The following is a 57,671-nucleotide window of genomic DNA, read 5'->3' on the forward strand; positions in this document are numbered from 1 at the left end:
AGAAGCTCCGTTCGAATGTATTCGTTGTGGAGCGCCGTTCGCGACCCAGTCTATGGTGCACCGGATGCTGGATATGGTCGGAAGCCACAGCGCCTTCAGCGCCAACATTGAGCGTTTGAAGATGTGTGGTGATTGCCGGGTTAAGGATATGTTTGAAGACATACTCCAGGATCCGGAAAAGCAACTGAGATAAGAGATCCGCTATGACCGAAACAGTAAGAGAAGTATCAGAAAACGATCAGCTTAGAGCAGATATCTATCAGCTGCTGGCGGCGCTGCTGAGGCGTCACCCCAGCCCGGAATTGCTGAGTTTTCTTGGCGACCTCGAAGTCGACGCCAATGACGACAGTGATATGACCAAGGCCTGGTTGGCGCTCAAGTTGGCGGCCGTCCAGTTCGACAGTAATCAGTTGGAAGATGAGTATTTCAACATCTTCCTCGGCGTGGGCTCGGGGGAAATCCTGCCCTATGGCAGCTGGTTTATGACAGGTTCGCTGATGGACAAGCCCTTGGCTTTGCTGCGTCAGGATCTGATGCAGCTGGGCTTCGAGCGCGAAGAAAACGTCAAGGAGCCGGAAGATCATGTTGCCGCCCTGTGCGAGGTGATGAGCGTATTGCTGCTGGAAGCTCCGGCCCATCAGCAACTGGCCTTCTACCGCCGCCATATCGGCAGCTGGATCATACGTTTCTTCGATACCTTGTCCCGTTGTCCCTCCGCCGCGTTTTACGCCGTGGTGGCACAACTCGGCCGGGCCTTCTTTGAAACCGAAATCAATGAGTTTGAACAGCTGGTGCTGAGCACGCCCGTGGTGGAAACCCCGGCGGTACAGATCCAGCCCAAGGCCAGCGAGTTGGCCTGAGAATTTGCCCGTGGCAACACGGGCTAAAGCATGCGGGGGAGTTTCCCCCGTCTACCTTCAACACGAGGAGACACTATGAAGAAGCAAGCTTCCGACATGGGTCGTCGTCAACTGCTCAAGGCATTGGCGATCGGCAGTGCGGCAGGCGCGGTTGCGACTGTCAGTGGTCAAGCCTTGGCGGCCAAGCCTGAAGCACCAGAAGTGCCAAAGGGTGAGGGCTACCGTGAGACTGACCATGTGCGCAATTATTACGCCTCACTGCGTAACAAATAACGATAAGGAGAGTGTGTGATGCGATTAACCCGCAAAACAGACCAGGTCGCAGTGGCTGAAAAGCCCGCTCTGGGTCTGAATCGTCGTCAGTTCCTTAAGTCTGCCGGTTTGGCTACCGGTGGGATTGCTGCAGCATCTATGCTGGGCGCAGGAATGATGCGTAAAGCCGAAGCCAAAGATGTTCCTCACGATGCACCCACTGAAGTGAAGCGTACTATCTGCTCTCACTGCTCAGTAGGTTGTGGTATCTACGCCGAAGTGCAAAACGGTGTTTGGACCGGGCAGGAGCCTGCCGTGGACCATCCATTCAACCGTGGTGGTCACTGTGCCAAGGGCGCGTCACTGCGTGAGCACGGCCATGGTGAGAAACGTCTCAAGTATCCAATGAAACTCGAAGGCGGTAAGTGGAAGCGTCTCAGCTGGGAGCAGGCTATCAATGAAGTCGGCGACAAGATGCTGAAGATCCGCGAAGAATCCGGCCCTGACTCTGTGTACTTCATGGGTAGTGCCAAGTTCTCCAACGAACAGTCTTACCTGTACCGCAAACTCGCAGCCATGTGGGGCACCAACAACGTCGACCACTCGGCGCGTATTTGTCACTCTACCACTGTAGCCGGTGTGGCCAACACCTGGGGCTATGGTGCGCAAACCAACTCCTTCAACGATATGCACAATGCCAAGTGCATGCTGTTTATCGGCTCCAACCCCAGTGAAGCTCACCCTGTGGCGATGCAACACATTCTGGTAGGTAAAGAGCGCGGTGCCAAAGTCATAGTGGTTGATCCACGTTTCACCCGTACTGCAGCCAAGTCTGACGAGTACGTGCATATCCGTCCCGGTACCGACATTCCTTTCATCTACGGTCTGCTGTGGCATATCTTCGAAAATGGCTGGGAAGATCAGAGCTTTATCGATCAGCGTGTGTACGGCATGGAACGTATCCGCGAAGAGGTGAAGAAGTACAATCCTGCCGAGGTTGAGCATGTTGCCGGTGTCGGTGAGGCTCAAATGCGTCGCGTCGCCAAGATGATGGCCGAGCACAAGCCCGGCACTATCGTTTGGTGTATGGGTGGTACTCAGCACCACGTAGGTAACGCCAATACCCGTGCTTACTGTATCCTGCAGTTGGCCCTGGGCAACATGGGTGTTTCCGGTGGTGGTACCAACATCTTCCGTGGTCACGACAACGTACAGGGCGCCACTGACTTTGGTCTGCTGTTCGATAACCTGCCTGGTTACTATGGTCTGACTTCCGGCGCCTGGGCGCACTGGAGCAATGTGTGGGATCTGGATCCCGCCTGGGTCAGCAGCCGTTTCGACCAAGGCGAGTATCTGGGCCAGAAGCCACAGACTTCAGCCGGTATCCCTTGTTCCCGCTGGCACGACGGTGTGCTGGAAGACAAGAACAAGATTGCCCAGAAAGACAATATTCGTCTGGCCTTCTTCTGGGGTCAGTCTGTCAACACCGAAACCCGTGGCCGTGAGGTGCGTGAAGCACTGAACAAGATGGACACTGTGGTCGTCGTTGACCCATTCCCAACCATGGCCGGTGTTATGCACCAGCGCAAAGATGGCGTTTACCTGCTGCCGGCAGCGACTCAGTTCGAAACCTATGGTTCTGTGTCAGCTTCCAACCGTTCACTGCAGTGGCGTTCTCAGGTCATCGACCCTCTGTTCGAGTCGCTGCCTGACCATGTGATCATGTACAAGCTGGCCAAGAAGTGGGGCGTTGAGAAAGAGTTCTGTAAGCACATCAAGGTCAACGGTGAAGAGCCGCTGGTTGAAGATGTCACCCGCGAGTTCAACCGCGGTATGTGGACCATAGGTTACACAGGTCAGAGCCCTGAGCGTCTGAAGATGCACCAGGAAAACTGGGGTACCTTCGACTTTGATACCCTCGAAGCACCCGGCGGCCCAGCCAAGGGTGAAACTTATGGTCTGCCATGGCCATGTTGGGGCACGCCTGAGATGAAACATCCAGGTACCCAAATCCTCTATCGTACCGACCGTGAAGTCCGCTACGGCGGTGGTAACTTCCGTGCCCGTTACGGTGTTGAGCACAATGGCAACAACATACTTGCCGAAGGTTCCTTCTCCAAAGGCAGTGAGATTCAGGATGGTTACCCTGAGTTTACCGACAAGATGCTCAAGCAGCTGGGTTGGTGGGATGACCTGACCGAAGAAGAGAAGAAACACGCCGAAGGCAAAAACTGGAAAACCGATATTTCCGGTGGTATTCAGCGTGTGGCCATAGCTCACGGCTGTATCCCTTATGGTAACGCCAAGGCTCGTTGTATCGTATGGAACTTCCCGGACGACATTCCGTTGCACCGTGAACCTCTGTACACGCCTCGTCGTGACCTGGTCGCCAAGTACCCCACCTACGAAGACCGTATGGTGGCGCGTCTGCCGACCCTGTACAAGTCAATTCAGGACAAAGACTTCGCCAAAGACTTCCCGCTGGCACTGACCTCTGGTCGTCTGGTGGAATATGAAGGCGGCGGTGAAGAAACCCGTTCCAACCCCTGGCTGGCCGAGTTGCAGCAGGAGATGTTTATTGAGATCAGCCCAGGCGATGCAGCCGACCGCGGTCTACGCGATGGCGACGATGTTTGGGTACACAGCCCAGAAGGCGCCAAGATCAAGGTCAAGGCCATGGTAACGCCAAGGGTGATCAACGGTGAATGTTTCATGCCGTACCACTTCGCCGGTATCTTCGAAGGCGAGAGCCTGGTGAAGAACTATCCGGAAGGTACTGTACCTTACGTTCAGGGTGAATCGGCCAACACGGTTCTGACTTACGGCTATGATGTGGTGACACAGATGCAGGAAACCAAATCCAGCCTGTGCCAGATCACCAAAGCCTAACCGTACTTGATGAGGAGATAAGCCATTATGGCAGTCATGAAATTCTTATGTGACACCAAGCGCTGCATCGAGTGTAACGGTTGCGTCACAGCCTGTAAAAACGAAAACGACTCCGCGCTCGAGTGGGGTATCCAGCGTCGCCGCGTGGTGACCATCAATGATGGTCAGCCCGGTGAAGCGTCCATTTCAGTTGCCTGTATGCACTGTACCGACGCGCCTTGTATGGCCGTTTGTCCTGCAGACTGTTTCTACCGCACTGACGATGGCATAGTGCTGCACAACAAAGATACCTGTATCGGTTGTGGCTACTGCTTCTATGCCTGTCCTTTCGGGGCGCCTCAGTTCCCGAAAAAGACCGCCTTCGGCAGTCGCGGCAAGATGGATAAGTGTACTTTCTGTGCCGGTGGTCCAGAGGAAAACTTCTCTGAAGCCGAGCGTAAGAAGTACGGTGCCAACCGTATCGCCGAAGGTAAGTTGCCTATGTGTGCCGAGCTTTGCTCCACCAAGGCACTGCTGGCCGGTGACGCGGAAGTGGTATCCAACATCTATCGTGAGCGGATGGCCGCCCGGGGTAACCCCAATGTGATTTGGGGCTACAATCCCAAGACCGGTGAGATCAACTGAGACAGAGCGGGGGTGGCTAAGGCCCACCCTGACGAGGAGTGACTATGTTAATCAAATCACTGCGCAGTCTGTTCGCTCTGCTGGTATTGGTTGCCGGGCTGGGGTTTGCTTCCACAGCCATGGCCGCCGATGAACAGTCGAGCCAGCAACAGGCGCAGGCGCAAACCAGTGAGGCCGATCTTTGGCGCGCGGTAAAATCCGGTGAATCCGGCTATACCACAGCCAAGGGGGTTGAAACCGGCGTGCTGATCAACGTGGCCGGTAATCAGGGCAAGGAGCTGCGCAATCAGTACCTGACACCCATTATGGCGATTGCCGTAGTCGGCGTGTTTGGGGCGTTCGTGCTCTTTTACCTGGTGAATGGACCATCCAAGCTGCACCACGGTTTTTCCGGCAAGTTGGTGTTCCGTTGGAGTAAGGCGGACCTGATCATCCACTGGGTAGTGGCAATCAGTTGTCTTATCTTGATCTTCACCGGGCTCAACATCATGTTGGGTAAGCATGTGCTGCAACCCTATGTCAGTGGCGATATTTGGGCGGCACTGATCTATGGCTCCAAGACGATCCACGATTGGGTCGGGCCACTGTTTATCGCCTCCTGGGCGGTACTTGTGGTGAAATGGATGCCGGATCAGCTGTTCAAGAGCTATGACCTCAAGTGGTTCATGCTGGTGGGTGGCTACATCAACTTCGGCCCCTTCAAGGGTAAGCACCCGGATTCGGGTTTTGCCAACGCCGGTGAGAAGATGTGGTTCTGGACCCTGGCCATTTTCGGTCTGTTTATCAGCATTTCCGGCATCATGATGGTGCTGCCCAACCTGGATTTGCCCCGTGAAGCCTCAATGGCGGCGTTGTTGGTGCATGGTGTCAGTGCCACGCTCATTATCGCCTTCACCATAGTGCATATCTGGATGGCAACCGTACTGTCTGAGGGCGGTATGGAGTGTATGAAGTCCGGTTACTGTGATGAGAACTGGGCGATGCAGCATCACAATGTCTGGTATGACGAAATCAAGGCCAACGGTACGCTCAAATATCGAGATAATTGAGCCCCGACCTGATTAAAGACTGCAAACACCCCGGCCTGCCGGGGTGTTTTTTTATGATCTGTTTTTTAACATTGTTTACTTCAAAATCCGCGCGTCACTGATACTTTCGCTATTTTCCTTTTATTGAAAGTTTGAAGCAGTTAACGCTTTGAACAGCCGTTCCCATGGGGCTTACATTCAAACTGTCCCAGATCAAAATCCATCCAGTTGCAAAGCCTTATATTGCCCACGCTTATAGAAGGACTCTATTCATATGTAACGGAATTTTTACCTTTTTTGTACATGAGTGCAGCTTGAGTTGTTAAAGGGCTGGAGTGCACAAAAGAGAGTCGTGTCACCCGCAACGCGGGTGAAAATTATCAGGAGCGAAGATGAAAGACCAGAAGCCAGATCTGAACCGCAGATCCCTGCTGAAGGCTATCACCATAGGCAGTGCCGCGGGTGCCGCGATTGCTGCTACAGGGGTGAGCGCCGCTCAGGCCAATGAGCCTGTTGAAGCGAAGTCCGCGAAAAAGGGCTATCACGAAACAGCGCATATCCGCAGCTATTACAACAGCCTGCGTAGCTAATCCAGGAGATCTCAAGCGATGAAGTTAACTCGCACATCCAATGTCGCCCCTAAGGCTGACAAACCAAAACTGGGGATCAGCCGTCGTCAGTTTATGAAGAATGCCGGTATTACTGCCGGTGGTATCGCTGCCGCCTCCATGCTGGGTGCCGGCATGATGCGTCGTGCCGAAGCCAAAGATGTACCTCATGATGCGCCTATCGAAGTCAAGCGTACTATTTGTAGTGCCTGTGCCGTAGGTTGTGGTCTGTATGCCGAAGTACAAAACGGTGTTTGGACTGGTCAGGAGCCTGCCTTCGATCACCCATTCAACGCCGGTGGTCACTGTGCCAAAGGTGCTGCACTGCGCGAGCACGGCCATGGTGAGAAGCGTCTCAAGTATCCAATGAAGCTTGAAGGCGGTAAGTGGAAGCGTATCAGCTGGGATCAGGCCATCAACGAAGTTGGTGACAAGATGCTGAAGATCCGCCAGGAATCGGGTCCGGATTCTGTTTACTTTATGGGTAGTGCCAAGTTCTCCAACGAAGGCTGCTACATGTATCGTAAGCTGGCCGCCATGTGGGGTACCAACAACGTCGACCACTCTGCCCGTATTTGTCACTCTACCACTGTAGCCGGTGTGGCCAACACCTGGGGCTATGGTGCGCAAACCAACTCTTTCAACGACATTCAGAATGCCCGCGCCATCTTCTTCATTGGTGCCAACCCTGCAGAAGCACACCCTGTTTCCATGCAGCACATTCTGATCGCCAAAGAGAAGAACAATGCCAAGCTGATCGTGGTTGATCCACGTTTCTCCCGCACCGCGGCTCATGCCGATCTGCATTGCTCTATCCGTCCGGGTACCGACATTCCGTTTATCTACGGTATGTTGTGGCATATCTTCGAAAACGGCTGGGAAGACAAGACTTTCATCAAAGAACGTGTGTTCGAGATGGAAACCATCCGTGCAGAAGCCAAGAAGTTCCCACCTAAAGAAGTGGCCAACATCACTGGCTGTAGCGAAGAGTACCTGTACCAGGCCGCCAAGATGATGGCCGATAACCGTCCAGGCACTGTGGTTTGGTGTATGGGTGGTACCCAGCACCACGTAGGTAATGCCAACACCCGTGCTTACTGTATCCTGCAGTTGGCTCTGGGTAACATGGGTGTTTCCGGTGGTGGTACCAACATCTTCCGTGGTCACGATAACGTACAGGGCGCTACCGACCTGGGTCTGCTGTTCGATAACCTGCCAGGTTACTACGGCCTGACCTCTGCGGCATGGCAACACTGGACCCACGTATGGGATCTGGATATGGAGTGGATGAAGAGCCGCTTCGACCAGGGTACCTACCTGGGCCGCGAACCTATGACGACTCCGGGTATTCCTTGTTCCCGTTGGCACGACGGTGTGTTGGAAGACAAGCAGAAGCTGGCACAGAAAGACAACGTGCGCCTGGCCTTCTTCTGGGGTCAGTCTGTCAACACTGAAACCCGTCAGCGTGACGTGCGTGATGCACTGGACAAGATGGATACAGTCGTTGTTGTTGACCCATTCCCAACTATGGCCGGTGTTATGCACCGTCGTAAGGATGGCGTCTACCTGCTGCCTGCCGCGACTCAGTTTGAGACCCGTGGTTCCATCTCCAACTCAGGCCGTTCTATCCAATGGCGTGAGCAGGTTATCGAGCCGCTGTTTGAGTCCAAGACAGATATCGAAATCATGTATCGTCTGGCACAGAAACTGGGCTTCGCCGAGCAGTACACCAAGCGTATCAAGAAAGAGAATGGTCTGCCTCTGATTGAAGACATCACTCGCGAAATCAACCGCGGTATGTGGACTATCGGTATGTCCGGCCAAAGCCCTGAGCGTTTGAAGCAACACACAATGAACTGGGGCACTTTCTCCAACAAGACTCTGGAAGCCGAAGGTGGCCCATGCAAGGGCGAAACCTATGGTCTGCCTTGGCCATGTTGGGGTACACCTGAGATGAAGCATCCAGGTACCCAGATCCTCTATAACACAAGCAAGCACGTCAAAGACGGTGGCGGTAACTTCCGTGCCCGTTACGGTGTGGAATATCAAGGCAAGAACCTGCTGGCCGAAGGTTCCTTCTCCAAAGGTGCTGAAATCCAGGACGGTTATCCTGAGTTCTCCGACAAGCTGCTCAAGCAATTGGGCTGGTGGGACGAGCTGACTGCTGAAGAGAAAGCCGAAGCCGAAGGCAAGAACTGGAAGACCGACCTTTCAGGCGGTATTGTCCGGGTTGCCATTAAGCACGGTTGTATCCCATTCGGTAACGCCAAGGCCCGTTGTATCGTGTGGACCTTCCCTGATCAGGTGCCAGTACACCGCGAGCCGCTGTACACAGCCCGTCGCGATCTGGTAGCCAAGTACCCAACTTATGACGACATGCAGGTACATCGTCTGCCGACTCTGTACAAGTCTATCCAGGAGAAAGATGTCAGTGGCAAGTACCCACTGGTACTGACTTCCGGTCGTCTGGTGGAATACGAGGGTGGTGGTGAAGAATCACGCTCCAACCCATGGCTGGCCGAGCTGCAGCAGGAGATGTTCGTTGAGATCAACCCTGGTGATGCTGCCGACCGCGGTATCCGTGACGGTGAGAAGGTATGGCTGGAAGGCGCCGAAGGCGGCCGAATTCTGGTTCAAGCCATGGTGACCCCAAGGGTTAAACCTGGTGTGACCTGGATGCCTTACCACTTTGCCGGGATCATGCACGGCGAGAGCCTGGAACCCAACTATCCGGAAGGCACAGTGCCTTACGTATTGGGCGAATCCTGTAACACTGCGCTGACCTATGGTTATGACCCAGTGACTCAGATGCAGGAAACCAAGGCGTCGCTTTGTCAGATCGTCAAAGCATAAGTGCAGCTTAAGCGAGGAGAATTGCCACTATGGCTACAATGAAATTTCTGTGTGATACCAAGCGCTGCATTGAATGTAATGGCTGTGTCACCGCTTGTAAAAACGAAAACGACTCCGCTCTCGAGTGGGGTATCCAACGTCGCCGTGTAGTGACCATCAAAGATGGTCAGCCCGGCGAGGCCTCTATCTCTGTGGCTTGTATGCATTGCAGCGACGCGCCTTGTATGGCCGTTTGTCCTGCCAACTGCTTCTACCGCACCGAAGACGGCATAGTACTGCACAACAAAGATACCTGTATCGGTTGTGGATACTGCCTCTATGCCTGCCCATTCGGCGCACCTCAGTTCCCGAAATCAGGTGCCTTCGGCTCCCGCGGCAAGATGGACAAATGTACCTTCTGTGCCGGTGGTCCTGAAGAAAACCATTCGGATGCCGAGCGTCAGAAATACGGTGCCAACCGTATTGCAGAAGGCAAGCTGCCTATGTGTGCCGAACTCTGTGCAACCAAGGCCCTGCTGGCCGGTGATGCGGAAGTGGTTTCCGGAATCTACCGCGAGCGTGTGGCTTATCGCGGTGCCGAAAACGGCGCCTGGAAGTAACAGACGGCACGAATATCCGACCCGGTACTACCGGGTCGGTGAGAGAGGTTAATATGAACAAATGGTTCAAACACATAGGCTTGGCTATTGCGCTCTTGTTCAGTGCGGTTTGCTTTGCCAATGGTGCCGATGCACCTGTGGAACCACAAGCGAGCGACGCCCAGATCTGGGCACAACTCAAGGATGGGGCAACGGGTTACACCACGTCCCAGAGCCAGTTCCACAACCAGCCGATCAACACCTATGATCTGCGGGTACTGGAGCTGCGCAGCGACTGGCTGGCCCCCGGGTTGATGCTGGCCCTGTTCGGCATGATCATCATTTTTGCCCTGTTTATCATGGTTAACGGTATTTCCAAACTGCACCATGGTTTCTCCGGCAAGATGGTACATCGTTGGTCCAAGTTTGATGTGAGCATTCACTGGCTGGGGGCGATTCCCTGCTTGCTGCTGATCCTCACCGGCTTGGTGCTGTTGGCCGGGCGTTTCTTCTTCCAGCCTTATCTGGGTGAAGGCTTCTGGGCATCCATGGTCAATGGTGCCAAGCAAGTGCACGACGTGATGGCGATTCCCTTCATGTTCGGCTGGGCGCTGATGACTCTGTTGTGGGCCAAGAACCAGTTACCCAAGATGTATGACGTCAAGTGGTTCATGGTCGTGGGCGGGTACATCAACTTCGGTCCTTTCAAGGGCAAACACCCTGATGCCGGCTTTGCCAACGCCGGTGAGAAGATGTGGTTCTGGGCCTTTGCCTTCTTTGGGCTGATCATCTCTGCCTCAGGCATGCTGCTGCTGTTCCCCAACCTGTTTGAACCCAGCCGTACCCTGAGCCTGATAGCTCTGGTGTTGCACTCAATCAGTGCCATCATCATCTGCGCCTTCTCCATAGTGCATATCTTTATGGCAACTGTTATGTCTGAAGGTGGTATGGAGTGTATGGTTTCCGGTTACTGTGATGAAAACTGGGCAACTCAACACCACAACCTGTGGTATGACGAGATCAAGGCCAACGGTACTCTGAAATACAGAGACTGAGGCCAGCCCTTTGCAGAAAAGCCGTGTCAGTCGACACGGCTTTTTTTATCAATAATGAAAAATAAAGCGGTGATTATTTTATTTATGGCACTTATACCTCTAAATAGGTGGTCAAAGTGCCATTTTCTTGAGTGATTGGCATTAATTAACTGTTTTTAATCATTAAATTATTTTAATCCTTAGCTTAATTCTTCTGCTGTTTAACTGTTTTTGTAACAAAATTTCTGATTTGATCCGTAAAATAGTTAACGATTTGACTGCCAAAGTGTAAAAAAGACAATTCAAATAAAACAACGTCATGTTTATTAATAGTTATTTCAATTTTTAATGACATTGTGATGGATTGCTTATTTAATCACCAATATGTAAAATGGTTCTACAAACGTAACAAAGTTACGAGTCTTTTTCTTCATTCAATCAGATACCATCATGATCAACAATACCAGAACCAGTGTGTTATCCATGCTGCCGTCTTTGCTGTCCAGTGTGCTACTGATAGTGATCGGCATCTTTGCTTATCGTGCTTTTTTCCAACTCAATGACGTCAGCGAACGTCTGGTGAACAACAACAATCTGACCGAGACTTTCGCCGGGATCCGTGAAGAGTTCTATCAACTGCGACTGGCTTCCCTGGTGCACAACACTCAAGGGGTACGCCAGCATCAAGACAGAGTGCATGACCTGATAGCCCGCCTGAGTAAATTCGACACTGCCTTTATGAAGAATGGTGGTGCGCGAATCGCCGTTCTCAAACCTGGAATCGACAGATACACCCGTCTCTATTTCGATGAGCTGGCGCTGGCCGAGCGAACCGGCACAGAGCCGGTTCTCACTCCGGTAAGACGAGATCTGGGCCCTGAGGTGAGTGCCGAGATCAATCTGCTGGTGGCGCAGATAACCGAGCGTAACCAGGAATTGGGGCAGATGACGGTTTCCGAGGTGGATAATGCCGAAGCTATTCTGCTCGGTCTGATCCTGTTTGCCATAGTGGCTTCCTTGCTGATGGCACTCCTTATGAGCCGCCATCTGGTGGCCATTGTCAGCCGGATCCAACAATCTGTCGCCAAGCTGGCGGTCGGCGACCTGACCCACAAGATAGGGATCCAGGGCAAGAATGAACTCTGCACTCTGGCGGCCGATCTGGATCAGCTCAGCGACAGATTACAAGTCATGATCCGTGAAATCGCCCAAGCCTCGGAACATATGGCGCAGCAGGTCGGTGAGCTCAATGTTCAGTCTGAGTCCAACTCGGCGGCATTGCAGGCCCACGCCTTGGAAACCGACCAGGTTGTCACCGCGGTTGAAGAGATGAGCGCTACCGCTCAAGGGGTTGCCAACGATGCTGCCTCCGCCGCACAGTTGACCGATAAGGCCAGAGCTCAAGGGGATGAGTCCCGTCAGGCGGTCGAACAGGCTTCCAACAATGTGATGGCGCTGGTCAGCGAAGTCGACAGTGCCTCCCAGACCATTGCCGAGATGGATGAAAGCACCCGTAGAATTGCCGGTGTGCTGGATGTGATAGGTGAGATTGCCGAGCAAACCAACCTGCTGGCGCTGAATGCGGCCATCGAAGCGGCCCGAGCCGGTGAGCAGGGACGTGGCTTTGCCGTGGTGGCAGACGAAGTCAGGGCGTTGGCGGCACGCACCCAGGCCAGCACTTCAGAGATCAACAATATGTTGGAACAGCTGCGTCAGGGAGCCGATTCGGCGGTGAACGCCATGAATCGTACCCGCCAGAGCTGTCAGGCAACGGCCGATACCACGACTCTGGTGGCCGAAAGTTTGCAGGGGCTGACCGAGCATGTATTTGATATCAATGGCCTCAGTAGCCAGATAGCCACGGCTGCCGAAGAGCAGAGCTCGGTTTCTGAAGAGATTACCCGCAACCTCAGTGTCATTCGCGAAATGGTGGAAGAGCTGAATCAGAGTGGCAAGGCGACACTCGGCAGCACCGCGGCACTGGCCGCTGCCAAAGATCAGCTCTCCAGTGTGGTCAGACAGTTTAAGCTCAGCTGAAAATAAGGGGTCTGCGGACCCCTTTTTGCTGCCTGGTGTAAAGGCACCCCTCGAAAGGTTGATTTTTCATCCGTTAATGCTAAAACATGATCTGCTTAACAAAACGCCACTCTCGATACTGATAGGTATTGTTAACTTCTAGCCAGTTCACGTTTTGACTCCTGTGCAGGAGGTAGTCTACAAACAGCTGGCAGTACCTTGGAAATCACCTAACTGTTTGTGGTATCTAAGGATTAGCAAAACTAACAGGAAGCCTTATGTCATCAATTATCCAAACTCTCGATCGCCAACTGGTCACTCCATACCAAGCCAATATCACAGTACCCAACTGGATGCTGGGGGCCATGGAGCGGGTGATGCAGTACTATGTTGACAAGAACCTGAGGCTGGACACTATTTCTGCTGATGTGATGCCGGCTCCGGTAGAGGGCAAGAAATACATGCTCTATGCCCATGTGCCTTTCTGCCACACGCTTTGCTCTTACTGTACCTTCCACCGCTTCCTGTTCAAGGAAGACAAGGCTCGTGCCTATTTTGTGGCGCTGCGTAAAGAGATGGATATGGTCAAGCAGTTGGGCTATGACTTCGAGTCCATGTACATAGGCGGCGGCACTACGACTGTGCTGGAAGATGAACTGGCGCGCACTATCGAGTATGCCAAGACCCTGTTCCCTTCCATCAAGGAAGTCTCCTGTGAATCGGATCCCCAACACTTGGACAGCCCGGGCTTTAAACAGCTCAAGGGATTGGTTGACCGCATGTCCATCGGGGTGCAGAGCTTTAATGATGACATCCTCAAGATGACAGACAGGTTGGAAAAGTTTGGCACCGGCCAGCAAACATTCGACAAGATCATGGCTGCCAAAGAGCTGTTTCCTATTATCAATGTCGATTTGATCTTCGGTTTCCGCGGTCAGACAGACGAAGTGATCCAGCATGACTTGGATATGGCTTCCAGACTGGATCCGCGTCAGATCACCACTTATCCCCTGATGATCACCCACCAGACCCGCAAGAGCGTCAAAGGGAAACTGGCTGCGCCTCAGGCCGATATGGCCAACCAGTACCGGATGATCCTCAATACCCTCAATGGCCAGTACAACCAGTTGTCGGCCTGGGCCTTTGGTAAGGCCAACGATGAGGGCTTTGACGAGTACGTTATCGATTACGACGAATACTTGGGTGTGGGTTCAGGCTCATTCAGTTTCCTCAACGATACCCTGCATGTGAATACTTTCTCGCTGCGCAAGTATCAGGAGCGGATCGCCAGCGGCAAGATGGGTGTTGAGCAGCAAAAGCAGTACAGCAAGAAAGATGTGATGCAGTATCGTTTCCTGCTGGGGATGTTCTCCGGTCGTCTGTCGCGCAAATATTTCCGCGACACCTTCGGCGTTAATCTGGACACGGCCCTGTTCAAAGAGATGAGCTCGATGAAGCTGATTGGCGCCATCAAGAATGATCCCAGCAACCCGGATGAGCTGATCATTACAGACAACGGCAAGATGATGGGCCTGCTGATGATGAAAGAGTTTTATGCCGGTATGGATAATGTCCGGGCGCAGCTGCGTAAGCCGCTGAAGCCTTGTGATATGTAATCTTTGGTTCAATGAATGACAAAAAATCCGCCACAGGGCGGATTTTTTATTGCGCAATAACGCTTCTGCCGTCGGCTAGTCGCCTTGACTGCGATTACCGGGATAACGGGGGTAGTCGTCGCTAATCTCCAGCCAGGCGGGTTTGTCGGCGCAGTAGATATGATATCTGGGTGCCACCCTGTCTGGGTCATCCAAAGAAGCAATACTCAAGCTGATAAATTCGGGATGGTCGAGACTGCGATAACTCAGGCTGGTGCCACAGTTTGGGCAAAAGCCGCGGCGGATCTTGGCCGAAGAGGCGTATTCCCGCACGGCTTCACCCTGCCAAGTGAGTTGCTCCAGTTTGAAGTCCATCCAACTGCCCACTACAGCCCCTGTGCTCTTACGGCATTGACTGCAGTAACAGTGGTCGGCATCGAACGGTTCACCCTCGAGGCGATAACGTATGGCGCCGCATAGGCAGCCTCCCTGTAACTCATCCTGCTGCTTCATCGCTCGACTCCTGGATAGCTTATTGTCAGGGCCTATCTGGCGCGATAAACGGGATAAGCCTGGTAAGCCTTGTCATAGTAAGGGCTGCGCTCGTAGAACCAACGCAACCTAGCCTTGGCATCTGCGGCAAAGGCCGGGTCTTTGAGCGCCTGGTCAAATTCGGCCTGGAGCGCTTTGGAGTTGGCCAGCATCTGTTGTGCCAAAGGTTCAACCGCGTAGTCCTCAATATACTCGGTGCGGGTGAATATGGTGTTGAACAGGCCCCACTGCAGCAGTGAGTCGGGCGATTGCGGCTCCAGCAGTATCATCGCCAGATCGCCAAGCGGCTGCTCAGTGCTTATTTTGACGGTACCGGTGGGCAAGGTGAGTTCAACCTTTTCCAGTTTGGCTTTGGCACTGACTCTCTGGCGGCCTTCATAGTCACTGGCGGCAAACTGGGGTTCGCTGAGGCGATACTGTTGCAGCTTCAGTGTTTGAGGTTGCTCCAGGCGGCTCATACGAATGCCGTGCAGCGATAGCTTGGCAATCGCCTCCTGCCACTGGGGCGGAATATAGTAAGCGGCCGGGCGGCTGACCCGGATATCCGCCTCTGTGTTGCCTATTACCGGCAGGTTGGGATAAAGCTTGGGCTCACCGGTCCAGCGCACCACTTGTTTGCCCGAAATAGGGCTCTGTTCCAGTTGATAGTCTATGCCTTTGAAATCCCAGCCCTGCTGCTGCTTTTGTGACTTCCAGGTCAGGGTCACCAGCCGTGGATAGCGGTACTTGTCTTTCTCTATCGCTGCGCGCAGCTTGGTCGCTTTGGCCCCCACAGTCTTAAGGGTTTGCTCCAGCATCACATAAGTGCCCAGTACCCGTTGCCGAAACGGCTTGAGGCTATGGTTTTCAATCAATATGGTCGGCAGGTGTCTGGCATCGCCGTAACCGTTGGAGTAGCGGGCCGAGGCATTCCACAGTGACATGCCCTTGCTCAAATCGGTATTGTCCAAGGCGAAGACCAGAGGCCCCGGGATATGACCTGCCTGGGTCAGCGCCTGTTCTATCGCCGGGCGATATTCCTGCTGCAGCCAGTTGTAGCCGGCGGGGCTCAGCCCCTGAGACAGGTTGTAACCAAAGGTCACATCATATTGGTAGTCGATACCGTCGGTGACATGCACATCGATATACAGCTGCGGCTGCCAGTCGTTGATGGCGGTCAGCATGTGTTGCATCTCCATGCTGTCGGCCTTGGCGTAGTCACGATTGAGGTTGATGTTTTGGCTGGTGGTTCGCCAGCCCATGTTCAGAGGGCCGCGTTGGTTAACCCGGTTGCTTTGGCTGGAGCGCTCGTGCGCATCGACACTGAAAATCGGCACAAACAGCAGGTTGACCTGTTCCAACAGCCCGGCCTTGTCGCCGACTATGATATCCCGCAATAACATCATGCCGGCATCTTTGCCGTCAATTTCACCCGAGTGGATCCCGGCTTGCACCAGAACATTGGGCTTGTGGTTACGTCTCAGCTGTGCCGGGGTGGCAGCACCTTCGGCGCTGGCCACTATCATCCAGATATCCCGCCCCTGGGGGCTCTTGCCCAGGCTCACCTTGTTAAGCTTGTTGCTTTGGGTCATCAGCCTATCCAGCCAGGCAAAGGTCTGCTGATAACTTGGGCTTTCAATACCGCCGGATTGCTCAAAAGGTGTGGCCCAGCCGTCGTCGGCTGCACGCATTAAGGCCTCGCTGGCACCACTCCAGGGTTTGAGCGGCGGCAAAATGGCATCATTGATATAGGTGTTGGCTTGGGTGGCTGGTTCGGCAAGAGCGGCGCCAGGTAACGTCGCGACAGCGAGCCAGAGCAGGGACAGCATGCGCATGAAAGGCTCCGGGTACAGGATAATTGTTATTGTTGAAGCGCTCTATCTTTCACCAATTTGCCGAGCCCTGCAAGTCACCCGGAGTGACTCTCCCTTTCTGTTGTGGTTATAGCAATGAAAGCAAACTGCACCTCCCTAAATTTTGTTTTGTCAAAGTAATGTCAAAAAACGGCACTCAAGGGCAGTAATTTACATATTTGCAATCCAGTCTGAATAAATACCCAATCTCGCTTTTTAAGTTATTTTCTGTGTTGTAATTTCCTAACTGAGTTAATTAAAAAAGAATTTTATATTTATACCAGTTTTTATTAGCTGCTGGATAAATAACTTATATAAGTAAAGTAGTGCTTTAATGTGGCAGCCATTTAAATTATCAATAGTGCTTTTGGCGTTCACATTAATAAGTTCTGATTAAGTCGTTTTATTCTTGGAGAACAGTGTTGATGAGAGGCTTATCCAATATATTGATAGTTTCGGCAGTGGCTTTACCCCTGGGGTGCGCTTCTGCGGCAGAGGTGATTACCCTGGATGGTCAGTCACTCAAGATAGAGCAGCTACTGCAGCTGAAAGATAAACAAGTGCAGGTGGCTCTCAGCAAAGAAGCGCAAAAGACAATTCATGCAAGCCATGAACTCCTGATAGATTCTGCCCGTAAAGGCACTCCCGTATACGGGCTCACCGTTGGGGTGGGCAAGAACAAGGATACCCCGGTATTTGGTAAAGACGGTTCTTTGAGTGCCGAAGCCCGCAAACTGTCGGAAGATTTTAACCGCAATATGCTGTTTACCCACTCGGCGGCCAGTGGCCAACCCATAGCGCCGGAAACCGTGAAAATGGCGATGACGATTCGCCTGAATCAGATAGCCACGGGGCATGTGGGTGTGCAGCCGGACGTGGCCCGCATTTACCAGGAGTTTATCAACGAAGACATTATCCCCGTGGTGCCGGAAGATGGCTCTGTGGGGTTGAGTGATATCCTGTTGGCCTCACACATAGGCGCCGCCATGATGGGCGAGTGGGATGTGTTCTACAAAGGCCAGCGGATGTCTGCCGCCAAGGCGATGAAGCAGGCCGGGATCAAGCCGCTGGTGCCCTTTGGCAAGGACTCACTCTCGATTCTGTCCAACAACGCCCTGGCAACGGCACAGGTGGTCAACGCCATTGGTGATGCCCGCCAGATCATTCAATTCTCTCCCAGACTCATTGCCGCGGCCCTTGAGGGGATCAACGGCAATATCAGCCCTCTGCTACCTCATACCCTGGCGGCCAGACCTATGCCGAATGTCGAGAAGGTAGGTCAAGAGATTTTGGCCAATCTGGAGGGGGGATATCTATTCCAGCGTGACGAGAAGCGGCCGTTGCAGGATGCGCTATCCTATCGTGGTGCTCACTGGCCTGTGGCCCATGCCATGTCGCAGTTGCAGCAGTTGGAAACCTTGGTGAATATTCAGATTAACAGCTCTGATGATAATCCTACGGTTTACATCAATGCCAAACCCGGACGTTACGCCGATGCCCCTCAAGTGGCACAGTATTTTACCCAAGGGACGGTATCTGGGGCGATTAACTCCTCGGCCAACTTCGATACCATCCAATTGGCGTCCCAGACCGAGGCCTTTATCAATGCCATGGCGCAGTTGGGCAAATACTCCAGTAATCGCCAGATCAAGTTGATTGACCCTTACTTCACGGGTTTGCCAAGAGCCTTGGTCGACCCTGATGATGCCAATGGTCAGGCTTTCTATACCCTGCAGAATGGCTTCACCGCCCTGTTTGTCGAGATAGCCCATGCGGCCAATCCCGTATCCTTCTATGGTATAGCCAACCAAGGCGGTATCGAGGATAACTTCAGCAACTACTTCCAGGCCGGCAAGAACCTCAGCAAGGTGGTGGATGGCGTGGCACGCATCTATGGTTTTGAGCTGATGCAGGTGGCCCAGGCGATGGATCTGCAGAAGAAAGTGAACCACAGGCAGTTGTCACCCCAGAATGAGCAACTGTTAAAGGCGCTGCGCAAACAGGTGGCTTACTACGACAAGGACAGGTTGTTTACCCCGGATGTCGAGGCCTCGACTCAGTTCCTGATGAAGTTCTAAGGAAACCAAGCCCCGGTAGGATTAACCACCGGGGCTCTTTGTTTAGGGAATCGGGAATAGCCTTTGCTCACTGGGTTTTCGAGCCACATTCGCGGCTTGGACACACCGTCTCGGCGGAAATGCTCCAGGCTCCGGAGAAGTCATTGTAGATAAATCTCTGCTCTGAACCGCGGGCGCTGAAGTGCACCACGAACGGAGTGAATTGGGGCACACCTGCCTGCGCCGCCAGTTGAGTAATGGCCAACTGGGCTATCGGTGAGTCTGGCTCTCCCAATTCAGCCAGCTGTTCTGTACTGAGTTCCAGATGTCTGGGGCTGTCACTGAGTGAGGCGTTTTGAACTACCTTGGCAATGGGGATCTCATGCAGCCTGGCATTCAGCCGTGAATAGGCAGCATATTGCGCAACCCTCTGTTGCAGCGCCGCTTCGCTCACCCCCAGGCTCTTGGCCATATTGGCTCTACGCGCCTGAACCAGCTCCCTGAGTTCGCTTCGTTGCTGACTGGAAAGAGCCGAGAAGGCCATTCCGGCCCCCAGAGTTTGGCTGTAAGTGGTTGAAGACAGTATCGGCTCGCCCAGTGTCTTGTCACCGGCCATCAGCCGGTTCAGTTCGGCGGAGAAGTGAAGGTAGGCTTGCGGATCTTGAAAGCCAAAATATTCCGCATGGGCTTCAATGCGTTGCAGCGTACCCGAGACAGGTTCTGCGATTGCGGTAGATGAAGTATAACCTGCTGAAAAGCATGCTAATAATATCCATTTGTTCATCTTGTATATCCTTATACTTTACTGAGTACGAATATAATTAACAGCCTTGGCTTTCAGGGTCAACGGTTTCATTGTTCGGAAATTCAACAGCAAACAGACAGGGGTTCAGTGAGCTCGAGGCCACTATCGCTGCCATTGGCGGCAGGCATGCGCTATAAACAGCGGCTCGAAGCTGGCCTTATCAGCATAGTGGAGGTGACGTGAAAATAACGTCAAAAACTCCGTAGTTTTTACATGGGGTTACATTTTTGCAGCCTATTCTAAATATCTGTTTCAACTGTCTTTGTTCAATTCGTAGCCTGAGTTATGTTGGCTTTGATTCTTATTCTTGAGGAGTAATCGCATGAGTACAGTATTGAATCAGGCTGCACTCACGGAAGCACAGAGCAGTTTCAGACAAGTACTGCAAACCGTCGGCCCGCTGATCGCCAGGCTGGGGTTCCAGGGGTTCTGGTTTCAGGGGCTGCCAAGCAATGCCAGGGAGTATTTGGAACACCCGGAAAATCAAGGCTTGTTCGCCCCTGTGTGGCTGCGAAGGCCAATAGCCTCACTGGCTTCCTCCGGTAGGATAGCGACCCTGCAACAGTATTATCTGGAACATTTTGCCCGCAGCGACAGTAACTTTGCCGAGTCTTTAAGCGCAGATAAAGCCTGGCGGTATCGCTGGCAAGAGCACGACCCGGTAAAAACTCTGTTTGCCAAACATGGTTACGACACTGTTCTGAGCTTTCCTGTCCCCAGCTATGCCAACCCGACCTGGTTTGGTCGTTTCATATTGCTGGCATCGGGCCGTCCCGAGCCGGATCCGGAACGGGTACAGCAGACCTTGATCTTGGTGCAAAGTCTGCTGTTTGAACATGACAGACAGAGGTTCAACCCCTTTCTGCAGAGCCGGATCTTCAAGGCCAATGCCAGAAAAGTGCTGCGAATGGCCGCAACCGGACTACAAAATCATGAGATCTCTGATCGACTGCACATTAGTGTTCGTGGGGTTGAATACCATATGGAGTCAATGCGCAAGAAACTGGGTGCCAGCAACAGGGCAAATCTGATCCATCTGGCCCATCAATTTGAGTTGATCTGACATGTTAATTCTGCTGGTCGAAGATAATCGTCTGTTGGCAAACAATATTATTCAGTACCTGGCGATAAAAGGCATTGAATGTGACTATGCCGAAACCCTGGCTCAGGCCAATGAACTGCTGAGACAGCAGCATTTCGATGTGGTGGTGCTGGATCTCAACTTGCCCGACGGGGACGGTGTTCGAGCATGCCAGGGCTGGAAGGCCCAGTGTATGACCACGCCGGTGATCATGCTGACCGCCCGCAGCGGTTTGGATGATAGGTTGAGCGGCTTCGATGCCGGCGCCGATGATTATCTGATCAAACCCTTCGCCATGGAGGAGCTGGTGGCCCGCCTAAGAGTCGTGGCTCAGCGCCGTCCGGCACCACCAAGATTACAACTGGGTGAGCTGGAGATGGACTTTGGCAAACACGAGGCCTATCGCCAAGGGCAGTTGTTGTCCCTGAGCCGCACCGGCTGGCAGATACTGGCCTTGCTGGCTCGCCGCAGCCCGGAAACCGTGGAGCGGGAAGAGATAGAGCGTATGCTCTGGCCCGACTGCCCACCTGACAGCGACAGCCTGCGCAGCCATCTGCATCTGTTGCGGCGGGTGGTGGATAAGCCGTTCGACAGTCAACTGATCCACACCATTCGCGGGGTAGGACTCTGCCTGAGGAGTGACTGAAGATGATGCCCAAGTTCAGCCTCAAGCGCAGCTATCAAATTTACGGGCTTATTTTTCTGGCGGTCACTCTGGCCATCAATAGCATCATCCCCCTTTGCATGATGTGCACCGGCATGTTTTCCATGCATGAGATCACTCTGCGTAACGCAGGGCAGGCGGCTGAAGCGGTATTCCTTCAGGGCAGCACAGAGCTGGATACCGACAACATCAGCGTGTTTGCCGACTGGCAGCGGGTGCCGGATAAGATCAAAGCCATCAATGACTTTCAGCCTCCCACTGCAGAAACGGGTATTCGTTATCAGCATCTTGATGGCCCCTATATCGATGCCCTGAGTGTGCATTACACGGCTTCAGGCCAGCCGCTGTATCTGTGGCTGCATTATGATGCCACCCATGATCTTGTTTTTGCGCCCAAGAACATGACCGCCATTTTATTGCTGATAGTGATGACCTTCGGGGTGGTGGCCAGCCTGGCGTTTCATATGCAAAAGCAAGTGATCACCCCGGTGCACAAAATCAGTCAGGCGATCAAACAGCACGACTGGCAAAGCATGAATGGCTTCAGTTTTCCCAAACAAGGCTATGCCGAGCTGCAATCGATAGTGGATGCGCTCAATACTTCGCTGCAGCAGCTACAAAAGGCCCAGCAGCGGGAACTCAACTTCCTGCGTTTTGCCAGCCACGAACTGCGCACTCCTGTGGCTATCTGCCAGTCATCCTTTGAGCTGCTCACCTTGCAAAAGGGCAAGTTGACCGGGCCAGTACTGGCTGCCAGCCAGGCGACGGCGCAGATGAAGTCCATCATAGAAACCCTGTTGTGGCTCACCAACAAGAGCAGCACCAGGCTGGAAAAACAGCGCTTGGCTCCGGCCGAGTTGTTGCGGCAGCTGGCAACTGAGCAGGAGCACGCCCAGGGCAAGCAGGGGGTTATTCAATTGGATTGTGACGATACCCAACTACTGGTGCTGAAAGAGCCTCTGTGCATCATGCTCAATAATCTGCTGCGCAATGCGCTCGAGCATGGCACCGGCGAAGTCAAGGTGGAGCAGCGGGGCAAGTGCATCCGAGTCAGCAACTCAAGCTTACAGGATGGCATGGGAGGTTTTGGTCTGGGGCTGATGTTGGTCAAGCGACTGGCGAAACAGCTGGGTTGGCAGTTCAAGGAATATCGGCCACCGCAGATGTTTATTGCCGAGATAGAAATTACAGATTAAAGGAAAGTGTGAGCTTAGGCTTATATTTATAGATTGGCTATTAATATTTTAAAAAGAGATAGCTTGGTCTGTCTCTTTTTAATTTGTTTGACGGAATTTTCACTTAACTTGTGGTCTCCTGTTATCTACTTCCTTAAACCACAGAGTTTATTTTTTTAAGGATTGTAATCGACCAAGATCACAGCTGCTATTGGTGGCAATTAATTATTATTTTCTCGTCCAATTCATGTGTTTAAAGTTTTCAATTACTTGGCATTGTATTTGTCTGAGGAAATATTATGAGCTCAAAATGGTTGTTGAGTGGGGTGGCACTGGCTATGACATTTTCTGCCAATGTGCAGGCCGATGTAACCAAAACAAGTCTGGATCTTGGTTATAAGTTTTATACCAGTGATACCAAGGATGATAACCCTGGCGTCTTTAACCAACCCTTTCTCAAGCTGAATCATTTGGGTTTGGCCGATTGGGGCAGTTATTTCGCCAATATCAAGCTGGAAAACCCGGGTGAAGTCGCGGAAAACCAGAAGAATGAAGATGGTAAAACCACTTTAAAATCATTGGCAATCATAGAGCATAAGCTGGGTGAAAGCGGTTTTAACTTTTGGGCCCAGAACTTTATCTCTGCCAGTGAGACTCTGGTCGAAGACAACCTGTATCTGGGGGTTACGCACAACAGTAAGTTTGGCGATTTGGCGCTGAACTACGGGGTTGGTTTCAACTATACCTTTGGTCATTTCTCACCAACAGATGAGAACTTCAATGACATTTCAGGTTATGCCCTGGTGCTCAATGCCAAATACCCGCTGAGTTTTGCCGGATTGAAGCACAACTTGTCCGTCAACTACGAAGCGCAGATAGACAGGGATGAAGACCACCAAAAGCTGTTCAGTTACGACAGCTATGGGCACCAGATCATTCTGGGTTGGCAGACCCAATTTACCGATGCCTTCTACGGCAAGTTGCACCTGACTCAGTACGACAGTTGGGGTGCACAGTACAACGACGGTATCGAGTATGGGTTGGCTTTTGGATACCAGTTTTAACAATGGAGCCAGGCTCCCTTTTTTAATCGACAGGAACTGAATATGCAGTTGAACAAATCCGTTTTGGGCGTGGCCGTATCCACTGCCGTGGTGATTACCGGCTGTCAGGTGACCCATGAGATCATCAAGAGTCAGGGGACTGCCCAGGGCAAGCATGGTGAGATCCAGGTAGAAACCAGCATTCAGGATGGCCGTATTGTGGCTATCGATGTGCTGAAGCAGAAAGAAAACCCTGTGTTGGCCGCCGCCGCATTCAAAGATGTGAAACAGGCGATCATAGACAACAACTCTGTAGATGTTGACGGGGTTTCCGGTGCGACCGTGACTTCCAATGCCCTCAAAAAAGCCGTGGCTGCCAGTGTTGAAGCCGCAGGTGTGACTCTGGTTGCCGCCACGGCCACCGCCAAGCATGGTGAAGCCCTGACTCCGGCCGAATACACCTATGATGTGGTTGTGATAGGTTCAGGTGGTGCCGGTTTCAGTGCCGGTCTGGAGGCCATGGAAGCCGGTGCTTCTGCCGTCATCATTGAAAAGATGCCTATCATAGGTGGTAACTCGCTGATCTCCGGCGCCGAGATGAACGTAGCCGGTAGCTGGGTACAGAAGAGCATGGGAATTACTGACTCCAAAGAGCTGTTTATCCAGGACACACTCAAAGGGGGCGACTTCAAGGGTGATCCTGAGATGGTCAAGGTGATGGTAGACAATGCCGTCGATGCCGCCGAATGGCTGCGTGACTATGTCAAGGTTGAGTACTATCCCAACCAGCTGTTCCAGTTTGGTGGTCACAGCGTCAAGCGCGCCCTGATCCCCAAAGGACACACGGGTGCCGAAGTGATTGGCAAATTTGCCAAGAAAGCCGAAGAAGTCGGTCTGCCTATTCACACCAACACTACCGCCGAGCGTCTGCTGATGGACAACAATGGTCGGGTCGTCGGTGTTGAAGCGACCAAAAACGGCAAGAAGATCACTTATCATGCCAAGCGCGGTGTTGTGGTAGCTACCGGTGGCTTCTCTGCCAACGTGGCTATGCGTAAGCAATACAACCCAGAGCTGGATGAGCGTTACGGTACTACGGGTATTGCAGGTGGCACAGGTGACGGTATTGTCATGGGTGAGAAGATCCACGCCGACACCCGCAACCTGGGCTATATCCAAACCTATCCTATCTGTAACCCAGAGACTGGCGCCATTGCCCTGATCGCCGACTCCCGTTTCTTCGGTGCGATTCTGGTCAACCAAAACGGTGAGCGCTTTGTGGAAGAGCTGGAACGTCGCGATGTGATCTCCCATGCGATTCTGGAACAACCCGGTCGTTACACCTATGTGCTGTGGAACAAGGACATCGACGATGTGGCCGGTACCATTGGTATGCACCAAGGTGAATACAAAGACTTCACCAGCCGTGGTCTGATGTATGAAGTGAACAGCATTGAAGAAGCCGCCAAGGTGTTCAACATTCCGCTGGAAAACCTCAAGAAGACCATCAAAGATGTGAACCACTATGCGAAAACCGGTAAGGATGAAGCCTTCAATCACAGAGCCGGGCTGGTGGACTTGAGCAAGGGCCCATATTGGATCCTGAAAGCCACGCCATCAGTACACCACACCATGGGTGGTTTGGTAACAGATACCAAGACCCACGTACTGAATGAACAAGGCAAGGTGATCCCAGGTCTGTTTGCCGCCGGTGAAGTGACAGGTTTGACTCACGGTACCAACCGCCTGGGTGGCAACGCCTATACAGACATCATTGTCTTTGGCCGTATCGCCGGTCAGCAGGCTGCCGCCAACTAAGCCTCCGAGCTACTCATAATCTCCCCTGAAGACAAAAACGGCCCGCAAGGGCCGTTTTTTTATCACCAATCTCTGGGGGAGATGGCTTGTTCGATATCCAGACTGTCGAAGCCATAAGCACGGCTGATGATGTAAAACTCATCGGCGAGGCAATCCCGGGCGACTGTCTCCAGTTCACTGCCGTTGGCTTCAAACTCATCTTGCAGCTCATTGATGGCCAGGGTAGCGGCGTGAGTCAGTTGCAGCAAGGCGCCTTCATCCTCGGGCTTAAGGGCTTCTATCTCGCTGCACAGTTGCAGCAATACGCCTTTGAGTTTATCAACCAGAAAATCCGGAAAATAGCCGTCCAGATACATAGGTGCCAACAATTGCCGCTGCTGGATGACGGGGTTGGTAACAGACATTAGTCTTCCTCATTACTTGCTCAATTGGCCTGCGCCAGTTGTTTCAGATGTTGATACAGGGAATCGCTGAAGCTTTGCTCGTAGGTGAGTCGCAATTGCTGCCTGCCGGCATCGAAATCAAAGGCGCGGTAAATATTCACTTCAATGAGTTGGTCACCTTGGATCAGATATTGGCTGGGCAGAACCTTGTCGGCCAGCTCTGGATTGTCCAGCAGCTCTGTGATCTGCAACAAAGGCGCACCACTCGGGCTTTGGATTAGCTGCCACTCGTAGCTTTCAGGGGTATCGCCAAAGTTCAGCGTGAAACGCTGCTCGCCATCCAGGGTAATTTCATCCTCTGTTGCTATAGGCCAGAAGAGGGTAATCAGCGCCCTGGAGTCGAGATCTTCGGCGTTGGCAACCGGCATCTCCCAGGAAACAAACTCTTCATTCCGGCACATTACATCGGCTTGCTGCGCCGTCCAGATGCGGTAAACCTGCCCAGGCCATTCTAGCTTGGCCAACTGCAGCGCGGCCGGGGTACCTGCCAGCAAGGTTTGCCAGTCTTCGGCGCCGGCCTGGTACTTGTCCACCTGCATAGTGATTGGTACCTGAGTACCATCATAGAAGGTATGTAGTTGATTGCCTTCGATAACCGGCGCGCTTGGGCTATAGCCCTGATCCTTGCGATCGGCATTTATCCAGCGCTCCATTTGAGTATTCCAGCACTCGTTGGCGACCTCATCTCCCAGAGTGACATCCTGGGCCAGAACCTTGCCTTGGTTGACACTTCCGGTCAGAAACTTGGAGGGGTCGCCATATTGCAGGGTGAACACCTCCGCTCCGCCAGTCAGCCCCAGATCAAGCAGATGAGCTTGCTCATCATCTTCCATCAAGCCATTGAGTACTATCACCCAATCATTGTCGTTCATGGTTTTGTCATCAAGAGGTTCCAGGTAACCCAGGGCAACCATGGCGTTGTTTACCTTGTTACGCACCTCTTGGGGATCTGTGGCCAGGAATGTCGCCGCTGTTTGACCACTGGCGGCGATCAACTGTCGCAGCTCATTCAGGGTCATGGCGAGGGTCTGCTCGGCCGCCAGAATGGCCTCATGATTGCCTTCACCGAGTAGCTTTTCTATCTGAGCTTCAGTCAAAGCGTGAATGTGCTGCAGTAACAAAAATGCCTCGGCAAAGGCCGGCGCAGCTGTGACTTCGGCAGCAAGCTGGTAAGGGTTCTCGCTCTCCGGGGCGAACAGCTGGGAATATAGCTGCCTGAGTTCCTGAAGCAGGTTATCGCGCTGGGCATCACCAATGCCCGCTTGCAACATCTGCTGTAAACGACTGAATTCCAAATGGGTCACTAGGTTGATGGCACCCGTATGCTGGTTCAGGGCAAAGAGTACCAGGCTGCCGTCATCAGCAGTCTGGGCAGCGACACTCTGCTTGTTGTGTTGCTGTTTGGCTGAGGTATTGTCACTGGCCTGCGGTAACCAGCTGGCCAGCAGATAATAGTCGGGCGTTGGGTCATCGCTGCGCCAATCGAGCTGATACTTGCCATCGTTGTCGGTAGTTGTTGTGGGCTCATCAGCATCGCAAGACAGGTTACGATTGAGATCGGCGCAGACATCGGCCCCCGGCACAGCACCCAAATAACTAACCTGGCCCTGAGCACTAATATCAGTCGTAACAGGTGGTTGATTGTCATCTGAATCGGAGCCGCCACAGGCAGAGAGCAGCGTAGCACTGAGTGCTACCGACAGGAGGGAAAGTTTACGCATATTGATTCATCCTTGAGTTAAGTTCGTCAAAACGGGTTAAGGCAACTTGGAAAGAAACCAGCCTTTATCGGTTTGGAGAAATTTGCAGCTGACAGAAGAACGGTAGTTTTCTCCTTCTATCAGTAGCTTAACCCGCGCTTCCTGAAGCGCACCTTTCTGTTGCTTGCTTTTGCTGGGTTCGCTGTAACTCACATCTTGGGGCGTAATGGTGCCGAGAGTCTTATCTTGATACCAACGCTTGTGTGAACGGGCCAGTATTTGGGCTGCATGCTCTTGTTCCTTGGCACTCGCTTCGTAGGGCATTAGTGCCACAAAGGCTTGTACATCCTGGTTTTTGATGATTTCAAAACTATCCAAGCACTGTTGAGTCAGCTTCTCATTTGGTTTGGCCGCCACTGGCAGCGTGAAAAGGGTTACTCCAAGTGAAAGATATGCAAATGGAATTTTCATTATTCAACTCCTTGAAACAGGGAAGAGCCTTACGGCTCTTCCCTTGATTTTATTCCTGCTGCAGATTGCGCAACGGCTGATATTGACTACGAGCCTTCTGTTGGGGAGTTCCGACTTCGACCTGGAATTGTTTGACGCTATCTTTCAATAGGTCACGGCCTTCCAATTCATCCCCCGAGACAGAGAGAACATCGCCTTCAAACTGGATGTAATAGGTGCCTATCTCATCTTCAGCCCGGATCCCTACCAGTTTTACTGTGTGGGTGCCTGAGGTAAGCGGTATTGATAAGGGGCCAACCTGGCGTTGCGGGCTACTGCCATCGGTCAGTACTTTATCATCGACAACCAGTTTAAAGATATCGTCGTTGAAGTTGCCGTTATCACCGAAAGTGATTTCCAGTAGATGGGGTACTTCAAACTTGAGTCCATTGCTGAGCTCGTTATCTACTTCCACAGTGACATTACCCGAGACAACATTATTGGGGACTTTCACCGTTAGTTTCCCTGGCTCGACCTTGTTGATAAAGGCAACGATACGTTCACCATTCTTACCGGCGAATGTGACTCTATTATCTGCTTTGGTTTGGCTGAATCCCAAGCCTTCGATGACGACTAAGTCACCGGGTTGGCCGCTACTTGCTTTCAAACGTATGATCTCAAGGCCATCACCAATCTTGATTTTTACAGGTGACTCAGCGCGCTGCCCTCTGTGCTCAACAGCAACGGCGATAGGACCGACAGCGTTTTTCAACATAGAGCCTGGAACGCTTATTTTCAGCAGAGTGCCATCCTCGGAGACAGATTCATATTCACGCTCTTCATAAGCATTGTTGCCCTCATCTTTCAGTTCGGTTAAGGGTTCTTCATCAAACCAATACCAACGTTCGTTAATGCCAAACCCTGTGCCGATGATAGACAACGGCTTGTCTATAGGCTCGGCTTTCATAATGGCAGGGTCTATGTCGACAATTTGCATCCCCCAAGTGAGGGTAAAGTCAGACTTCACCGGTACGCCGACCATATCTGTAATGGTCTTGAGCTGGTCGATCAGTATGTCTGCTACCTGGGCGCCAGTTTTTATCGCTTCCATTTGGCCAATAAAAGGAGCCCATTTGCGTAACGCGGCTCCGGCTGCCAAGGCTGCCAGGTCTTCGGGCTTTACTCCCATACTTTGCAGCACTGCTGTAGTGATGGGGCCCAATTTGCCTCTATTGGCAGGATCGTAGAAGACTTCTATTTCATTTTTATAGAATTCTATCGCAAGCTGTTCCAGGAAGTTGGCAAGGTCAGTTCCAGTAACATTGTCATCCTTATAAAGTTTTTCAGTTTCCTCTATCAGCTTGGGTGAGTACTGGATCACTAACTTGGTGATGACCACGGGGTCGAATCCTGCCGGTTCATAACCTACCCCGATTAAAATAAGGTCAAAAAACTTAAGCAAGATACCGTCTATGACGGTGCGAATTGCCAAGTATTGGCGAGCTTTGAGGTTGGCCTCATCATAGGCAGACTGATTACGAAAGCTAAATGGTGAAGGCCCCAAAGGAGTATCTACACCCGGAGCGAGAACTTGGTAAAGGCAATCTTGATAGGGACAAACATTGTAGTACTGATCTTTGGACCAAAACTCCAGACCAAAGTATGTTCCAGATTGCGGTCCTATTATATTGCCATCCCAAGCTGATTGAGCGTGCTTGCGCAGCGGACTATCCAGCTTGGACTCATCATACTGTCCATTTTCACCCAGAGGGATAATCATGGTACTCAAATAAAGCCGGGTACGATTTTGCAGCTCTGAGCAGCCATCGTACTGGAGTTTGTTTTTCTGTTCTTTGGTGATCTCGCTGTTATTGGGACAGCTTGGATCCGACGGTAGCCAATTATCGAGGAAGTTAGTGGCCGCAAGACTATAGTCAAAGTAAGCCGTACCATAATTGGTGATGTTTGGTTTAATGCTTCCGGTTGCTGAAGCTCGCTTGACCATGGCCATAGCCATTGGAGAAGCATTGAATGACTGGGCTTTGGCTGTGTTGCCAACCTGGTTCTGACTATAGCGCTGATATATCTTGTTGCTGTTGCTTATTAGCAACAGGTTTGTTGCTTGAGATAATTGCTCCAGTGCCATTGGAGAACTTTGCAGCATGCCAGCGAAGTGTTCCTGCAGTTCTATGAACTCAGGATAAGTCACTATGGTGTCGCGAAAATTAGCCAACGAAGCCTGTGGGATCTTGTCAACGCCAATAAAGTCCAGCACGTACTTAAAAGTCGTACTGTTTATATCCAATGTCAGTTGTTGTTCGCCTGGTAACAAGTAACTGTTTAGATAAACATATCCCTGACTATTATCTGCAGTAGGAACAAAGGCTGTGACAGGAGTCAGCCGATTCTTAAAGACTTTAATGTTTGCCCGACCGTTGTAATCCAGTGTCGTTGTGGTATTCAGCAGTGTTTCTACACGTACACCTAAGGGATCAACACCGCCTACAGAGGTGAGGCTAACTTCTGCTTCTTTGAGTACATAGTATTGTACTTGGTTGCTCTGTCCCTGGGCGTTGTTGATTTGCAGCGTACCGTCGACAAGTCCTGTTGGGACGTTCACTCTCGCAGAATGGGCTGTATTTGAAATGACCTCCAAAGGTATTCCATTGGCTGTCACTGTGATATTGCCATTTAGGCTGTCACCATAGAGAGTCACCTGGGCGTTTTCGTCAAGCATCACTGCGCCGGCTGTGCTGATAACCGGGGTGCCTGCAGGCTGAAGTTTCAAAGCTCTCGCATTGGTGCGCAGAGCACCATCAGAGACAAAAACTTCACTGGCACCTTTGGGCAGTACTGTAGTGATAAGACCTGAGGCTTGAGTTAAAGGTAAGTTGATTGGAGGTAAGCCTTCCCGGGTGATAACCAAAAAGTGTTGACCGGCAGATAAGGGAGAATCCAATTCTACGTTCAGTGTATCGCCTTCGCGGAAAAACCTGACTTTGGTATCGTTATGGACTGTATAGGCCTGCCCCAGGATAGCTACGGAGCTGATACTGACGGCGGTCAGCCTGTCCTGATCATTGATATCCAGGACGCCATCATTGTCATCGTCCAAGTCCAGAAAATCAGGGACTCCATCAAGATCTCTGTCCAAAGGGTGCTTGGGATTGTCGCCGGCCTCAATGGCATCAGCGATGCCATTGCCATCGGAATCCAAATCGAGGAAGTTCCCCTGGCCATCGCCGTCTGCATCGGCGCCACCCTCAAATCCATCACTCAGGCCATCACCATCACTATCTGTGTCATACCAGTTGGGAATACCATCGCCATCTGGATCAAAGTCATCGGCTGCTAAACCATACAGATACTCCAGAGTATCGGGTATACCATCTTGGTCTGAGTCATCACTCTCTGGATCCATGCCCAATGCCAGTTCTTGCTGGTCATAAACTCCATCACTGTCACGATCAGCAAAAATACGGGCGCTGTAGCTGAAGCTAGGACGGCCATCAAAGTTAATATCGTTGATGCCAATGTGATAAAGGCCATCTTTAAGAATTTCAACGCTGATAGCGACTTTCTTGAGCACAGGATCTATTTCCAACTCACCAAAGTTGAGTGCATTACCCTGAGCATCAGAAAAGTAGATATTGGGTTTGAAATCCGGATCCTCATAGCTGAGCATCAAGGTATAGAATTGACCGGCTTCTCCTTCAAAGGAAAACAGATCGCCATTGTCTGATTTTTGAGAAATGGCTCCTCGCACCGTAAATGGGGGAGCCATTCCTGCCTGGGTTGCGATTGAGGGGTTATCGTTGGGTTCTTGCTCAATAATTTGAGGAAATTGATGTTTTGTTGGATCAAAAGGGTAATCATCCCTCTCATCCAGAATACCGTCATTGTCCTCATCACGTATTTCCCAGCTACCTTCATGGCTGGGTGGATCAACCGGGTCTGGGTCAGTTGGATCCGTCGGGTCGGTTGGATCTGTTGGGTCAGTTGGAACTTCCTGACCCGGGCCTTCATCTGGCTCTAGCTCACCATTACAACCACCGGTCAGCATTATCCCGGCTATCAGCAGAGCCAGGTAAGTTTTTTTGGACATGATTTACTTCCCTATAAGTGTTGGTTACATCCTGAAAGGAGTTTGCATACGCATAAGGCCATCAGAGACCATAGCAAGATAAATATCCCCGGTAGCTCGGCTGAGCAGATTGCACTCCAGTTGCTCCTTGCTGGGCATGTATAGTGGCGAACTGACAATCTCTCTGAGTACATAGTTGGCAAAGGGAACGATTAACTTTTGGCACCAGCGAACTTCTATTTGTAGAAGATTCGCATCCTGGATGTTCAGTTGTCGGTTATTCCCAAGGTTTTGTAACGCCGGATTACGGTACATAAGGTTATTGTTGGGGATTTCATAGAGGCTCTTGCCCTGGTAGGTGGACCTTACTTTAAAGCGATCGAAGACCTTCTTATCCGGGCTGAGAATGGTTATCTTGGCTTGGGTTGTCACCGCAATCCTGGCTTTGGCTAACGCTCCCAAGGTACCTGTCAGGCTGGGATCCTGATTGTAAAGGGGCATCATACCTTCGCTCAGCCCTTTACGTATGGCACTCAAACTACCGTGATTGAGGGCTCCTGAGTGCACGGCTTTGACGGTTGCAGCATCCAAGGTGCTCTTGGCGGAATAGATAAATCCCCATTGAACGAGCAACATCATGGCAACCAATACCAGTGGCATCAGAAAGGGCAGAGCGAGGTTAAACTCCATCATCGCTTGGCCTGTTTGCGATGTTAACCGTTTCATCTCGCGGCCTGCTCCGGGCTGGGTTCACGTTGCAGTTCGTAGATGGCTTGGAGCAACGCTTTTATTTGCCTATGAACCACAGAACTAGTGTCACCATGCTGTTGGGCTATTTCCAATACCTGAGCAGATTGTTTCAAGCGTACCAGGCTCATGTTATACCAAGCTTTTTGATTGTCTGGCTCAAGCTCAATGCAACGTTGATAGGCCGCTATGGCAGCATCTTGACGTCCGGTTCGGGTATAGATGTTGCCCAGACGAAACCAACCGGGAGCGTAATTGGGAACAGATCTCAACACTTCGAGGTACAGACTTTCAGCCTGATCCATCATCGCCAGCTTGTAGGCATGTTCAGCTCTGGCTTGTATCTCCATGATAGCCTGGTTGCCCTGGTGCTGTGTTTGAGAAGCGCACCCTTGCATAATCAACATCAGGGTGCACATAAGCGTGATTAGGAACTTTTCCATCTGAGTGTTTCTCCTTCATGGATTTGGGCCTTGGCTGCTGTTCCATTTACCAGCTCAAGTGTGTGATGGGCGCCATGGCAAAAACTGCTGCGCCAGGGTTTGAGTTCGGAAACCACTTTGAGGACTGTGTGCTGGGCATCCAGATACACTATGTCCAGCGGATAACGCATTCCTATAGTGTGTACCGAGCTGCAGGGGCTGATTAACATTCCCTGAGCAGGTGTTAATTTTGGCCTTCCCAGTAACCCTCTTAGACGCAGCCAGGGATTGTTGGCCAGAAACACTTGCCCTAATTCATAGCCTGAGGCTGTAATAAGTGTCTTGGTTTCCATCTTCATAGCTCGTACATAAACTTCATAACTATCGGGAAAAGAAGAATCATGAAGGTGACAGGGAAGATGAACACTATGAGTGGGAATACCAGCTTTACTGGAGCCTCCAGGGCTTTCTTTTCGGCACGTTGGAAACGTTCTACTCGGCGCTGGTCTGCTTGAATTCTAAGTGTTTTACCCAGGCTTGCTCCGGTTCTTTCTGCTTGAGCCAAGGCACTTACCAAGCTGTTGATTTCGGTTATTTGTACCCGTTCGGCCATATTCCTAAAAGACTGAGCTCTGGACATCCCGGCGCGCATATCGCGGATAACCTTTTCAATTTCAATTTTTAAAGGCCCTTCTGGACCGCGTTCAACCGCTTGGGTCAGCGCACCAGTCATATTCAAACCGGCTTCGATGGACATGGTCAGATAGTCCAGATACACAGGCAGCACTTTAACAATGTCTAGCTGACGCTTCTTACGCAGATCGTTCAGTGTCATCACGGGGAGGAAATAACCAACAATGGCAGCAAAGAGCAGGTAGCGGCTGTTGACCTCTCCCAGCATCGCGGTTGCTGCCAGCATCAGTCCCACTGCAAATAGCGTGCTGAGGATCCTGATGGCGAAGTATTGCTCGGCGCTCATGATGTATGACAGGCCGGATATCTGTAGTTTCTTGGAAACCCGTTCCAGATAGTCGACACTGAGCTTCTCACTGATGTAGAAAGCCAATACTTGCACCAGTGGCCAAATTATTTTTAACCCAGGTGAAAGCGGATCCATGAACTCCCTGTTATCGGGAGGAACCCGGCGATAAATCCTTGCGCAACTGATAATGGTGAAGCCCAAAGCACAGGCGTAGCAGAGGATGATCAGATTAACCATGATTGCGGCTCCTACTACACATCGATAGTGACTATCTTACGAATGGATATGTAACCGCAGAACAGCATCAATACGACGACTGCGATGGTGAGCCAGCCCAAGGGCTCGGTAAAAATGCGTCCCATGGCATCCGGCTCCATGTGATTGAGTACTACCCCGATAAACACTGGTAGCAAGGTCATCACTAATCCCTGAAGCTTACCTTGTGATGTTAGCGCGTCTATCTTGCCTTCCATCTCCAGCTTTTTTCGCAGTGTACTGGACAGCCTTGACAGTACTTCAGCCAGGTTTCCCCCTACTTCTCGGGATATTTGCATACCGGCAATCACTAACTGAAATTCGGGTTCAGGAATTCGAGCATACATGTTGTTCAGAGCGGTATTGAACTCTACCCCCAAGCGTTGCTCCCGCAGAAACAACTGAAATTCCTGCCGTATGGGGGCATCCATTTCCTCAGCCATAAATTCAATGGCTGAGGTGGTATTGGCGCCGGACTGCATTGAAGAGGCGATCATATTAAGTGCATCAGGCAACTGTTCGACAAACTTACGTTGGCGACGCTTACGTAGATAGCGATATGCAAAGCGTGGCAGCAGAGCCAATATTATGCTGAGGACAATACCCAGTATCAAAGAACCAAACAGCAACCAAACTAGAAATGGCACTGATACCAAAGTAATAATGTTCATCAAAAACAGTTGCTGCGGTTCGATGAACATGAACATATCGGCAAGGTTTGTACTGGCTGATGTGGTGAATTTGTCCTGATATTCTCTGGCCCAATTAGACGACAGGTGCCTCAATGACCACACCAGCAGCACCGCACTGATACCAATGCAACCTATGATGAACAACGGACTACTCATGGCGAGACTCCCGCTCAAAAATATCCAGTTTGACCTTGATACCTTGTTGCCTTAAGCGCTCATAAAACTCCGGGACAGAACCGGTTGCCGTATAGTAACCCTGTACTTTGCCGTGCTCGTTGAAACCCGTCTGTTGAAAACGGAATATCTCCGAGAGTTGCACTATGGAGCCTTCAATGCCGGTGACCTCGCAAATGCTGGTAACGCGACGAGAACCATCGGCGAAACGTGATTGCTGGACTATGATATTGACGGCTGAAGATATCTGTTCACGAATGGCTTGTACCGGTAATTCCATGCCAGCCATCATCACCATGACTTCCAGCCTTGAGATACAGTCTCGTGGTGAGTTTGAGTGGGCTGTAGTCAGCGAGCCGTCATGCCCCGTATTCATGGCCTGAAGCATGTCCAGTGCCTCACCTCCACGGCATTCACCGATAACGACTCTGTCAGGACGCATCCGAAGACAGTTTTTGACCAGATCACGGATCTCTATGGCGCCTTTACCTTCCTGGTTGGCTGGACGAGCTTCCAGTGAAACCAGATTTGGTTGATAGAGTTGCAACTCGGCGGCATCTTCAACTGTGATAATGCGTTCGCTTTCCGGAATAAAGTTGGAGAGAACATTCAACAGGGTTGTTTTCCCTGAACCTGTACCACCAGAGATAACGACATTTCGCTTCTGCTTAACTGCAATTTCCAGAAAGTCAGCCATTGCCTGACTCATAGAACCAAAGCGCACCAGATCACTACAGTTCAGTCGCTGCTGCATAAATTTACGTATGGTGATGCATGGGCCTTTAAGAGCCAAAGGTGGTATTACTGCATTAACCCGGGAACCATCTTTAAGACGCGCATCCACCATGGGTGAGCTTTCATCTATGCGTCTGCCTATTGGTGTAACTATTCGCTCTATGGCGCCCAATACGGCCTGATCATCTGAAAAGGCAACGTCTGAAAGAAACAGCTGGCCGGCTTTTTCATAAAAGATCTGATCATGACTATTAACCATGATTTCAGACACTTCAGGGTCTGCAACCAAGCCTTCCAAGGGGCCAAGCCCTATGGTTTCATCCAGAACTTCTTCTATTAGAGAGTTGACTTCAATCTCTGCAGGAAGCTGCATTTGGCTAATGATTTGCTGGATAAGAGACTCACTCTGCTGGCGTAGCTCCTGGTCGCTCATCTCGTTGACGTTGACCCTGCGAAGATCCATCTGTTTCAGCAGTTCTCTGTGTACCCGTCGGCGCCACTCATTTCTGAATTGAATATGATCCAGCTTGGCATTGGTCATAGCCAGTGGTTTCATGTTCCTAGTGCTTTCAACGTCTGCAACCTGCTTGTCAGCAGGATTCTCCGGTGGGCATTCTGCTGACGAATCTTTATTGTCGAACTGGTATTCGGGATCTTGATTAATCACGCGAAGCTGATAATCCCCTACCTGTATCCTGTCTGTTGTCTTGAGTGGACCGAAACGCTGCCGCTTTTCGTCATTCACCCTGATACCGGTGCGGCTCTTGTTGTCTTCCACGAAGATGCCTTCTTCATCCTGTATGAGCGTGGCGTGCAAGCGTGAAACTTTGAATCCTCTCAAGACGATAAGGTTGTCTGGATCTTTGCCTATTTGGCACTGGGAATGAATACATTGAAACTCACCGACCCGGGTACCTTTATTGGTGCTCACCATAATACTGAACATATACCGCTCCTAGTCCAGGATGTAGAAGGCTTCTAGCTGGTCAGCTTCTGCCGCCAGTTCTTTACCCCGGGCCAACTGTGCTTCGTGCTCTTCATGACCCGGATAAACTATTGTAGGGGTAACGAAAATAACCAGTTCGGTCTTGTTTTCCCTAAAATTACGTGACTTGAATAGTTCTCCCAGGATGGGAATATCACCAAGCAGTGGAAAACGGGAAACGGACTTTGACATTTCGCTGTTGACCAGCCCTGAAATCACCATGGTTTCTTTGTTTTTGACGTTGATTACGGACTCTGCTTTACGGGTGAGTAGGCCGGGAACATCATCAATAGCAACTGAAGGGTCAATCGCACTGACTTCGGCTCGCACTCGGCTAATGATATTTTGATGTTCGTCCACCTCAGGTTCGATATCCAACTTGATCCCATATTCCTTGAATTCTACGGTGACGACGCCCAGGGCTGAGGTCATAGGGATGGGGAACTCGCCTCCGGCCAGGAAGCTGGCAGCCTCACCACTTCGAGTGGTGAGGTTGGGTTGCGCCAGCATGCGGGCATCCCCCTTTTCGGCCATCAACTGAATCTTGGATCCAATTCCGGTAACTATGCCGAAATAACTCCATCCTCTGGTATCCAGAACACCAATGCTGTCTGAAATAGCCTCATTGATGGTGCCGACATAATTGCCAGGAGATGTCACACTGAAAATGGGGTTGGCAGTAAAGGCTTTAGCTGCACCAAAGGCTGGGCCTGACATAACTGAATCCCATTGAATACCAATGTTGTTAAGACGAGATTTATTGAACTCGACTATCTGCACCTGCATTTTCACCATGGGAACCATGTCCGGGGCATATTGTTTGAACTCAACAAGTGAAATCAGGTTTGGGTGACTGGCCAGTATTTTTTCAACGACGCCTTTATGTTTCTCATCGACTTCTCCCTGAACGACCAGTAGCTCATTGGATTGAGTCACACTTAGCTTGGGGAAAGAAGCCAGTAGGTGCTGGATATTCTGGATGCTGGTCAGTTGGTTTTTGGCATAAACAGTGACACTGCGCTTGATGAGTTTCCCATTTTTTTGCCACAGCTGAAGGTCTGAGACACCTTCAGACTCACCTATTAACAATACTCCTTTATCATCAATGACTTTGGCACTGAGAATTGCACCATTTCCGACCACAACGCGTTCAACATTGTTGACCTTATAGAGCTCCACTGCGCCGACATAAAGCGAGAGAGGAGGGTTGTTATGGGCAAAGGTCTGCCATGGCAACAGCAAGGCTGCCAGAAAGAGGATGAAACTTCTCATAATGCGGTTCTTGTCTCTTGTTGGGTGATTTGCAGCTTAGGCTCGGCTGCATCTGGATTTGGGTATTCTTGATATTGGGTTTGAACGCCGCCGCCACCGACAATAATCTCTACCAGGCGACTATTGTCAGAAGCTGATTTTTCAAATATTTCATCCTGATACAGGGAAGCAAACTCCAGTGGCAAAGTTTCCTGTTGATTACGCAACAGAGTGACAAATGAACCTTTGTTGCGGGCCAAGGACACCCTGGCTGCATCATCCACGGATAAAGCCAAGGTCACAGTATTGTAGGAGGCGGGATCTTCAAATAGGGTGTCTGCCAGTTCATCAGGTACTTCCTGGCTGCGTCTGCCGGTTGCCAATACAGTGACGTCTTCCAGAAGTAGCTGTAACTTCTTGCGATTGTTGTTGTTGTCACCCAGCGGTTCGTCATACGCCAACAATAGATCGATATGATCAGATGGAACCAACATTCCGGCCGTTGAGTTAATGACATCAATCTCGATAGTCACTGCACGTTGGCCTTCATCAAGCATGTCGGAAAATTTACTGACACCATGGCCGGGTACATAAGCAGTAAGCAGGGGTCTGCCGGGAGCCATCGGGTGTAATAGCATCTTGCCGACCACCTCACCGAATTGACTGGGATGGTAGGCTTCCAAGGGGACTATATCGGCTCGTATTTGCCGTACGGTCATATTCTGCTCAGAAATGATCATACCTTTTTCAAGAGGTTGATTGGCTACAAGCACGTCAGCCATCACGACATCACTGTCACTGAGTTCAGCTCTGAGCTCGGCTTCCCGCTGCTCGAAATATGATTTGGTTGCAAAGGCTGCGACACCACCCAAGGCGATGGCAACCAGCAGCAGGATCCAGTTAAAGTCTATCGATTTCAGTTTCATCTTTTGTCTCAATACTAAAGAGGTAATGCAGGCAGTGATTTGGCATAGGCGAATGCGGTATACCAAGCTCTGAGAGCCTCCAGGCACAGCTCGACCACATTCTGGTCGCCTTGAGATTCTATTGGGGTCAAGAGTGCGGCGACCAAGGCACCGCACACCACGAGATACTCAAAGCTTGCTTGTCCTTTTTGGTTTTTGTTTAACACCTTAAATCCCTTCCATAACTTGGTTAGCGACCACGTAAACCAAGCCATTTTTTCGGTTTATGCTAATGTCCAGAGTGTTGCTTCCCTGGGTGAGCATCAGGGTGCCGATTTCGCTATCCAGATAGGTACCAACTTCGCTCCAACCCTGACGTTGAAAGTGACGTTGGTAGTAATGGAAGGTATCTGCCAGTGTGCGGTTGCTGTTGAAAACCAAGGTTCGGCCACTCTTGAAGAGATCCTTTGAACTGACATCAGACAACACAGTGCTACCGCTCGGCATTGGAAATGCCAACTTACTATGGACTGGGCTACCGGGATCTTTACTTATGCCTATGTAAGCTAGAACACCATCAAAGTCTTTCCTTATTCGGGCCGTTAACAGGAAAGGTGGTTGCAAGCTATTGATGATGTAGTCCTGGCCAAACATCTGTTCATCAAAGCGTTCACTTTTGCCCTGCCATTGGCGTTTGAAGAAGGCTGCGGTCATCATCTGATTGCTTTTATCCCGCATCACCCAAGTTGCCATGGGAGTGCCTTGATAAACCATTTCTTCAGCTACCACTTCCACCGTGGCGGAATCGGGAAACTGTATTTCAGGCCATTCAGTTGCCAGCAGAGGAAGGCTGAGAAACCAACAGCCCAAAAGGAGTTGTTTCATAGTTAACCTCCACATCCTTTAGAACCATAATTACAAAGACGGTTGGCAGGCAGTACTTCAGTTTCCACATGGCCCAGCTTCAGGGAGTTGGGGTGCAGTTCTTTACCAAAGGGAATGAAGCTGGCAACCTTTTGGGCGGTTCTCACCCAACTGACATCTGCGTAGTTGGTTGGTACCAGGCGTTCGGCTCTACGACGCAGATGCTCAGGGCCAGCTGCATTCCATCCTGAGGCGAGTAAGGCGCTGTTGCCCTTATAAGTCAGCTGCATACTGTCGAATGGCTCGAGGTGCATCTGTACCAGGTCAGTTTCCACGCGAGTGTGGTAGAACTGATCTTGCTCAAGGGAGAAGCCGGTATAGGCCAGCACCCCAAGTGCTTTGCCTATCAAAGAGTTCACCGTACCCGGTATCTTGGAGCTCGGCTCGGCGAAGCTTAGACGGTTCTTTCCTTCCCCCTTATCCTTGATCAAGCCAGATAGAGAACCATCATGGCGAGTCTGGTGTTTCAGCAAGGGGTGAACATTCTGTTCCCAGTTCCATTGCTTAGGTGGACGACTATCTATTACCTGGCCTTTTCCTTGATAAAAGCGCCATGGGAGTTGGGCTGATAACTGTTGTTCCGTTTTTTTTGCCAGGAAAATTCCCTTGCCAGTGACCATGCGTGACGGTGCCTGCTCCTTCCATACCGTGCGTTCCCAAGCAGCATATTGAGCCGCCTGATTAGCTCTGTGTTGGACCCCGGTTATTTTTGAGATGAAAGGTAGCAACAGTAGCAATGGGATTATCACAAAGCTCATCCCTATGATTGATTCAGCCAGGGCCTGGCCCCGTTGTCGATGAATGAACTGCATTAGAGTAACCTTGTCAGAGCCTGAACTGCGGCCCTCTCCCCTTGAGTAGATTGGCTCAGGCGCACTTGCCAGAATGGGTTATAGAGGTTGCCGTACTCATGCTTACTATCTTTTCTGGCCCAGGCAGAACCTGATTTCATCAGATCTCTCGGCCGCGAGTAGTAGACTTGTGCCGCGGCCAATGCGGTCATTCTGTCACCCAGCATTTTTTCATTGGTCGCAGGGTCAACCATGTCCCCTCCGAGAGGTACGCTGTTGCTGGTTCTCACTTTGTCTTGTTTTTTGGATACCACGACCAGAATATTGCTGGTTTCACTTTTCCCTTTTGCGGAATTCGACAGGGAATAGAAAGGTTGTACGCCATCATAGCTGCCACGGGTCACTTGATCGGCGGCTGCAAAGTTGGATGCGCTTCTATTATGTCCTCTGCTGCTTCCCCAGTAAGTTCTATCGTTCAACCTGCTGAGAATGGCTCTATTGTCGGATACGGTTCCACCCCAACCGGCAGGAATTTCTCTGGTACGCCATTTGCAGCGCCAACGTTTACATCTGAACTTGGAAAAGTGCACACTCAAGGTATCCATGGATGTCCATGATTCTGGACGATTCCCGTTGCTGACAAGCTCGCTGCCGCCGGCTTTATAAGTCTTGGCTTTGATCGGAAAAAAGTGGAATGACCAAGGGAAAGGCAGTTTATAGGTGCGTTTGTTGCTGAAAGGATCTCGGGATTTAAGAGTGACACCTATAAAGTCCTTATACTGACTGCCACCCTTATTTCTGTTTTGTCTTTTTTGAAGAGTTTGAAAGTCTACCCATACATTCTTTAGATCTTGTATCAATAGCGGGTTTTGCATCAAATCCATACGAGCATTTGGATCATTGGCTTTGACAATATCGCCAGCGCTATCGAACGCTGCCGTTACCCCTGCATAGTGCATGGATTGCTGAGCGATACTTATGGCTTTAAGTACGGTATTTTCTACATTGACCAGTACTTTGATGGCAGGCTGCACACCTTGATTCAGCCCCTTTACCACTTGCGCGATACCGTTGACCACTTGGCCAACGTAGGGAACTGCACACAATACCCGGCAAGCATTCTGTGAAAATACTTCAGCCATATTGAACCAAGATGAAAGGCCAACGAGTTGGGCTACTGCTACCTGATTGGCAACCGCAGCTCTATTGGTGTACGCCTTGAAATTCATGTCCCTGGCAGCAAGAGTGGCAACACTGTAGGCTGTATTATCTGCGGTATTTTGTAATTTAGTGCCCTTGATATTCAGTTGGGACACATTGAAACTAAAGAGGATTACCATTAGTGCAAATGCCATAAGAATCAATGACATTATCATGGCTTGCCCCTGTTGACGGGAAGGCATCATTCCTTTGCTCCTGCCTGCTCTCTGGTCTTGGTATTGGTTTAGTCGATTCCGCTGTCGCCACCGCCTTGACCTGAACCACCGGCAGCCTTATTGGCCCCTTCGTTATAGTTGCTCAGGTTGTAGTTGCTATCGGCTGTATTGCTGGCATCGTCGGCAGCTGTCTTGGCATTGGATATTTGTCCAGAGGAGTCTTGCCCCGAAACTTCACTTGAAAGTCCGGCGACTTGGTTGCGTATTGTTTTTCCAAAAAAACTGTATACGCCAATTGCAGTAATCGCTATCAGAGCCACTATGATGATATATTCCGTCATCCCTTGGCCCATCTGTTTATTAGATGCCATGAGTTAATCCTTTAACGAATGAGAAGGGGAATCACCAGACGTATTCCCCATTTTATAGGTAAGAGAGGTATTAATTACCGCCTGAACCACCAGAAGAACCACCAGCCGCAGCCTTATTTGCAGCAGCGTTATAGTTACCCAAGTTATAATCACCGTTGGCAACAGTAGAGGTTGTCCCCGCAGCAGTTTTGGCAGCACCAATCTGAGCTGACGAATCAACACCGGACATCTCTGTTGCCAGACCAGCCACTTGATTTCGAATGGTTTTACCGAAGAAGCTGTATACGCCAATGGCGGAGACAGCAATAAGCGCTACTATAATGATATATTCGGTCATACCTTGACCGCGAATTTTACCCTTGTACATTATCACTCCTTGATGCATTTGCTTGAGACAAAATTGTCGCGTAATTTTCCCGTTACATATTAGTCATAACAATTACCCAAAAGTGTATATTTGTATCGTCGTACGGTAACTGGTTATACCCTTATTTTTATATGGGAATTGTTTAATGATTAATCAGGAGTGAGCAACTTAAAGTATATATATGACAGTAATAAGACAGGCTGATTAACTTGATAACTCAACTTATGCTGATACTAAGTTAATGCCTAATGGATGATGAAACGATTAATGTATTGTGGCTCTTAGGTTTGGTATTGAACATATAATTCTCGGAAAAGAAAACGGCTCCTTAATGGAGCCGTTTTCATCATCAACTGTCGTTATCAGGCTTTAGGGCCAGCGGCCTTGATGGCATCAGACACCTGATACTTGGCGAAGTTGCTTTGGAAGGATTCAGCCAGCTGCTTGGCGTACTTGGCATATTCTTCCTTATCGGCCCAAGTGTTGACCGGGTTCAGCAACGTGCTGTCGACGCCGGGGACGGCAACCGGGATATCCAGGTTCAACTGCTCGATATGTTCGGTCGGCACTTCTTTGAGTTCACCGCTGACGATGGCATCAACAATGGCACGGGTGACAGGAATGTCGAAACGCTTACCCACGCCGTAAGGGCCACCGGTCCAGCCTGTGTTCACCAGGTAAACCTGGCTACCGAAGGCTTGGATACGCTTCATCAGCAGTTCGGCATATACCCCGGCAGGGCGAGGGAAGAAGGGAGCACCGAAACAGGTGGAGAAGGTTGACTGAATCGCGGCGGTTGAGCCCACTTCGGTGGAACCCACCTTGGCGGTATAACCTGAGAGGAAGTGATAGGCCGCCTGCTCCTTGCTGAGTTTGGCTACCGGGGGCAGGACGCCGGAAACGTCGCAGGTGAGGAACACCACGGCGTGTGGCTCGTTGCCACGGTTGTCTTCCTTGCGCTGGGCGATGTGCTCCAGTGGGTAAGCGGCACGGGTGTTCTCGGTCAGGCTGGCATCCTTGTAGTCGGGCACGCACTGCGCGTCCAGTACCACGTTTTCCAGCACAGTACCGAAGCGAATGGCATCCCAGATCACCGGCTCATTCTTCTGGCTGAGATCGATACACTTGGCATAACAGCCACCTTCAATATTGAAGACGCCGCCTTCGGCCCAGCCGTGCTCGTCATCACCGATAAGGAAGCGCTTGGGATCGGCAGACAGTGTGGTCTTGCCTGTGCCTGAGAGGCCGAAGAAGAGGGTAGTGTCACCATCTTTACCGACGTTGGCCGAGCAGTGCATCGGCAGTACGTCTTTGGCCGGCAGCAGGAAGTTTTGTACCGAGAACATGGATTTTTTCATTTCACCGGCATAGCGCATACCGGCCAGCAGTACCTTACGCTCGGCGAAGTTGATGATAACTGTGCCGTCTGAGTTGGTGCCATCGCGCTCGGGTGAGCAGACAAAACCAGGGGCATTGATAATCTGCCACTCGGGTTTCTGACTCTGGTTATAGTGCTCTGGCACGATAAACAGGTTACGGGCAAACAATTGGTGCCAAGCGTATTCAGTCGTGACTCTGATAGGCAGGTAGTGATCGGCGTCGGCGCCGACTTCCAGTTCAGAGACAAATACTTGCTTGTCGGCCAGATAGGCCTCGACCCTTTCCCATAGGGCAGCAAATTTTTGAGGTTCAAACGCTTGGTTGACCGCGCCCCACTCGATATCGGCCTCGGTACCCGGCTCCTTGACAATAAAACGGTCGGCGGGGGAACGGCCGGTGCGCTCGCCGGTCTGGGCCACCAGGGCGCCGTTGGCTGTCAGAGTGCCTTCGCCGCGCAGAATAGCCTGCTCGACCAGTTGGGCACTGTTGAGATTGAGTTGGATGCGGTTTGCTTCTGCCGCCATAGGTAAGGTCTCCATCTATTGTGAGGTCTGGTATGGTCCCGGTCTGCTGCCGGGTTGGCGCGATTGTAACTTAAGCGCTGGCTGAAGTGTGAGCAAGATCTGGAAAATGGTGAAAAAAAGAGGGCGATCACTCGCCCTCTTGAAAAACGACAGATTTATCGCCCCATTATTGGGGAGTATCCGGTGCCTGAGCGTTGGCGAAGATGGCTTCGATATCGATAGCGTCGAAGCGATAGTGGCTGTTGCAGTATTCACAGCCCATCTCCACCAGGCCTTTTTCCTGGATGATGGCGTCTATCTCTTCTTTCGCCAGGGTGCGGATGGCTGCAGCGCTGCGCTCACGGGAGCAGGTACACTTGAAGCTGACGCTCACCGGATCGAACAGCCGCACCTGCTCCTGATGGTAGAGGCGATGCAGGACTTCGGTGGCCGGCAGGCTGAACAGTTCTTCGGCCTTAATAGTCGCAGTCAGCTGAGTCAGGTGTTCAAACTCGGTATTTTCACTCTGCTCGCTCGGCAATACCTGCAACAGCATACCGGCGGCATGTTCGCCATCGGCAAATAACCAGATACCGGTAGGCAATTGCTCAGATTGGGCAAAGTAGCTCTCCAGACATTCGGCGATGCTGGGCTTATCCAGCGCCACTACGCCCTGGTAACGCTCGCCTTCTGTCGGGGTAAGGGTGATAACCATATAGCCTTGACCAAAGAGCTGTTCCAGTGGCGTATCGGCAGCAATCTCGCCCTGCCAACGGGCAACGCCCCTCAATTCCTGGCGGTTGTTACCATTGATCACTGCCAGTGACACGGGGCCACCCTGACCCTGGAGTTGCACACTGATATCTCCTTCAAATTTCAGCGTGGCTGTCAGCAACGAGGTGGCGGCCAGCAATTCACCCAGCAGTACCTTAAGGCGCTCCGGGTAATCGTGGGTGTTAACTATCTGGCGGTAGCTATCACTGAGCTGGGCCAGTTCACCCCTTACATCGGCGTTATCAAACAGATAGCGATGGAGAGTATCTTGGTTCATTGGGTTTCTCACTGTTAATTCAGGTCTCGCGGAAGCGGATGATTTGCCGCCGCTGTTTCTTGTCCGGCTTGGTATCGGGCGCCGGATTATGCAGTATGTTGAGCCTTCTGGCTTCTGCATTACTTTCCCGCTTTTGTATGCTCTGCGGTGTTTCTTCGTACAGGCTCTGGGCGATAACCGCCCCCTGACGGACACCGGAAACTTTTTTTATGACGATCTCTTTTTCGTCATATCCCTGGCGTAACCTAATGCGCGCACCGACTTCTGCCAGTTTGCTGGATTTGGTCCTTTGGCCGTTGTAATGTACTTTACCGCCGTTGATCATCTCTTTGGCCAGGGCGCGGGTCTTGTAAAAACGCGCTGCCCAGAGCCATTTATCGAGCCGGACCGCCTCGGCGTTGTCATTGCTATGGGCCATGGATACTCCTGTCATAAATGAAAAAGGGGATGAGCTCACAACTCGGGGATAAATCCCTTGTCCAAGCCGTCGATACGGGGTTAAACAGTGGAGCGCTTCACACCCTTTCCAGGCGCGCAAAGGTAGCATAATCGTACAATTTTCGCCAATCTACTCCCTGTTATGGTCTTGTTGCAAACAAGAGTGTGGGTTAGCATGGCGAAGGGTTCAGTCACTATCATAATCAGAACAGAGACCTGATTAGAGGGTCCGGAAAATATGGATTTATTGGATAAGATTATCGCCAAGACGGGCAGCATACCGCAAAAACCCGCCAGCTCTGCCGTGTTTTGGCTACTGATGCTGTTGGTTCTGTATTTGATGGCACAGATCAGCTGGAAGCTGATCCCAACAGGCAAACCGACAGCCAACTGGACACCAACCCCGGTTTCTGGCACCCAATCCCAGAATGTCGATATTGGCACTATCAACGGCTTGGCACTATTCGGCAAGAAAGATGCCAGCAGCACCAAGCCCAAGTCTGAGCCAGCCGCCGAAATGATCACAGATGCTCCAAAAACTTCACTGTCGATTTTGTTGACCGGGGTGGTGGCATCCAGTGCCGAGCAGAAAGGCCTGGCTATTATTGAGTCTCAAGGCAGTCAGGAAACCTACAGCCTGGGCGATAAGATTAAGGGTACCTCGGCATCGCTGAAAGAGGTGTATGCCGACCGCATCATTATTACCAATGCCGGCCGTTACGAGACTCTGATGCTCGACGGTCTGCAATATACCACTCAGTCACAAGCCAACGCCCAGCTGCAACAGGCCCGCAGCGGTGGTGATGTGACCAAGGTTGACCGCCGTGATGCCGATATTGGCCGCGAGTTGGTGGCCTCCCGCGATGAGTTGCTGGCCGATCCCAGCAAGATTACCGATTACCTGGCGATCTCTCCGGTACAAAAGGATGGTGAAGTACAAGGGTACAGACTCAACCCGGGTAAAGATGCCGGATTATTCAAGGATGCCGGGTTCCAGCCCAATGACCTGGCAAAATCCATCAATGGTTATGATTTAACTGATATGAGCCAGGCGCTGGAGGTGATGGGCCAGCTGCCGGATCTGACCGAGGTCTCTGTGATGGTAGAGCGCGAAGGTCAGTTGGTTGAAATCATGTTCAGTTTGCCGCAATAAAGCAGGTTTAGGGGAAAGTACAATAATGAACAACAAACGGATTCGAACCAAGCTTATCGCTGGTCTGGTAGCCACAGCGGCCTTGCTGACCCAACAAAGCGCTTGGTCTGAGCAATATGCGGCGAACTTTAAAGGCACTGATATTCAGGAGTTTATCAACATAGTTGGTAAGAACCTCAATAAGACCATCATTGTCGATCCTACTATTCGCGGCAAAATCAATGTCCGCAGCTATGACATGCTCAACGATGAGCAGTATTACCAGTTCTTCCTCAACGTGTTACAGGTCTACGGTTATGCCGTGGTCGAGCTGGAAAACAATGTCATCAAGGTAATTAAAGATAAAGACGCCAAGACCTCTTCCATTCGGGTTGCCGATGACAATACCCCGGGACTTGGCGATGAGATGGTGACCCGCATTGTGGCGCTGTACAACACAGAAGCCAAACAGTTGGCGCCTTTGCTGCGTCAGCTCAATGACAACGCCGGTGGCGGCAACGTGGTCAACTATGATCCTTCCAACGTTTTGATGATCACCGGCCGCGCCAATGTGGTCAACAAGCTGGTGGAGATTGTACGCCGGGTGGACAAACAGGGGGACACCGAAGTGCAGGTGGTGCCTTTGGAATACGCCTCTGCCGGTGAAATGGTTCGTATTATAGATACCCTCTATCGCGCCAGTGCCAACCAGGCACAACTGCCGGGCCAGGCGCCCAAAGTGGTGGCCGACGAGCGTATCAACGCCGTGGTGGTCAGTGGCGATGAACGCAGCCGTCAGCGGGTGGTGGAGCTTATTCATCGTCTCGACGCCGAGCAGGCCAGCACGGGTAACACCAAGGTGCGTTATCTGCGTTATGCCAAGGCCGAAGACCTGGTGGAAGTCCTGACCGGCTTTGCCCAAAAACTGGAAGGTAAAGATGGTGCCGCACCAGCCCCCGGCAGCGCCGGAGGCAAACGCCGCAACGAAATCAATATCATGGCCCATGAAGACACCAATGCTTTGGTGATCAGCGCCGAGCCGGATCAGATGCGCACCCTGGAGAGTGTGATCAACCAGTTGGATATCCGCCGAGCCCAGGTGCTGGTGGAAGCCATCATAGTCGAGGTAGCTGAAGGGGATGACGTGGGCTTCGGCATTCAGTGGGCCACCGAGGCAGGTGGCGGTACTCAGTTCAATAACCTTGGCCCCACCATAGGTGAAATTGGCGCGGGTATCTGGGCGGCGCAGGATCAGAAGGCTTCCCAGACCTGTACCGGCTCGGGTGATAACCTGACCTGTACCCAAAACCCTGACACCAAGGGTGATATCACCCTGTTGGCTCAGGCGCTCGGTAAGGTGAACGGTATGGCCTGGGGCGTGACCATGGGCGACTTTGGCGCCCTGGTTCAGGCCGTGTCCAGCGATACCAACTCCAACGTGTTGGCGACTCCTTCTATTACCACCCTGGATAACCAGGAAGCCTCCTTCATTGTCGGTGACGAAGTGCCTATCCTGACTGGTGCGCAAAACTCTACCAATGGCAACAGTAACCCGTTCCAAACCGTTGAACGTAAGGAAGTCGGGGTCAAGCTCAAGGTGGTGCCACAGATCAACGAAGGCAACGCGGTCAAGCTCACCATTGAGCAGGAAGTGTCCGGTATCAACGGCAAGACCAATGTGGACGTGACCTTTGCCACCCGTCGCCTGACTACTACTGTTATGGCCGACTCGGGCCAAATCGTGGTGCTGGGTGGACTGATCAATGAAGAGGTGCAGGAGAGCGTACAGAAAGTGCCTTTCCTGGGTGATATTCCAATTCTGGGGCATCTGTTCAAATCGTCCAGCAGCGGCAAGAAGAAAAAGAACCTGATGGTGTTTATCAAGCCGACCATTATCCGTGACGGTGTCACCATGGAAGGCATTGCCGGCCGTAAGTATAACTACTTCCGTGCCTTGCAGCTGGAGCAACAGAAGCGCGGCATTAACCTGATGCCAAACACCAATGTGCCTATGTTGGAAGAATGGAGCCAGGAAGAGTATCTGCCACCCGAGGTCAATGAGATCCTCGAGCGCTATAAGCAAGGTAAGGGGCTGGATACCAAGATGCGCAAGACGGACTCCACCCTGAAGACATTGGATGAGAACAAACAGGGCGAAGCCGATGAGTGAAGTCCAGCCGCCAACAGAAGAGCTGGCTCAGGTTTCCAGTGAGCTGGCGCTGGTCGCCGAGGCCGAGAGTGACGAACTGTTTCATTCAAACAGCCGTGAGCGGCTGCCGTTTGCCTTTGCCCACAGATACAACCTGGTGCTCAGCAAAGACCAAGATGAACGGCTGACTCTGTATTACACCCAGGCAACGCCTTTGTCTGTGCTGTTTGAGGTGCGTCGTTATGCCGGTCAGGAGCTACCGCTGCACAAGCTGGAAGCCAATGAGTTTGAGCGCTACCTGACCCAGGCCTATCAGAGTAACTCTTCCGAGGCGCAGCAGCTAATGGAAGACATAGGCAATGAGATGGATCTCTTTACCCTGGCAGAAGAGATGCCGCAGACCGAAGATCTGCTGGAAGGGGAAGATGATGCACCTATCATCAAGCTGATCAACGCCTTATTGTCTGAAGCCATCAAAGAAGAGGCTTCGGATATTCATATTGAAACCTACGAGAAGCAGCTGGTGGTGCGTTTTCGGGTCGATGGTGTGCTCAAGGAAGTGCTCAAGCCGAACCGTAAGCTTTCCTCACTCCTGGTATCGCGGATCAAGGTAATGGCCCGTTTGGATATCGCCGAGAAGCGGGTGCCGCAGGACGGCCGGATCTCGCTGCGTATTGGTGGCCGCGCCGTGGATGTGCGGGTATCGACTATGCCGTCGAGCCACGGCGAGCGGGTCGTGCTGCGTCTGTTGGACAAGAACGCCGGTAATCTGGACTTGGCACAGCTGGGGATGAAAGACAGCATCCGCCGCCAGTTTGATGAGCTGATCCGTAAACCCCACGGCATTATTCTGGTTACCGGCCCTACGGGTTCGGGCAAGAGTACTACCCTCTATGCCGGTCTAACCGAAATCAATCACAACGACATCAACATACTCACAGTTGAAGACCCGATAGAATACGAACTGGAAGGCATAGGCCAGACCCAGGTCAACACCAAGGTGGACATGACTTTCGCCCGCGGCTTGCGGGCCATTCTGCGTCAGGATCCTGATGTGGTGATGATAGGTGAAATCCGTGACCTGGAAACAGCCCAGATTGCGGTTCAGGCCTCACTCACTGGCCACCTGGTGATCTCTACCTTGCACACCAACACGGCTTCTGGTGCCATTACCCGTTTGCAGGACATGGGCGTTGAGCCTTTCCTGGTGTCTTCCAGTCTGCTGGGGGTGCTGGCCCAGCGCCTGGTGCGGACTCTATGCAACGAATGTAAGGAAGCCCACGCCCCGGATGCCCGCGAACGTGAACTCCTGGGCATAGGCGATGAGGAAGCGGTGATCTATCGCGCCAAGGGTTGCAAGAGCTGTGGCCATAACGGCTATCGTGGCCGTACCGGGATCCATGAACTACTGCTGGTGGACGACAACGTCCGCGAACTCATTCACGGCGGCCGTGGCGAACTGGCGATTGAAAAATATATTCGTCAGCACAGCCCCAGCATTCGCCATGACGGCATGGTCAAGGTGCTGGCGGGGATCACTACCCTGGAAGAAGTGCTGCGCGTGACCCGCGAGGAGTAATTCATGGCGGCATTCGAGTACAAGGCGCTCAATCAAGCCGGGAAGCAGGTCAAAGGGGTTATCGAAGCCGATACCGCCAGACAGGCCCGCAGTCAGCTGCGTGAGCAGAAGCTGATGCCGTTGGATATCGCCCCGGTTACCGAAAAGGAAGCCAAGGCCAGTAGTGGCAGTTGGTTGGCCCGGCGCAAGAAGATCTCCGTGGCCGAACTGGCGCTGATCACCCGCCAGATAGCGACCCTGGTCGCCGCCGGTTTGCCGGTGGAAGAGGCCCTCAAGGCCGTAGGCCAACAGTGCGAAAAAGACCGTCTCGCCTCCATGGTGATGGCGGTGCGCTCGCGGGTGGTGGAAGGCTACTCGCTGGCCGACTCCATGGCCGAGTTTCCCCATGTGTTTGATGATCTCTACCGCGCCATGGTGGCCTCGGGCGAAAAGTCCGGCCATCTGGAAATCGTACTCAATCGCCTGGCGGACTACACGGAGCGGCGCCAACAACTCAAGACCAAGCTGACCCAGGCGATGATCTATCCCATAGTGCTGACCACAGTGGCTATCGGTGTTATCGCCGTGCTGCTGGCGGCCGTGGTGCCCAAGGTGGTTGGCCAATTTGAACACATGGGCCAGGAGTTACCCGGTACCACTCAGTTTTTGATCGCCGCCTCTGACTTTGTTCAGCATTACGGCTTGTTCGTCCTGGGCGCCATAGTATTGCTGGCACTGCTGTTTCAGAAGATGCTCACCAAGCCCGCCTTCAAACTCAAGTATCACAAGCTGTTGCTGCGTTTGCCTGTGGTTGGCAAGGTCAGCAAGGGGCTGAATACGTCACGCTTTGCCCGAACCTTGAGTATCCTCAGTGCCAGTTCAGTGCCGCTGCTCGATGGCATGCGGATTGCCAGTGAGGTCTTGCTGAATGTGCGGGTGCGTCAGGCGGTGGAAGAGGCCACGGCCAGAGTGCGTGAGGGAACCAGTCTGGGGGCGGCACTGACTAATACCAAGCTGTTCCCGCCCATGATGTTGTATATGATAGCCTCGGGCGAGAAGAGTGGTGAGCTGGAGCAGATGCTCGAGCGCGCCGCAGATAACCAGGACAGGGAGTTCGAGTCCAACGTCAATATCGCCTTGGGGGTGTTTGAACCCCTGTTGGTGGTGAGTATGGCCGGGATAGTGTTGTTTATTGTTCTGGCGATTTTGCAACCGATATTGGCGCTCAACAATATGATTAGTGGCTGAGTCTCATTTCACCGCAGCCATTTGAGGTTTTTTAGGAGGAAGTAAGTTAATGCAAAGCAACAACAGACAGAAAGGTTTTACCCTGCTGGAAGTGATGGTGGTGATAGTGATCCTGGGGATCCTGGCCTCCATGGTGGTGCCCAATCTGATGGGTAACAAGGACAAGGCCGACCAGCAAAAGGCGGTGTCTGACATAGTCGCACTGGAAAACCAGCTGGATATGTACAAGCTGGACAACAGCGTGTACCCCACAACCGAACAGGGGCTGGAAGCTCTGGTCGAGAAGCCCAATATTTCTCCTGAGCCACGCAACTATCGTGACGGTGGTTACGTTAAGCGCTTGCCCATGGATCCCTGGGGCAACCCTTACCTGCTGATGAGCCCGGGTGAACACGGCAAGATCGACGTCTTCAGCTCAGGCCCTGACGGCCAACCCGGCACAGAAGACGACATAGGCAACTGGAATCTGCAAGACTTCCAATAAAATGCAAATCAGGCACTCACGGGGTTTTACCCTGCTGGAAGTGATGTTGGTGGTGCTGCTGATGGGGCTGGCAGCTACGGCTGTGACCATGACCATGGGTAATAGTGGCCCCAAGCAGCAGTTAACTCGTGAGGCGCAGAGGTTTATGGCGGCCACCGAGACAGTGCTGGATGAAACTGTGCTCAGTGGTCAGTTTATCGGCATAGTGGTGGACAAGGACAAGTACCACTTCGTGCTGTTTAAAGAGAACAAATGGCAACCGCTGGAACAGGACCGACTGCTGGCCGAAAAGCAGTTGCCGGAAGGCATCTCGTTGTCGGTCGAGCTCGAAGGCCTGCCTTTGGTGCAGGAAGATGAAGAGCAGGACTCCTGGTTCGACGAGCCCTTTATTGAGGAATCGGACGCGGACAAAAAGAAGTTTCCCGAGCCGCAGATCATGCTGTTGCCAAGTGGCGAAATGACCGCTTTCGAGCTGAGCTTTATCGCCCGCGATAGTCAAGGCGAAACCGTAGAGGTACTGGTCAGCGGTGATAGTCTGGGGCGGCTCAAACTGGGGAGGTTCGATGATTTTGAATAAACCTGCCCGGCAAAAGGGGATGACGCTGCTGGAAGTCATAGTCGCCTTGGCTGTGTTTGCCATTGCGGCCGTGGCAATTACCAAAAGCATAGGCGATCAGATTGCCAATATGCCGATACTGGAAGAACGCACCCTGGCGCAGTGGGTAGCAGATAACCAGATGGTAGATGCCAGGTTGGAAAAGGGTTTTCCGGCCCTTGGGCGTAAAGATGGTCGCAGCGAACTGGCCGGCCAAACCTGGTATTGGCGCAAAGAAGTGGTCAAGACCACAGATGATAATTTTCGGATGATCCGTATCAGTGTCAGTGATGATGACAGATTCGGGCGGATCATCGCTCAGGTGAATTCGTATGTACTCAAGCAGGAATAGCGGTTTTACCCTGCTGGAGATGCTGATCGCCATAGCGATCTTCGCCATGCTGGGCCTGGCGGCCAACGCCGTATTGCAAACTGTGCTGAAAAACGACGAGGTCACCCGCGACTTTTCAAAGCAGCTCAAGTACCTGCAGCAGGGCTTTGGGGTGTTGGAGCGGGATCTGGGGCAGATGGTTGCCCGTACTCCCAGGCTGTTGGAAGGCGGCCGCGGCAGCACAGTGTTTCAGACCGGGACAGATATTCTGGACTCTGAGTCCGAGGCGCTGGTGTTTTTTCGCCTGGGGTGGCTCAATCCGGGTGGCTTGCTGCCAAGAGGCAGTCTGCAGTCTGTGGCCTATGTAGTGCAGGAGGGGCGGCTCGAGCGTTGGTACTACCCTTACCCCGAGCCGGAGTTTGGTGCCGAACCGATTAAAACCGTATTGATGGATAAGGTGTTATCGGTCAAATACGCGTTTTTTGTCGAGGACAAGTGGCAACGCAAGGTTGAGGCCAGCAAGTTGCCCAAGGCGATCGCCATAGAGATAGAGACAGAGGACAGAGGTATTATCACCCGCAAATTCCTGTTGCCTGTTGGGGCACCTGCGGCCGACAAACAGGACGACAATGGTGGCGACACCAACAAGGGTGACAACAACGACAATCAGAACGACGACAAGCAGGACTCCGACGGCCAGGACGGCAATAACTCAGGCCAAGGCAAGGAGGAGTTCTGATGGGAGGCAAGCAAAGAGGCGTCGCCCTGATCGTGGTATTGCTGATAGTGGCGATTGTGGCCGTGCTGGCTACCAGTATCACCGGGCGCAACCAGTTGTCGGTGCGCAGAACCTTGAATCTGGCGCAGTATGACCAGGCTTACTGGTACGCTATTTCGGCCGAAGAATTGGCGCGTAAGGTATTGAAGCAGGATTTGGATGACTCGGAAGGTCGGGTGCATCTGCAGCAATACTGGGCCATGGCGGATGTGGTTTTTCCGGCGGAGAACGGCGAGATTGGTGGCACCATTTCCGACCTTCGCAGCTGCTTTAACCTCAATGCCTTGAGTGTCAGCAGCAAAGAGGCGGCAGATGGTCAGCCGCAAAAGATGCCGCTGGCCGTCAGACAGTTCAAGGGATTGTTGGAATCCTTGGGGATGGATGAGTTCGGCGCCGAGCGTCTGACCCATACCTTGAAAGATTATCTGGACGAGGACTCGATAGCCTCGCCCTTCGGTGCCGAAGATGCCGAGTATGAAGCAAGGGTGGTCCCTTATCGGGCGGCCAATACCTTAATGAGTCACAGCAGTGAGTTACGGGCCGTTTTTGGCTTTAACCAAGAGACTTATCGCATTTTAAGGCCCTATGTTTGCGCCATACCGGGAAATGACCGACAGTTGCTGAACGTCAACACCATCAAGGTCGAGCAGGCAGCACTGCTGGCGGGAATGCTGGAAAATCAAATCTCGGTAGGCGAGGCCGAAAGTATTATTAACCAGCGCCCTGCGGGGGGCTTCGACAAGATAGAAGATTTCTGGGCGCTGGGATCGCTGACCACTATTGCCAGTAAGAATGATCAGCTCAAGTCCAGTTTCGTGGTCGACAGTAAGTTTTTCAAACTGGAGGCCAAGGCCAGGGTGGATGATGCCCTGTTCCGATTGGAGAGCATGCTGCACATAGTGGGTGGTAATCAGCTCGAAGTGTTGACCCGGCAATATGGCGGACAAGAATAACAGGACAAGCCCCTAAGCCACCAAGGCCAGGGATTGTGGAGAACAATAGTGAGTGAACGCTTATTTATCCGTTTAGGCAAAAACCTGGGCTCGCCCTGCGCCTGGGTCGTATGGTCTGAGCAGGAACAGGAGATTATTGCCTCGGGAGAGCTGGCTGATGCGCGGTCACTGGAGACTCTGGCGCAGCGAGCCGGTAATCGCCCGGTCGACGTACTGGTGCCGGCCAGTGCCCTTCAGCTCACTTCGGTTAATCTGCCGGAGAAGGGGCAACGCCAGGCTCTAAAGGCATTGCCTTTCCTGCTTGAAGACACCCTGGCCCAAAATGTTGATGAACTGCACTTTGTGGTTGGTCCCCGCGATGGCGAGAGCCTGAGTGTGGCTGTGGTTGCTCATGAGCAGATGCAAAACTGGCTCTCCTGGTTGGATGAGGCCGGGCTCAAGGTGCGTAAAATGGTGCCGGATTGTCTGGCACTGGAACGGGAATACTGTGACTGGGCCCTGATGGCCTATGAAGATCAGCTGTTGTTGCGTACCGGCGAAGGCATGGGTATGAGTATGCCCAAGGACTGGCTGCAGCCCTTGCTGCCCGGGTTGCTCGAAGAGCAGCAAACGGCGCCGAGTCTGGCCTGCTATACCGAATTTCAATGGCCAGAGCTTGAGTGTCGGCAGATGCCACTGGAGATGCCCATGCTGGTGTTGGCCAAGGGGCTACACAAGTCGCCTATCAATCTGCTGTCCGGCCCCTATGTTCCCAAGCGTGAATACAGCAAGCACTTGTTGCTATGGAAGCGGGTGGCTATCGTCGCCGCCATTGCCCTGCTGCTTGGTCTGGTCAACAAGGGGCTGAACATACATCAGATGCAGACAGAGGCCGATGAACTGAGGGCCCAGAGCGAAAGTATTTATCGTCAGGTGGTTCCCGGCAGTTCGCGGATAGTTAACTTGCGCTCGCAGCTGGAATCTCAACTCAGAACCCTGCAGGGCAGTGGTTCGGGTGGTGAGTTCTTTGCCATGCTGGATGGGCTCGAAGGTGCCTTCAAACAAGTGCCGGATCTCAAGCCCAACAGCCTGAGGTTTGATGCCGGACGCAGTGAAATTCGTATGCAGGTGACGGCCAAGAGCTATGCCCAGATAGAGCAGTTTAAAGAGCTGGCCGGGCGTAAATTCCGTCTCGAGGGCGGGGCGATGAACAGTACTGAAAATGCGGTCACCAGTACCCTGACCCTAAGGAGCAAATAAATGGAAAATTTGCGTAACTGGTGGGAATCACTGGCACAGAGGGAGCAACAGCTGGTCGCTGCCATGGCGGTGATAGTGGCTGTTGGCATCCTTTACTGGGGGATCTGGACACCGATAAGCAATGCCGAGCAGAAGGCGCAGAATAGCCTCAATGCTCAGACCCAGATGCTCAGCTTTGTGAAACAGACGGCCAATAAGATTGCCGGTATCAAACAGAGCGGTAATAGACCGGCTCTCAAGGGGAGTCTCAGCACAGTGGTGACCCAGAGCGCCGCCAGCTATGACCTGGAGATCACCCGCATGGCACCGCAGGGAAAACAGATCCAGATCTGGATGGATGAAGTGCCCTTCGATAGCCTGATCTCCTATCTTGGTGATCTGGTACAGAAACAAGGCTTGTCGCTGGATAGCCTGGATCTGGCCGAAGGTGATAGCCCTGGCATGGTGAAAGTTAGACGAATCCAGTTGTCTCAGTCGTAAGGTGTTGTCTTGAAACTGATTAGTAAAATAATACTCTGTGTGCTGATCTACCTGGCGTTTATGCTGGCACTCTTCCCTGCACGCTTGGCGGTTTCGCTGGCCCCCCTGCCGGCTAATTTGCAGCTTGGCGGTGTCAGCGGCACCATCTGGAGTGGCAGTATCGATGTGATTAAGTTGCAGCAACGTCAGTTGGAGCAACTGAGTTGGGAGCTCAGCCCCTGGGCGCTGCTGACCGGCAGAGCCAAACTGGACTTCCAACTGGGCAGCCGCGCCAGTGCCGTCAATGCCAAGGGCCAAGTCACCTTAGCTGCCGGCGGTATCAGCGCCGAGAAGC

Annotated in this window: 54 protein-coding genes (2 of these 54 cut by a window edge); 30 read left to right on the forward strand and 24 right to left on the reverse strand. The window is 52.0% G+C overall.

From position 1 onward, the window contains the following. The 12 genes from HCX89_RS16245 to HCX89_RS16300 all read left to right on the forward strand — a co-directional run. A protein-coding gene (locus HCX89_RS16245; RefSeq protein ID WP_223828886.1) for a 4Fe-4S binding protein crosses the window boundary here: on the forward strand, window positions 1-193 show its end. It extends 1,484 nt beyond the left edge of the window; 193 of the gene's 1,677 nt are visible here — the last part of the coding sequence; the start codon falls outside the window, past its left edge; the stop codon is at window positions 191-193. A 10-nt stretch (window positions 194-203) separates the two neighbouring features. Next, on the forward strand, window positions 204-860 hold the full coding sequence (locus HCX89_RS16250; RefSeq protein WP_025889566.1) for a molecular chaperone: 657 nt from the start codon (window positions 204-206) through the stop codon (window positions 858-860). A 75-nt stretch (window positions 861-935) separates the two neighbouring features. Then, entirely contained in the window at window positions 936-1,133 is a 198-nt protein-coding gene (locus tag HCX89_RS16255; RefSeq protein ID WP_025010612.1) for a twin-arginine translocation signal domain-containing protein, read from the forward strand. Between the two features lie 18 nt (window positions 1,134-1,151). Beyond that, complete coding sequence (locus HCX89_RS16260; RefSeq protein WP_044733399.1) at window positions 1,152-4,001, forward strand: molybdopterin-dependent oxidoreductase; 2,850 nt, start codon at window positions 1,152-1,154, stop codon at window positions 3,999-4,001. A 27-nt stretch (window positions 4,002-4,028) separates the two neighbouring features. Then, the gene (fdh3B, locus tag HCX89_RS16265) at window positions 4,029-4,625 is read left to right on the forward strand and encodes a formate dehydrogenase FDH3 subunit beta (RefSeq protein ID WP_025010613.1); all 597 of its coding nucleotides are present in this window, start codon (window positions 4,029-4,031) and stop codon (window positions 4,623-4,625) included. A gap of 44 nt (window positions 4,626-4,669) precedes the next feature. Then, window positions 4,670-5,674, forward strand: a complete 1,005-nt coding sequence (locus HCX89_RS16270) for a formate dehydrogenase subunit gamma (protein WP_044733398.1) — start codon at window positions 4,670-4,672, stop codon at window positions 5,672-5,674. Between the two features lie 371 nt (window positions 5,675-6,045). Then, complete coding sequence (locus tag HCX89_RS16275; protein WP_025010614.1) at window positions 6,046-6,243, forward strand: twin-arginine translocation signal domain-containing protein; 198 nt, start codon at window positions 6,046-6,048, stop codon at window positions 6,241-6,243. 18 nt (window positions 6,244-6,261) lie between these two features. Next, window positions 6,262-9,114, forward strand: coding sequence for a molybdopterin-dependent oxidoreductase (locus tag HCX89_RS16280; RefSeq protein ID WP_025889567.1), 2,853 nt, complete (start codon window positions 6,262-6,264; stop codon window positions 9,112-9,114). Between the two features lie 29 nt (window positions 9,115-9,143). Further along, a complete protein-coding gene (gene fdh3B / locus HCX89_RS16285) occupies window positions 9,144-9,713 on the forward strand; it encodes a formate dehydrogenase FDH3 subunit beta (RefSeq protein WP_025010615.1) in 570 nt (189 codons plus the stop codon). A gap of 53 nt (window positions 9,714-9,766) precedes the next feature. Further along, window positions 9,767-10,747, forward strand: a complete 981-nt coding sequence (locus tag HCX89_RS16290; RefSeq protein ID WP_044733397.1) for a formate dehydrogenase subunit gamma — start codon at window positions 9,767-9,769, stop codon at window positions 10,745-10,747. Window positions 10,748-11,176: 429 nt separating this feature from the next. Continuing rightward, a complete protein-coding gene (locus HCX89_RS16295; protein WP_025010616.1) occupies window positions 11,177-12,763 on the forward strand; it encodes a methyl-accepting chemotaxis protein in 1,587 nt (528 codons plus the stop codon). 257 nt (window positions 12,764-13,020) lie between these two features. Then, window positions 13,021-14,358, forward strand: coding sequence for a coproporphyrinogen III oxidase family protein (locus HCX89_RS16300; RefSeq protein ID WP_025010617.1), 1,338 nt, complete (start codon window positions 13,021-13,023; stop codon window positions 14,356-14,358). A 75-nt stretch (window positions 14,359-14,433) separates the two neighbouring features. On the opposite strand, the gene HCX89_RS16305 is transcribed toward HCX89_RS16300, so the two are convergent. Further along, window positions 14,434-14,850: a GFA family protein gene (locus HCX89_RS16305; protein ID WP_144438542.1), complete on the reverse strand. Its 417-nt coding sequence runs from the start codon at window positions 14,848-14,850 to the stop codon at window positions 14,434-14,436. Between the two features lie 32 nt (window positions 14,851-14,882). Beyond that, window positions 14,883-16,703 carry a M14 family metallopeptidase gene (locus HCX89_RS16310; RefSeq protein WP_167716703.1) on the reverse strand — a complete coding sequence of 607 codons (1,821 nt, stop codon included), beginning with the start codon at window positions 16,701-16,703 and terminating at the stop codon, window positions 14,883-14,885. Window positions 16,704-17,146: 443 nt separating this feature from the next. Between HCX89_RS16310 and hutH the strand changes: the two genes are divergently transcribed. Next, on the forward strand, window positions 17,147-18,799 hold the full coding sequence (gene hutH / locus HCX89_RS16315; protein WP_123115477.1) for a histidine ammonia-lyase: 1,653 nt from the start codon (window positions 17,147-17,149) through the stop codon (window positions 18,797-18,799). 67 nt (window positions 18,800-18,866) lie between these two features. Here hutH and HCX89_RS16320 read toward each other — a convergent pair whose 3' ends face one another. Then, on the reverse strand, window positions 18,867-19,562 hold the full coding sequence (locus HCX89_RS16320; RefSeq protein ID WP_101060204.1) for a hypothetical protein: 696 nt from the start codon (window positions 19,560-19,562) through the stop codon (window positions 18,867-18,869). A 343-nt stretch (window positions 19,563-19,905) separates the two neighbouring features. On the opposite strand from HCX89_RS16320, the gene HCX89_RS16325 reads away from it, so the two are divergent. The 5 genes from HCX89_RS16325 (at window position 19,906) to urdA (ending at window position 25,364) form a co-directional block, all read left to right on the forward strand. Continuing rightward, the gene (locus tag HCX89_RS16325; protein WP_025010620.1) at window positions 19,906-20,646 is read left to right on the forward strand and encodes a helix-turn-helix transcriptional regulator; all 741 of its coding nucleotides are present in this window, start codon (window positions 19,906-19,908) and stop codon (window positions 20,644-20,646) included. Window position 20,647: 1 nt separating this feature from the next. Further along, a complete protein-coding gene (locus HCX89_RS16330) occupies window positions 20,648-21,310 on the forward strand; it encodes a response regulator transcription factor (RefSeq protein ID WP_025010621.1) in 663 nt (220 codons plus the stop codon). A 2-nt stretch (window positions 21,311-21,312) separates the two neighbouring features. Continuing rightward, complete coding sequence (locus HCX89_RS16335; RefSeq protein WP_044733390.1) at window positions 21,313-22,524, forward strand: HAMP domain-containing sensor histidine kinase; 1,212 nt, start codon at window positions 21,313-21,315, stop codon at window positions 22,522-22,524. A gap of 278 nt (window positions 22,525-22,802) precedes the next feature. After that, window positions 22,803-23,567, forward strand: a complete 765-nt coding sequence (locus HCX89_RS16340) for an outer membrane protein OmpK (RefSeq protein WP_167716705.1) — start codon at window positions 22,803-22,805, stop codon at window positions 23,565-23,567. A 42-nt stretch (window positions 23,568-23,609) separates the two neighbouring features. Beyond that, window positions 23,610-25,364 carry a urocanate reductase gene (gene urdA, locus HCX89_RS16345; RefSeq protein ID WP_025010623.1) on the forward strand — a complete coding sequence of 585 codons (1,755 nt, stop codon included), beginning with the start codon at window positions 23,610-23,612 and terminating at the stop codon, window positions 25,362-25,364. 62 nt (window positions 25,365-25,426) lie between these two features. On the opposite strand, the gene HCX89_RS16350 is transcribed toward urdA, so the two are convergent. The 21 genes from HCX89_RS16350 to hslR all read right to left on the reverse strand — a co-directional run bounded on the left by HCX89_RS16350 (window position 25,427) and on the right by hslR (window position 46,370). Then, window positions 25,427-25,768, reverse strand: a complete 342-nt coding sequence (locus HCX89_RS16350) for a DUF5713 family protein (RefSeq protein WP_025010624.1) — start codon at window positions 25,766-25,768, stop codon at window positions 25,427-25,429. 20 nt (window positions 25,769-25,788) lie between these two features. Next, on the reverse strand, window positions 25,789-27,528 hold the full coding sequence (locus tag HCX89_RS16355) for a hypothetical protein (protein ID WP_167716707.1): 1,740 nt from the start codon (window positions 27,526-27,528) through the stop codon (window positions 25,789-25,791). Between the two features lie 36 nt (window positions 27,529-27,564). Then, the gene (locus HCX89_RS16360; RefSeq protein WP_025010627.1) at window positions 27,565-27,978 is read right to left on the reverse strand and encodes a hypothetical protein; all 414 of its coding nucleotides are present in this window, start codon (window positions 27,976-27,978) and stop codon (window positions 27,565-27,567) included. A gap of 49 nt (window positions 27,979-28,027) precedes the next feature. Beyond that, complete coding sequence (locus HCX89_RS16365; RefSeq protein ID WP_167716709.1) at window positions 28,028-32,020, reverse strand: IPT/TIG domain-containing protein; 3,993 nt, start codon at window positions 32,018-32,020, stop codon at window positions 28,028-28,030. A 66-nt stretch (window positions 32,021-32,086) separates the two neighbouring features. Continuing rightward, the gene (locus tag HCX89_RS16370; protein WP_254428400.1) at window positions 32,087-32,767 is read right to left on the reverse strand and encodes a TadE family protein; all 681 of its coding nucleotides are present in this window, start codon (window positions 32,765-32,767) and stop codon (window positions 32,087-32,089) included. Beyond that, window positions 32,764-33,231 carry a tetratricopeptide repeat protein gene (locus HCX89_RS16375; protein WP_025010629.1) on the reverse strand — a complete coding sequence of 156 codons (468 nt, stop codon included), beginning with the start codon at window positions 33,229-33,231 and terminating at the stop codon, window positions 32,764-32,766. Before HCX89_RS16375 ends, HCX89_RS16370 begins: the two co-directional genes overlap by 4 nt. Continuing rightward, complete coding sequence (locus tag HCX89_RS16380; RefSeq protein WP_107111716.1) at window positions 33,216-33,563, reverse strand: DUF192 domain-containing protein; 348 nt, start codon at window positions 33,561-33,563, stop codon at window positions 33,216-33,218. The genes HCX89_RS16375 and HCX89_RS16380 overlap by 16 nt, the downstream gene beginning before the upstream one ends. Window positions 33,564-33,565: 2 nt before the next feature. Next, complete coding sequence (locus tag HCX89_RS16385) at window positions 33,566-34,429, reverse strand: type II secretion system F family protein (protein WP_044733386.1); 864 nt, start codon at window positions 34,427-34,429, stop codon at window positions 33,566-33,568. 14 nt (window positions 34,430-34,443) lie between these two features. Then, window positions 34,444-35,295: a type II secretion system F family protein gene (locus HCX89_RS16390; RefSeq protein ID WP_025010632.1), complete on the reverse strand. Its 852-nt coding sequence runs from the start codon at window positions 35,293-35,295 to the stop codon at window positions 34,444-34,446. Further along, a complete protein-coding gene (locus HCX89_RS16395; RefSeq protein WP_025010633.1) occupies window positions 35,288-36,994 on the reverse strand; it encodes an ATPase, T2SS/T4P/T4SS family in 1,707 nt (568 codons plus the stop codon). The genes HCX89_RS16390 and HCX89_RS16395 overlap by 8 nt, the downstream gene beginning before the upstream one ends. A gap of 9 nt (window positions 36,995-37,003) precedes the next feature. Further along, window positions 37,004-38,305, reverse strand: a complete 1,302-nt coding sequence (locus HCX89_RS16400; protein WP_025010634.1) for a type II and III secretion system protein family protein — start codon at window positions 38,303-38,305, stop codon at window positions 37,004-37,006. Beyond that, window positions 38,302-39,210 (reverse strand): Flp pilus assembly protein CpaB, encoded by a 909-nt coding sequence (gene cpaB, locus HCX89_RS16405; RefSeq protein WP_028780580.1) that lies wholly within the window; start codon window positions 39,208-39,210, stop codon window positions 38,302-38,304. Before cpaB ends, HCX89_RS16400 begins: the two co-directional genes overlap by 4 nt. Window positions 39,211-39,224: 14 nt before the next feature. Beyond that, complete coding sequence (locus HCX89_RS16410) at window positions 39,225-39,416, reverse strand: hypothetical protein (protein ID WP_025010636.1); 192 nt, start codon at window positions 39,414-39,416, stop codon at window positions 39,225-39,227. A gap of 1 nt (window position 39,417) precedes the next feature. Continuing rightward, window positions 39,418-40,074: a hypothetical protein gene (locus HCX89_RS16415; RefSeq protein ID WP_028780581.1), complete on the reverse strand. Its 657-nt coding sequence runs from the start codon at window positions 40,072-40,074 to the stop codon at window positions 39,418-39,420. A gap of 2 nt (window positions 40,075-40,076) precedes the next feature. Continuing rightward, window positions 40,077-40,925, reverse strand: coding sequence for a hypothetical protein (locus tag HCX89_RS16420; protein ID WP_107005984.1), 849 nt, complete (start codon window positions 40,923-40,925; stop codon window positions 40,077-40,079). Next, a complete protein-coding gene (locus tag HCX89_RS16425) occupies window positions 40,925-42,310 on the reverse strand; it encodes a Tad domain-containing protein (protein WP_037474985.1) in 1,386 nt (461 codons plus the stop codon). The genes HCX89_RS16420 and HCX89_RS16425 overlap by 1 nt, the downstream gene beginning before the upstream one ends. Before the next feature lie 38 nt (window positions 42,311-42,348). Beyond that, window positions 42,349-42,651, reverse strand: a complete 303-nt coding sequence (locus HCX89_RS16430) for a Flp family type IVb pilin (RefSeq protein ID WP_025010639.1) — start codon at window positions 42,649-42,651, stop codon at window positions 42,349-42,351. Window positions 42,652-42,721: 70 nt separating this feature from the next. Next, window positions 42,722-43,018, reverse strand: a complete 297-nt coding sequence (locus HCX89_RS16435; protein ID WP_025010640.1) for a Flp family type IVb pilin — start codon at window positions 43,016-43,018, stop codon at window positions 42,722-42,724. Window positions 43,019-43,380: 362 nt separating this feature from the next. After that, window positions 43,381-44,922: a phosphoenolpyruvate carboxykinase gene (locus HCX89_RS16440; protein ID WP_025010641.1), complete on the reverse strand. Its 1,542-nt coding sequence runs from the start codon at window positions 44,920-44,922 to the stop codon at window positions 43,381-43,383. A 166-nt stretch (window positions 44,923-45,088) separates the two neighbouring features. Continuing rightward, window positions 45,089-45,952, reverse strand: coding sequence for an Hsp33 family molecular chaperone HslO (gene hslO, locus HCX89_RS16445; RefSeq protein WP_025010642.1), 864 nt, complete (start codon window positions 45,950-45,952; stop codon window positions 45,089-45,091). A gap of 19 nt (window positions 45,953-45,971) precedes the next feature. Further along, on the reverse strand, window positions 45,972-46,370 hold the full coding sequence (hslR, locus tag HCX89_RS16450) for a ribosome-associated heat shock protein Hsp15 (RefSeq protein WP_025010643.1): 399 nt from the start codon (window positions 46,368-46,370) through the stop codon (window positions 45,972-45,974). 258 nt (window positions 46,371-46,628) lie between these two features. On the opposite strand from hslR, the gene gspC reads away from it, so the two are divergent. The 12 genes in view from gspC to HCX89_RS16510 are tightly spaced (at most 49 nt apart) and all read left to right on the forward strand, a layout consistent with a single transcriptional unit that may run on beyond the window. Further along, window positions 46,629-47,543, forward strand: a complete 915-nt coding sequence (gene gspC, locus HCX89_RS16455; protein WP_025010644.1) for a type II secretion system protein GspC — start codon at window positions 46,629-46,631, stop codon at window positions 47,541-47,543. Between the two features lie 25 nt (window positions 47,544-47,568). Further along, window positions 47,569-49,692, forward strand: coding sequence for a type II secretion system secretin GspD (gspD, locus tag HCX89_RS16460; RefSeq protein ID WP_025010645.1), 2,124 nt, complete (start codon window positions 47,569-47,571; stop codon window positions 49,690-49,692). After that, entirely contained in the window at window positions 49,685-51,250 is a 1,566-nt protein-coding gene (gene gspE / locus HCX89_RS16465; RefSeq protein WP_025889487.1) for a type II secretion system ATPase GspE, read from the forward strand. Before gspD ends, gspE begins: the two co-directional genes overlap by 8 nt. A 3-nt stretch (window positions 51,251-51,253) precedes the next feature. Then, the gene (gene gspF, locus HCX89_RS16470; RefSeq protein ID WP_093981841.1) at window positions 51,254-52,477 is read left to right on the forward strand and encodes a type II secretion system inner membrane protein GspF; all 1,224 of its coding nucleotides are present in this window, start codon (window positions 51,254-51,256) and stop codon (window positions 52,475-52,477) included. Between the two features lie 49 nt (window positions 52,478-52,526). Beyond that, window positions 52,527-52,961 carry a type II secretion system major pseudopilin GspG gene (gene gspG / locus HCX89_RS16475; RefSeq protein WP_025010647.1) on the forward strand — a complete coding sequence of 145 codons (435 nt, stop codon included), beginning with the start codon at window positions 52,527-52,529 and terminating at the stop codon, window positions 52,959-52,961. A gap of 1 nt (window position 52,962) precedes the next feature. Further along, the gene (gene gspH, locus HCX89_RS16480; RefSeq protein WP_025010648.1) at window positions 52,963-53,538 is read left to right on the forward strand and encodes a type II secretion system minor pseudopilin GspH; all 576 of its coding nucleotides are present in this window, start codon (window positions 52,963-52,965) and stop codon (window positions 53,536-53,538) included. After that, window positions 53,525-53,908: a type II secretion system minor pseudopilin GspI gene (gene gspI, locus HCX89_RS16485; RefSeq protein WP_037467875.1), complete on the forward strand. Its 384-nt coding sequence runs from the start codon at window positions 53,525-53,527 to the stop codon at window positions 53,906-53,908. Before gspH ends, gspI begins: the two co-directional genes overlap by 14 nt. Further along, window positions 53,889-54,626 carry a type II secretion system minor pseudopilin GspJ gene (gspJ, locus tag HCX89_RS16490; RefSeq protein WP_156020573.1) on the forward strand — a complete coding sequence of 246 codons (738 nt, stop codon included), beginning with the start codon at window positions 53,889-53,891 and terminating at the stop codon, window positions 54,624-54,626. Before gspI ends, gspJ begins: the two co-directional genes overlap by 20 nt. Then, on the forward strand, window positions 54,626-55,618 hold the full coding sequence (gene gspK, locus HCX89_RS16495) for a type II secretion system minor pseudopilin GspK (RefSeq protein ID WP_071238911.1): 993 nt from the start codon (window positions 54,626-54,628) through the stop codon (window positions 55,616-55,618). The genes gspJ and gspK overlap by 1 nt, the downstream gene beginning before the upstream one ends. Window positions 55,619-55,666: 48 nt before the next feature. Further along, the gene (gene gspL / locus HCX89_RS16500) at window positions 55,667-56,857 is read left to right on the forward strand and encodes a type II secretion system protein GspL (RefSeq protein ID WP_123115493.1); all 1,191 of its coding nucleotides are present in this window, start codon (window positions 55,667-55,669) and stop codon (window positions 56,855-56,857) included. After that, window positions 56,858-57,337 carry a type II secretion system protein M gene (locus HCX89_RS16505; RefSeq protein ID WP_025010651.1) on the forward strand — a complete coding sequence of 160 codons (480 nt, stop codon included), beginning with the start codon at window positions 56,858-56,860 and terminating at the stop codon, window positions 57,335-57,337. A gap of 9 nt (window positions 57,338-57,346) precedes the next feature. Next, window positions 57,347-57,671 carry the 5' end (the start) of a type II secretion system protein N gene (locus tag HCX89_RS16510; RefSeq protein WP_071238913.1) on the forward strand. It continues 437 nt past the right edge of the window, so only the first 325 of its 762 coding nucleotides appear in the window; the start codon lies at window positions 57,347-57,349; the stop codon falls past the right edge of the window.

Origin of the sequence: Shewanella sp. Iso12 (genome assembly GCF_012030025.1) — a bacterium.
GTDB classification, from domain to species: domain Bacteria; phylum Pseudomonadota; class Gammaproteobacteria; order Enterobacterales; family Shewanellaceae; genus Shewanella; species Shewanella algae.

Coding starts and splice junctions, on each gene's coding strand:
- HCX89_RS16310 (WP_167716703.1), bottom strand. CDS start 16,703: ATGCGCATGCTGTCCCTGCTCTGGCTCGCTGTCGCGACGTTACCTGGC.
- HCX89_RS16430 (WP_025010639.1), bottom strand. CDS start 42,651: ATGGCATCTAATAAACAGATGGGCCAAGGGATGACGGAATATATCATC.
- HCX89_RS16440 (WP_025010641.1), bottom strand. CDS start 44,922: ATGGCGGCAGAAGCAAACCGCATCCAACTCAATCTCAACAGTGCCCAA.
- HCX89_RS16355 (WP_167716707.1), bottom strand. CDS start 27,528: ATGCGTAAACTTTCCCTCCTGTCGGTAGCACTCAGTGCTACGCTGCTC.
- HCX89_RS16325 (WP_025010620.1), top strand. CDS start 19,906: ATGAGTACAGTATTGAATCAGGCTGCACTCACGGAAGCACAGAGCAGT.
- HCX89_RS16425 (WP_037474985.1), bottom strand. CDS start 42,310: ATGATGCCTTCCCGTCAACAGGGGCAAGCCATGATAATGTCATTGATT.
- HCX89_RS16370 (WP_254428400.1), bottom strand. CDS start 32,767: ATGAAACGGTTAACATCGCAAACAGGCCAAGCGATGATGGAGTTTAAC.
- HCX89_RS16335 (WP_044733390.1), top strand. CDS start 21,313: ATGATGCCCAAGTTCAGCCTCAAGCGCAGCTATCAAATTTACGGGCTT.
- HCX89_RS16360 (WP_025010627.1), bottom strand. CDS start 27,978: ATGAAAATTCCATTTGCATATCTTTCACTTGGAGTAACCCTTTTCACG.
- gspG (WP_025010647.1), top strand. CDS start 52,527: ATGCAAAGCAACAACAGACAGAAAGGTTTTACCCTGCTGGAAGTGATG.
- HCX89_RS16280 (WP_025889567.1), top strand. CDS start 6,262: ATGAAGTTAACTCGCACATCCAATGTCGCCCCTAAGGCTGACAAACCA.
- HCX89_RS16295 (WP_025010616.1), top strand. CDS start 11,177: ATGATCAACAATACCAGAACCAGTGTGTTATCCATGCTGCCGTCTTTG.
- HCX89_RS16420 (WP_107005984.1), bottom strand. CDS start 40,925: ATGCAGTTCATTCATCGACAACGGGGCCAGGCCCTGGCTGAATCAATC.
- HCX89_RS16380 (WP_107111716.1), bottom strand. CDS start 33,563: ATGGAAACCAAGACACTTATTACAGCCTCAGGCTATGAATTAGGGCAA.
- gspI (WP_037467875.1), top strand. CDS start 53,525: ATGATTTTGAATAAACCTGCCCGGCAAAAGGGGATGACGCTGCTGGAA.
- HCX89_RS16375 (WP_025010629.1), bottom strand. CDS start 33,231: ATGGAAAAGTTCCTAATCACGCTTATGTGCACCCTGATGTTGATTATG.
- gspC (WP_025010644.1), top strand. CDS start 46,629: ATGGATTTATTGGATAAGATTATCGCCAAGACGGGCAGCATACCGCAA.
- HCX89_RS16250 (WP_025889566.1), top strand. CDS start 204: ATGACCGAAACAGTAAGAGAAGTATCAGAAAACGATCAGCTTAGAGCA.
- HCX89_RS16365 (WP_167716709.1), bottom strand. CDS start 32,020: ATGCTGACCGGTGGTTGTAATGGTGAGCTAGAGCCAGATGAAGGCCCG.
- urdA (WP_025010623.1), top strand. CDS start 23,610: ATGCAGTTGAACAAATCCGTTTTGGGCGTGGCCGTATCCACTGCCGTG.
- cpaB (WP_028780580.1), bottom strand. CDS start 39,210: ATGAAACTGAAATCGATAGACTTTAACTGGATCCTGCTGCTGGTTGCC.
- gspD (WP_025010645.1), top strand. CDS start 47,569: ATGAACAACAAACGGATTCGAACCAAGCTTATCGCTGGTCTGGTAGCC.
- HCX89_RS16255 (WP_025010612.1), top strand. CDS start 936: ATGAAGAAGCAAGCTTCCGACATGGGTCGTCGTCAACTGCTCAAGGCA.
- HCX89_RS16330 (WP_025010621.1), top strand. CDS start 20,648: ATGTTAATTCTGCTGGTCGAAGATAATCGTCTGTTGGCAAACAATATT.
- HCX89_RS16260 (WP_044733399.1), top strand. CDS start 1,152: ATGCGATTAACCCGCAAAACAGACCAGGTCGCAGTGGCTGAAAAGCCC.
- HCX89_RS16340 (WP_167716705.1), top strand. CDS start 22,803: ATGAGCTCAAAATGGTTGTTGAGTGGGGTGGCACTGGCTATGACATTT.
- HCX89_RS16435 (WP_025010640.1), bottom strand. CDS start 43,018: ATGTACAAGGGTAAAATTCGCGGTCAAGGTATGACCGAATATATCATT.
- hslO (WP_025010642.1), bottom strand. CDS start 45,952: ATGAACCAAGATACTCTCCATCGCTATCTGTTTGATAACGCCGATGTA.
- HCX89_RS16270 (WP_044733398.1), top strand. CDS start 4,670: ATGTTAATCAAATCACTGCGCAGTCTGTTCGCTCTGCTGGTATTGGTT.
- HCX89_RS16320 (WP_101060204.1), bottom strand. CDS start 19,562: ATGAACAAATGGATATTATTAGCATGCTTTTCAGCAGGTTATACTTCA.
- HCX89_RS16505 (WP_025010651.1), top strand. CDS start 56,858: ATGGAAAATTTGCGTAACTGGTGGGAATCACTGGCACAGAGGGAGCAA.
- HCX89_RS16300 (WP_025010617.1), top strand. CDS start 13,021: ATGTCATCAATTATCCAAACTCTCGATCGCCAACTGGTCACTCCATAC.
- HCX89_RS16415 (WP_028780581.1), bottom strand. CDS start 40,074: ATGAAACAACTCCTTTTGGGCTGTTGGTTTCTCAGCCTTCCTCTGCTG.
- HCX89_RS16395 (WP_025010633.1), bottom strand. CDS start 36,994: ATGTTCAGTATTATGGTGAGCACCAATAAAGGTACCCGGGTCGGTGAG.
- gspK (WP_071238911.1), top strand. CDS start 54,626: ATGGGAGGCAAGCAAAGAGGCGTCGCCCTGATCGTGGTATTGCTGATA.
- HCX89_RS16275 (WP_025010614.1), top strand. CDS start 6,046: ATGAAAGACCAGAAGCCAGATCTGAACCGCAGATCCCTGCTGAAGGCT.
- HCX89_RS16390 (WP_025010632.1), bottom strand. CDS start 35,295: ATGAGTAGTCCGTTGTTCATCATAGGTTGCATTGGTATCAGTGCGGTG.
- fdh3B (WP_025010613.1), top strand. CDS start 4,029: ATGGCAGTCATGAAATTCTTATGTGACACCAAGCGCTGCATCGAGTGT.
- hutH (WP_123115477.1), top strand. CDS start 17,147: ATGAGAGGCTTATCCAATATATTGATAGTTTCGGCAGTGGCTTTACCC.
- gspF (WP_093981841.1), top strand. CDS start 51,254: ATGGCGGCATTCGAGTACAAGGCGCTCAATCAAGCCGGGAAGCAGGTC.
- HCX89_RS16385 (WP_044733386.1), bottom strand. CDS start 34,429: ATGGTTAATCTGATCATCCTCTGCTACGCCTGTGCTTTGGGCTTCACC.
- HCX89_RS16290 (WP_044733397.1), top strand. CDS start 9,767: ATGAACAAATGGTTCAAACACATAGGCTTGGCTATTGCGCTCTTGTTC.
- hslR (WP_025010643.1), bottom strand. CDS start 46,370: ATGGCCCATAGCAATGACAACGCCGAGGCGGTCCGGCTCGATAAATGG.
- gspE (WP_025889487.1), top strand. CDS start 49,685: ATGAGTGAAGTCCAGCCGCCAACAGAAGAGCTGGCTCAGGTTTCCAGT.
- gspH (WP_025010648.1), top strand. CDS start 52,963: ATGCAAATCAGGCACTCACGGGGTTTTACCCTGCTGGAAGTGATGTTG.
- HCX89_RS16400 (WP_025010634.1), bottom strand. CDS start 38,305: ATGAGAAGTTTCATCCTCTTTCTGGCAGCCTTGCTGTTGCCATGGCAG.
- HCX89_RS16305 (WP_144438542.1), bottom strand. CDS start 14,850: ATGAAGCAGCAGGATGAGTTACAGGGAGGCTGCCTATGCGGCGCCATA.
- gspJ (WP_156020573.1), top strand. CDS start 53,889: ATGTACTCAAGCAGGAATAGCGGTTTTACCCTGCTGGAGATGCTGATC.
- fdh3B (WP_025010615.1), top strand. CDS start 9,144: ATGGCTACAATGAAATTTCTGTGTGATACCAAGCGCTGCATTGAATGT.
- HCX89_RS16350 (WP_025010624.1), bottom strand. CDS start 25,768: ATGTCTGTTACCAACCCCGTCATCCAGCAGCGGCAATTGTTGGCACCT.